The organism is Glutamicibacter sp. TV12E (genome assembly GCF_052441935.1).
Taxonomy (GTDB): domain Bacteria; phylum Actinomycetota; class Actinomycetes; order Actinomycetales; family Micrococcaceae; genus Glutamicibacter.
In genome coordinates, this window is record NZ_JBQVVF010000001.1 from 2,912,202 (window position 1) to 2,967,539 (window position 55,338).

At 59.8% G+C, this 55,338-nt stretch carries 59 protein-coding genes and 1 tRNA gene (2 of these 60 running past the window's edge); 44 read left to right on the plus strand and 16 right to left on the minus strand.

Annotated features, from left to right (window positions below):
- The 11 genes from ACT7DV_RS13890 to ACT7DV_RS13940 form a co-directional block, all read left to right on the plus strand.
- Positions 1–1,229, plus strand: the 3' portion of a protein-coding gene (locus tag ACT7DV_RS13890; protein ID WP_444663411.1) for a CHAP domain-containing protein. Its footprint begins 187 nt before the window's first position; the window shows 1,229 of its 1,416 coding nt (coding positions 188–1,416); the start codon falls outside the window, past its left edge; its stop codon occupies positions 1,227–1,229.
- Positions 1,226–1,630, plus strand: a complete 405-nt coding sequence (locus ACT7DV_RS13895; RefSeq protein WP_444663413.1) for a hypothetical protein — start codon at positions 1,226–1,228, stop codon at positions 1,628–1,630. The genes ACT7DV_RS13890 and ACT7DV_RS13895 overlap by 4 nt, the downstream gene beginning before the upstream one ends.
- 2 nt (positions 1,631–1,632) lie before the next feature.
- On the plus strand, positions 1,633–2,319 hold the full coding sequence (locus ACT7DV_RS13900) for a hypothetical protein (RefSeq protein ID WP_444663415.1): 687 nt from the start codon (positions 1,633–1,635) through the stop codon (positions 2,317–2,319).
- 67 nt (positions 2,320–2,386) lie between these two features.
- Complete coding sequence (locus ACT7DV_RS13905) at positions 2,387–3,061, plus strand: hypothetical protein (RefSeq protein ID WP_444663417.1); 675 nt, start codon at positions 2,387–2,389, stop codon at positions 3,059–3,061.
- Positions 3,058–3,411, plus strand: coding sequence for a hypothetical protein (locus ACT7DV_RS13910; protein WP_444663419.1), 354 nt, complete (start codon positions 3,058–3,060; stop codon positions 3,409–3,411). Before ACT7DV_RS13905 ends, ACT7DV_RS13910 begins: the two co-directional genes overlap by 4 nt.
- Complete coding sequence (locus ACT7DV_RS13915; protein WP_444663421.1) at positions 3,408–3,764, plus strand: hypothetical protein; 357 nt, start codon at positions 3,408–3,410, stop codon at positions 3,762–3,764. Before ACT7DV_RS13910 ends, ACT7DV_RS13915 begins: the two co-directional genes overlap by 4 nt.
- A complete protein-coding gene (locus ACT7DV_RS13920; RefSeq protein ID WP_444663423.1) occupies positions 3,761–4,906 on the plus strand; it encodes a baseplate J/gp47 family protein in 1,146 nt (381 codons plus the stop codon). Before ACT7DV_RS13915 ends, ACT7DV_RS13920 begins: the two co-directional genes overlap by 4 nt.
- A complete protein-coding gene (locus ACT7DV_RS13925) occupies positions 4,906–6,009 on the plus strand; it encodes a hypothetical protein (protein WP_444663424.1) in 1,104 nt (367 codons plus the stop codon). Before ACT7DV_RS13920 ends, ACT7DV_RS13925 begins: the two co-directional genes overlap by 1 nt.
- Positions 6,010–6,081: 72 nt before the next feature.
- Positions 6,082–6,210, plus strand: a complete 129-nt coding sequence (locus tag ACT7DV_RS13930; protein ID WP_444663426.1) for a hypothetical protein — start codon at positions 6,082–6,084, stop codon at positions 6,208–6,210.
- Positions 6,210–7,244 carry a peptidoglycan recognition protein family protein gene (locus tag ACT7DV_RS13935; protein WP_444663428.1) on the plus strand — a complete coding sequence of 345 codons (1,035 nt, stop codon included), beginning with the start codon at positions 6,210–6,212 and terminating at the stop codon, positions 7,242–7,244. Before ACT7DV_RS13930 ends, ACT7DV_RS13935 begins: the two co-directional genes overlap by 1 nt.
- A gap of 2 nt (positions 7,245–7,246) precedes the next feature.
- Complete coding sequence (locus ACT7DV_RS13940; RefSeq protein WP_444663430.1) at positions 7,247–7,576, plus strand: hypothetical protein; 330 nt, start codon at positions 7,247–7,249, stop codon at positions 7,574–7,576.
- Between the two features lie 128 nt (positions 7,577–7,704).
- On the opposite strand, the gene ACT7DV_RS13945 is transcribed toward ACT7DV_RS13940, so the two are convergent.
- Positions 7,705–8,064 (minus strand): hypothetical protein, encoded by a 360-nt coding sequence (locus tag ACT7DV_RS13945; protein WP_444663431.1) that lies wholly within the window; start codon positions 8,062–8,064, stop codon positions 7,705–7,707.
- A gap of 320 nt (positions 8,065–8,384) precedes the next feature.
- Between ACT7DV_RS13945 and ACT7DV_RS13950 the strand changes: the two genes are divergently transcribed.
- Both ACT7DV_RS13950 and ACT7DV_RS13955 read left to right on the plus strand, forming a co-directional pair.
- Positions 8,385–8,786: a hypothetical protein gene (locus ACT7DV_RS13950; protein ID WP_444663433.1), complete on the plus strand. Its 402-nt coding sequence runs from the start codon at positions 8,385–8,387 to the stop codon at positions 8,784–8,786.
- A 10-nt stretch (positions 8,787–8,796) separates the two neighbouring features.
- Positions 8,797–8,946 (plus strand): hypothetical protein, encoded by a 150-nt coding sequence (locus tag ACT7DV_RS13955; protein ID WP_444663435.1) that lies wholly within the window; start codon positions 8,797–8,799, stop codon positions 8,944–8,946.
- A 38-nt stretch (positions 8,947–8,984) separates the two neighbouring features.
- On the opposite strand, the gene ACT7DV_RS13960 is transcribed toward ACT7DV_RS13955, so the two are convergent.
- From ACT7DV_RS13960 to ACT7DV_RS13970, 3 genes are all read right to left on the minus strand, one after another.
- Positions 8,985–9,344, minus strand: a complete 360-nt coding sequence (locus tag ACT7DV_RS13960; RefSeq protein WP_444663437.1) for a hypothetical protein — start codon at positions 9,342–9,344, stop codon at positions 8,985–8,987.
- A gap of 86 nt (positions 9,345–9,430) precedes the next feature.
- On the minus strand, positions 9,431–10,537 hold the full coding sequence (locus ACT7DV_RS13965) for a tyrosine-type recombinase/integrase (protein ID WP_444663438.1): 1,107 nt from the start codon (positions 10,535–10,537) through the stop codon (positions 9,431–9,433).
- Between the two features lie 152 nt (positions 10,538–10,689).
- Positions 10,690–10,771: transfer RNA gene (locus ACT7DV_RS13970), tRNA-Leu, on the minus strand.
- 188 nt (positions 10,772–10,959) lie between these two features.
- Between ACT7DV_RS13970 and ACT7DV_RS13975 the strand changes: the two genes are divergently transcribed.
- From ACT7DV_RS13975 to ACT7DV_RS13990, 4 genes are all read left to right on the plus strand, one after another.
- Positions 10,960–11,577, plus strand: coding sequence for an ANTAR domain-containing response regulator (locus ACT7DV_RS13975; protein WP_060701880.1), 618 nt, complete (start codon positions 10,960–10,962; stop codon positions 11,575–11,577).
- 304 nt (positions 11,578–11,881) lie between these two features.
- Complete coding sequence (locus ACT7DV_RS13980) at positions 11,882–13,114, plus strand: inorganic phosphate transporter (RefSeq protein ID WP_060701879.1); 1,233 nt, start codon at positions 11,882–11,884, stop codon at positions 13,112–13,114.
- A complete protein-coding gene (locus tag ACT7DV_RS13985; RefSeq protein WP_444663440.1) occupies positions 13,111–13,359 on the plus strand; it encodes a hypothetical protein in 249 nt (82 codons plus the stop codon). The genes ACT7DV_RS13980 and ACT7DV_RS13985 overlap by 4 nt, the downstream gene beginning before the upstream one ends.
- 88 nt (positions 13,360–13,447) lie before the next feature.
- Positions 13,448–13,993, plus strand: coding sequence for a dihydrofolate reductase family protein (locus tag ACT7DV_RS13990; RefSeq protein ID WP_444663442.1), 546 nt, complete (start codon positions 13,448–13,450; stop codon positions 13,991–13,993).
- A gap of 20 nt (positions 13,994–14,013) precedes the next feature.
- On the opposite strand, the gene ACT7DV_RS13995 is transcribed toward ACT7DV_RS13990, so the two are convergent.
- Positions 14,014–14,499 (minus strand): hotdog fold thioesterase, encoded by a 486-nt coding sequence (locus tag ACT7DV_RS13995; protein WP_444663443.1) that lies wholly within the window; start codon positions 14,497–14,499, stop codon positions 14,014–14,016.
- 85 nt (positions 14,500–14,584) lie between these two features.
- On the opposite strand from ACT7DV_RS13995, the gene polA reads away from it, so the two are divergent.
- The 5 genes from polA to ACT7DV_RS14020 all read left to right on the plus strand — a co-directional run bounded on the left by polA (position 14,585) and on the right by ACT7DV_RS14020 (position 22,812).
- Positions 14,585–17,197, plus strand: a complete 2,613-nt coding sequence (gene polA / locus ACT7DV_RS14000) for a DNA polymerase I (protein ID WP_444664858.1) — start codon at positions 14,585–14,587, stop codon at positions 17,195–17,197.
- An 85-nt stretch (positions 17,198–17,282) separates the two neighbouring features.
- The gene (locus ACT7DV_RS14005) at positions 17,283–18,182 is read left to right on the plus strand and encodes a polysaccharide deacetylase family protein (protein WP_444663445.1); all 900 of its coding nucleotides are present in this window, start codon (positions 17,283–17,285) and stop codon (positions 18,180–18,182) included.
- A 66-nt stretch (positions 18,183–18,248) separates the two neighbouring features.
- Positions 18,249–19,565 (plus strand): GNAT family N-acetyltransferase, encoded by a 1,317-nt coding sequence (locus tag ACT7DV_RS14010; RefSeq protein ID WP_444663447.1) that lies wholly within the window; start codon positions 18,249–18,251, stop codon positions 19,563–19,565.
- 217 nt (positions 19,566–19,782) lie between these two features.
- Positions 19,783–21,258, plus strand: coding sequence for a 30S ribosomal protein S1 (rpsA, locus tag ACT7DV_RS14015; RefSeq protein ID WP_058254564.1), 1,476 nt, complete (start codon positions 19,783–19,785; stop codon positions 21,256–21,258).
- A gap of 246 nt (positions 21,259–21,504) precedes the next feature.
- The gene (locus tag ACT7DV_RS14020; RefSeq protein WP_444663449.1) at positions 21,505–22,812 is read left to right on the plus strand and encodes a hypothetical protein; all 1,308 of its coding nucleotides are present in this window, start codon (positions 21,505–21,507) and stop codon (positions 22,810–22,812) included.
- A 59-nt stretch (positions 22,813–22,871) separates the two neighbouring features.
- Here ACT7DV_RS14020 and ACT7DV_RS14025 read toward each other — a convergent pair whose 3' ends face one another.
- From ACT7DV_RS14025 to ACT7DV_RS14035, 3 genes are all read right to left on the minus strand, one after another.
- Positions 22,872–24,518, minus strand: a complete 1,647-nt coding sequence (locus ACT7DV_RS14025; protein ID WP_444663450.1) for an HNH endonuclease signature motif containing protein — start codon at positions 24,516–24,518, stop codon at positions 22,872–22,874.
- 62 nt (positions 24,519–24,580) lie between these two features.
- Positions 24,581–25,744 (minus strand): class I SAM-dependent methyltransferase, encoded by a 1,164-nt coding sequence (locus ACT7DV_RS14030; RefSeq protein ID WP_444663452.1) that lies wholly within the window; start codon positions 25,742–25,744, stop codon positions 24,581–24,583.
- Positions 25,741–26,415, minus strand: a complete 675-nt coding sequence (locus ACT7DV_RS14035) for a YigZ family protein (protein WP_444663454.1) — start codon at positions 26,413–26,415, stop codon at positions 25,741–25,743. Before ACT7DV_RS14035 ends, ACT7DV_RS14030 begins: the two co-directional genes overlap by 4 nt.
- 25 nt (positions 26,416–26,440) lie before the next feature.
- Here ACT7DV_RS14035 and coaE point away from each other — a divergent pair, with 25 nt between their 5' ends.
- The 5 genes from coaE to ACT7DV_RS14060 all read left to right on the plus strand — a co-directional run bounded on the left by coaE (position 26,441) and on the right by ACT7DV_RS14060 (position 31,285).
- Entirely contained in the window at positions 26,441–27,037 is a 597-nt protein-coding gene (gene coaE, locus ACT7DV_RS14040; RefSeq protein ID WP_444663456.1) for a dephospho-CoA kinase, read from the plus strand.
- A gap of 2 nt (positions 27,038–27,039) precedes the next feature.
- The gene (locus ACT7DV_RS14045; protein WP_444663458.1) at positions 27,040–27,288 is read left to right on the plus strand and encodes a hypothetical protein; all 249 of its coding nucleotides are present in this window, start codon (positions 27,040–27,042) and stop codon (positions 27,286–27,288) included.
- Positions 27,289–27,362: 74 nt separating this feature from the next.
- On the plus strand, positions 27,363–29,450 hold the full coding sequence (gene uvrB, locus ACT7DV_RS14050; protein ID WP_444663460.1) for an excinuclease ABC subunit UvrB: 2,088 nt from the start codon (positions 27,363–27,365) through the stop codon (positions 29,448–29,450).
- A 243-nt stretch (positions 29,451–29,693) separates the two neighbouring features.
- Entirely contained in the window at positions 29,694–30,734 is a 1,041-nt protein-coding gene (locus ACT7DV_RS14055; protein WP_444663461.1) for a TerC/Alx family metal homeostasis membrane protein, read from the plus strand.
- Positions 30,735–30,832: 98 nt separating this feature from the next.
- Entirely contained in the window at positions 30,833–31,285 is a 453-nt protein-coding gene (locus ACT7DV_RS14060; protein ID WP_444663463.1) for a MarR family winged helix-turn-helix transcriptional regulator, read from the plus strand.
- Between the two features lie 63 nt (positions 31,286–31,348).
- Here ACT7DV_RS14060 and ACT7DV_RS14065 read toward each other — a convergent pair whose 3' ends face one another.
- Complete coding sequence (locus tag ACT7DV_RS14065; protein ID WP_444663465.1) at positions 31,349–32,635, minus strand: alpha/beta fold hydrolase; 1,287 nt, start codon at positions 32,633–32,635, stop codon at positions 31,349–31,351.
- Positions 32,635–33,123: a GNAT family N-acetyltransferase gene (locus ACT7DV_RS14070; protein WP_444663467.1), complete on the minus strand. Its 489-nt coding sequence runs from the start codon at positions 33,121–33,123 to the stop codon at positions 32,635–32,637. The genes ACT7DV_RS14065 and ACT7DV_RS14070 overlap by 1 nt, the downstream gene beginning before the upstream one ends.
- Before the next feature lie 62 nt (positions 33,124–33,185).
- Here ACT7DV_RS14070 and ACT7DV_RS14075 point away from each other — a divergent pair, with 62 nt between their 5' ends.
- Positions 33,186–33,938 (plus strand): metal-dependent hydrolase, encoded by a 753-nt coding sequence (locus tag ACT7DV_RS14075; protein WP_444663469.1) that lies wholly within the window; start codon positions 33,186–33,188, stop codon positions 33,936–33,938.
- Between the two features lie 3 nt (positions 33,939–33,941).
- Here the strand turns inward: ACT7DV_RS14075 and ACT7DV_RS14080 are convergent, their stop codons facing one another.
- The 3 genes from ACT7DV_RS14080 to ACT7DV_RS14090 form a co-directional block, all read right to left on the minus strand.
- Positions 33,942–34,127, minus strand: a complete 186-nt coding sequence (locus ACT7DV_RS14080) for a hypothetical protein (protein ID WP_444663471.1) — start codon at positions 34,125–34,127, stop codon at positions 33,942–33,944.
- Between the two features lie 134 nt (positions 34,128–34,261).
- A complete protein-coding gene (locus ACT7DV_RS14085) occupies positions 34,262–34,666 on the minus strand; it encodes an NUDIX domain-containing protein (protein WP_444663473.1) in 405 nt (134 codons plus the stop codon).
- 4 nt (positions 34,667–34,670) lie between these two features.
- Positions 34,671–37,202 (minus strand): DEAD/DEAH box helicase, encoded by a 2,532-nt coding sequence (locus tag ACT7DV_RS14090; protein ID WP_444663475.1) that lies wholly within the window; start codon positions 37,200–37,202, stop codon positions 34,671–34,673.
- Between the two features lie 77 nt (positions 37,203–37,279).
- Here ACT7DV_RS14090 and ACT7DV_RS14095 point away from each other — a divergent pair, with 77 nt between their 5' ends.
- A complete protein-coding gene (locus ACT7DV_RS14095) occupies positions 37,280–38,071 on the plus strand; it encodes a methyltransferase domain-containing protein (protein WP_444663477.1) in 792 nt (263 codons plus the stop codon).
- Between the two features lie 2 nt (positions 38,072–38,073).
- Here the strand turns inward: ACT7DV_RS14095 and ACT7DV_RS14100 are convergent, their stop codons facing one another.
- Positions 38,074–38,715, minus strand: coding sequence for a phosphatase PAP2 family protein (locus tag ACT7DV_RS14100; protein ID WP_444663479.1), 642 nt, complete (start codon positions 38,713–38,715; stop codon positions 38,074–38,076).
- Between the two features lie 55 nt (positions 38,716–38,770).
- Positions 38,771–39,424: an MBL fold metallo-hydrolase gene (locus tag ACT7DV_RS14105; protein WP_444663481.1), complete on the minus strand. Its 654-nt coding sequence runs from the start codon at positions 39,422–39,424 to the stop codon at positions 38,771–38,773.
- An 83-nt stretch (positions 39,425–39,507) separates the two neighbouring features.
- Between ACT7DV_RS14105 and ACT7DV_RS14110 the strand changes: the two genes are divergently transcribed.
- The 15 genes from ACT7DV_RS14110 to secG all read left to right on the plus strand — a co-directional run bounded on the left by ACT7DV_RS14110 (position 39,508) and on the right by secG (position 55,115).
- Entirely contained in the window at positions 39,508–39,885 is a 378-nt protein-coding gene (locus ACT7DV_RS14110; protein WP_146275308.1) for a GntR family transcriptional regulator, read from the plus strand.
- Positions 39,886–40,007: 122 nt separating this feature from the next.
- Positions 40,008–40,418, plus strand: coding sequence for a hypothetical protein (locus ACT7DV_RS14115; RefSeq protein WP_444663483.1), 411 nt, complete (start codon positions 40,008–40,010; stop codon positions 40,416–40,418).
- Positions 40,419–40,705: 287 nt separating this feature from the next.
- Positions 40,706–41,563, plus strand: coding sequence for a hypothetical protein (locus ACT7DV_RS14120; protein ID WP_444663485.1), 858 nt, complete (start codon positions 40,706–40,708; stop codon positions 41,561–41,563).
- A gap of 107 nt (positions 41,564–41,670) precedes the next feature.
- Complete coding sequence (uvrA, locus tag ACT7DV_RS14125; protein ID WP_444663487.1) at positions 41,671–44,541, plus strand: excinuclease ABC subunit UvrA; 2,871 nt, start codon at positions 41,671–41,673, stop codon at positions 44,539–44,541.
- 87 nt (positions 44,542–44,628) lie between these two features.
- Positions 44,629–45,333 (plus strand): HAD hydrolase-like protein, encoded by a 705-nt coding sequence (locus ACT7DV_RS14130; RefSeq protein ID WP_444663489.1) that lies wholly within the window; start codon positions 44,629–44,631, stop codon positions 45,331–45,333.
- Positions 45,334–46,005, plus strand: a complete 672-nt coding sequence (locus ACT7DV_RS14135) for a lysophospholipid acyltransferase family protein (RefSeq protein WP_444663491.1) — start codon at positions 45,334–45,336, stop codon at positions 46,003–46,005.
- Positions 46,006–46,008: 3 nt separating this feature from the next.
- Entirely contained in the window at positions 46,009–47,955 is a 1,947-nt protein-coding gene (gene uvrC, locus ACT7DV_RS14140; RefSeq protein ID WP_444663492.1) for an excinuclease ABC subunit UvrC, read from the plus strand.
- 9 nt (positions 47,956–47,964) lie between these two features.
- Positions 47,965–48,858, plus strand: coding sequence for an RNase adapter RapZ (gene rapZ / locus ACT7DV_RS14145; protein WP_060701851.1), 894 nt, complete (start codon positions 47,965–47,967; stop codon positions 48,856–48,858).
- A 5-nt stretch (positions 48,859–48,863) separates the two neighbouring features.
- Complete coding sequence (locus ACT7DV_RS14150; protein WP_444663494.1) at positions 48,864–49,886, plus strand: gluconeogenesis factor YvcK family protein; 1,023 nt, start codon at positions 48,864–48,866, stop codon at positions 49,884–49,886.
- 27 nt (positions 49,887–49,913) lie between these two features.
- Positions 49,914–50,894 carry a DNA-binding protein WhiA gene (whiA, locus tag ACT7DV_RS14155; protein ID WP_444663496.1) on the plus strand — a complete coding sequence of 327 codons (981 nt, stop codon included), beginning with the start codon at positions 49,914–49,916 and terminating at the stop codon, positions 50,892–50,894.
- Between the two features lie 61 nt (positions 50,895–50,955).
- Positions 50,956–51,585 carry a superoxide dismutase gene (locus ACT7DV_RS14160; RefSeq protein ID WP_060701848.1) on the plus strand — a complete coding sequence of 210 codons (630 nt, stop codon included), beginning with the start codon at positions 50,956–50,958 and terminating at the stop codon, positions 51,583–51,585.
- A gap of 183 nt (positions 51,586–51,768) precedes the next feature.
- Positions 51,769–52,776, plus strand: a complete 1,008-nt coding sequence (gene gap / locus ACT7DV_RS14165) for a type I glyceraldehyde-3-phosphate dehydrogenase (RefSeq protein WP_444663498.1) — start codon at positions 51,769–51,771, stop codon at positions 52,774–52,776.
- A 16-nt stretch (positions 52,777–52,792) separates the two neighbouring features.
- On the plus strand, positions 52,793–54,022 hold the full coding sequence (locus ACT7DV_RS14170) for a phosphoglycerate kinase (RefSeq protein ID WP_444663500.1): 1,230 nt from the start codon (positions 52,793–52,795) through the stop codon (positions 54,020–54,022).
- Positions 54,023–54,025: 3 nt separating this feature from the next.
- Entirely contained in the window at positions 54,026–54,841 is an 816-nt protein-coding gene (tpiA, locus tag ACT7DV_RS14175; protein ID WP_444663502.1) for a triose-phosphate isomerase, read from the plus strand.
- A 22-nt stretch (positions 54,842–54,863) separates the two neighbouring features.
- Complete coding sequence (gene secG, locus ACT7DV_RS14180; protein ID WP_013349244.1) at positions 54,864–55,115, plus strand: preprotein translocase subunit SecG; 252 nt, start codon at positions 54,864–54,866, stop codon at positions 55,113–55,115.
- A gap of 74 nt (positions 55,116–55,189) precedes the next feature.
- Here secG and ACT7DV_RS14185 read toward each other — a convergent pair whose 3' ends face one another.
- Positions 55,190–55,338: the 3' portion of a potassium channel family protein gene (locus ACT7DV_RS14185; protein ID WP_444663504.1), read on the minus strand. 547 nt of this gene lie beyond the right edge of the window; the window shows 149 of its 696 coding nt (coding positions 548–696); its start codon lies beyond the right edge, outside the window; it ends in the stop codon at positions 55,190–55,192.

Here is a 55,338-nt window from a genome sequence, read left to right on the forward strand (position 1 = left end):
GTGCCACCATCAGGTATGGCGGGTGGTCTGTTGCCGTGACTCAGGTGAAGACCCAGGGAGGGGCGGCGGGCCCGCAGCTGCAGGTGACTGCGGAGTCGAGTTTTGTGCGCAAGCTCCGCCGGCAGACCGGCGCGAAGAACTGGGGCAACCAGGACGTTGCTGCTTGGGTGAAGAACCAGGCTCGGGCCGCTGGAATGAAGTACTGGGTCCAGCCTGGCCTCGGCAAACGGCAGATCATGCGGGAGAAGCCCGAAGGGAACAACCGCCCGTCAACTTGGGACGTGATGACGGAGCTGGCGCGCGAACTCGGAGTGTGGCTGTTCGAGTATGGCGACCGGCTGGTCTTCGCGCGCCCGACGTGGCTCATGGCGCGGCCCGGACGTTCGGTGTGGACCGTGGCATGGAATTCCTGGTCGGACTATTCGCCGTCCCTGGAAGGCATGCCGGTCTATGACGCGGGCGAAGACGGACGAAAGGACGAGAAGCTCAGCCTCAAGCTCATCTCGGCTAATGGGGATAGCGTCCGGCCCGGAGATGAACTCACTCTCAGCGGCAACGTTGGGGCCGCCGGCGGCCGGTGGATCGTGGTCTCCTGCGATTACCCGCTGACGGTTTCCCAGCCTGTCGGGGTGCAATGCGAACGTCCTGTGAACCCTGAGAAGCAAGCTCGCAGCGGATCGAAAAAGACCGCCTCGGCTAAGCGGAAAGAGGCCAAGGGCAAGTCGAAGACGAAGACGACGACGAAGCGGAAATACCGCAGCTCCGGTTCTGGCGGCAGCAACAGCTCGAATTCGAGCTTCACCGGGTCGCTGTGGTTCCGCAGGTGGGTGGCCAACAAGATCGGCGGGCGCTGGGGAGTGGAAGGATACGGTGTGCAGTGCGTTGGGCTGACCAAGCAGTACGCGCGCGACCTCTTCGGCATCTGGCCGCGCGGCAACGGGCGGGATTGGTACTACGGTGCGACGCAACGCCGGTACTTCACTCCGATCAGCAAGCACGCTAGTGCTCGTCCGGGCGACATTGCTTGCTGGGGTGCGCCTTACGGAAAAATCGGAGGACGCTACTACGGGCATGTGGCCATCGTGATTCGTGACAATGGTTCCACCGTCTATTGCATTACGCAGTCAGGGACTCGGCAGAAGGCTGCCTACTACGAGACGTTTAGCAAGAGCGGATTGCAAGGCTACTTGCGGCCCAAGGGCCAGACTGCGAGGAATCAGCTGAAATGACATGGATCTGGCTATTGGTCGCCTCCGTTTGCCAGGCGTGCGAGGTGACGGTGGACTCGACCGCGGATGCCCAGGTGCTCCGGAATGAATCAGAGGAATCGAGCAGCGCACAGTTGGCGGAAGTCATTTCTGCCTGCGCGGCGCCGTTGGAGGAATACGCGCCTGATACGGACGTGTCGATTCTGGCGGTGACGCGCCGGGATGGACGGAAAGTTCCGGTGGATGGGTTGTCCCAGGCCGGTTTGCTGGTTGTCGAGAGCACAGGAGAACTGGGATTCACTATTGGAAGGGGCATGGTGATCGTGATGCTTGATGGGGAGCTGGTATTGATCACCCGCCCGGATCCGGCCGCATACGTGGAGGCTTACCAGCTTCCAGGATTCAAGTACTGGAAGGCATGAGCATGACCGTTCAATCTGCGGGACAGATTTGGCGGGGCACCGTTTCCCGGGTGCTCGACGATGGCTCGGTGTGGGTTGTTGTTCCCAAGCTGCTGGGGGCAGCGCCGGTTGGCCCGATGCCCGTGCACGGGAATACGGAAGCCGGGGCGACAGTCTTGGTGGTTCTCCTCGGGGGGACACGCCAGAATATGGTGGCAATACCCGAGTCTGCCGATGCGAGTGCGGGGAGTGACCTGCTCAGCGTGGACCGCTCGGTGGGCACACGAGTTGCGCTATCTGATCCCGCGGGGAACATCTCGCTTCTATCGAGTACCGGGGTACGTGATATCAGGGCTCTGTGGGATGGCGGTATGGTGGGTGCCCCGTCGTACTCCACTGTGTGGCTGTATCGCGAGGGCAACAGCGTCACTCTGATGTTGAATCTGGCTAAGGACGGCGGCAACAGCTTGAAATATGCACTTCCGTCGGGATTCAAGCCATCCACAACTACGCTCATCTCCACGTCGGCGTTCATACGCTTGGATGCGCGAAGCGTTCTCGTGCAGATATCCAACGGAAACATCTACGGAGTCTATGACCAGGAGGCTCCGATGGATCAGTATTCGGATATCGTCGGTCAATGGACGTGGCACACTTCGGATCCTTGGCCTGCTTCGCTTCCAGGGGTGCCAGCCGTCCCGATGACGTAGGACTACTCTTGATGCGCTGGGAACGCAGTTCCCACACGGTAACCGAGCTGGTGGGCATTCTTGGCGCATGGCTATTGAAAACTCGTCACCACATGGGCTGGTGAAATATGGTGCCGGCACCGATCCTATTCCGGGACGAGCTGGCCACAACGCTATGGTCGACCTGCTGAATGCATTGCCCGGTTTTCGTAAGGGCCCTGTGGCGGATAGGCCGGCCCCGGCCAGTGGAATCCGATTCTGGTTTGATGACGTGACCAACCGGCTCTATCTGAATACGGGCACGGAATGGACCGAATACGCGCCGTTCGGTGGTGCAACACCCAAAGACGTTGCGGTCGGCGGCTCGAACTCCGAAGGAACATCTGTTCGGTCGGCTCGGGCAGACCACGTGCACAAGCTCGTGCTCGCTACCAGTGCTGTACCGGGAGCGCTGGCGGCAGCGGACAAAGCCAAGCTTGACGCCATCGGTCTCTCAGCAGTGCTGACCGGGACTGCTACGACTGCTGTTCCTGTAGCGAGTTCTTCGCAAGGCCAGTGGCCGAATAAGGCGACAGCCAGCCTAACGTTTCCGGTGAGCGCGTTTCCAACGATCCCGACCATCATTGCAACGGTGGACGGGCAGTCGAACCCAGGGTGGTTTTCCAGTGTCATCACTGAAACGGCAACCAGGTACGCTGCGACGCTGTCTGTGGCCACGTCGCGCACTGCCGCGTTGTCGCTTCGGTGGATGGCGTTCGTATGAGCAATGAGATGCTGGCTTTTCTAGGAGCAGTGATCGTGGGGCTGTTGGCGGCACTCGCAGGCGCACTAGGGCATTGGATGGGGCGGAAGAACGCTAAGGACCAGAACAAGATCCAGCTTGTCGCAGAGCTGAACGACACAGAACTCGAGAAGAAGAAGTTGGATTTTGAGGTTCTAAAAACCACCGTAGAGGCGTTGAGATCCGAAGTCGACCGGTTGACAGACAAGGTCAAGAAACTTGACTTAGTCACTTCCAAATACTGGCGTCTCGTCAACGTTGTTCGCGCCTGGGTGACGCGATACCACATCAGCGAGGACGAAATACCGCACGATATCCGGGAGGACCTGTGAGCGGCGCAATTCGATTCCCATTCCGCTTGGACCTGACCGGCAGCGTCTCCACTGCCGATTACGGCTCTGACCAAGAAGTCAACGATGCGATCGCCGCTGCCCTCTACACCCAGCAAGGCGAGCGTCCCCTTGCTGCCAGTTTCGGAATCACCGACCCAGCAGGCCTTGGCATAGACGAGGTGGCGATCCACTCCGACCTGGCAACGAACCTCGCCGAGATCGGATTCGATGACGTGACAATCTCAGACGTGCGGATCGAACCCGTCTCAGACGTGGTCGCCGCCGCCGTTGTCGAGTGGGAACGAGAGGAAGAGCCAATCCTTGGCGATGAGGAAGAGGATGAGGAAGTATGACGACAGAATTTTCAGAGCCCCAGGACATTCCTGAACTCGAGTCCCTGAACCTCTTGGAGTTCGGAGGTGAACAAGATCTGGTCTCTACTGCGATCCAGCACGCCCAAAATGCTTTGCCTGAGTGGACGCCGAGGGATTCCAGCACCGAAGTAGTCCTGCTGGAGTCCTTGGCGCTCATTCTCGGTGTTGAAGCGCTCGCCCTGCAATCTGTGGGGGAAGAAGTCACCGAACAACTCATGGGCCTGTATGGGGTCACGCGGCATGACGGGTTCAACACCGAGGGCCAGATCTGCTTCCAGGTCAATGGCACTGAACCGCTCACCGTCATTCCCGCGGGCACCCGTGTGCGCTACGAGATTGAGGAGACGGACGAGACTGTCGATTTCCTTACCACGGAGGACGCGACGATCGTCACCGCCGAAACACTGTTCGGATACGCCGCTATTGAAGCGGAAGATTCTGGTATCGAAGGCAACGGCATCCCAGTCGGCACGGTGCTTGAACTGGTGGACACGAACATCCTCGTGGACGAAGTGACGATTTCGCAGGCCACCTACGGGGGCGAGAGCGAAGAATCCGACGAATCATTCCGCTCCCGTGCGTCTGCAGCGCTGTCACGCATGAGCAATTCTCTGGTGATTCCCGACAATTTCACTGCAGCGATGCTCATGGACCCACGCGTCGGAAGAGCCATGACCTTGGACATCTATAACCCGTCTGGGACGCCGAAAACTCCGGCGCCCGGCCATGTGACGGTAGCCGTGGCCGACCAGTTCGGCGAACCGCTCAACGCGGAAGTCCTCGCAGACCTCCAAGAAGTGATCAACCGGCAAGCCCTGGCCTCGCTGCAGGTGCATCTCATCGCTCCGACTTACACGCCAGTGAACATCGCGGTAACCGTGAAACGTTCTCTGAACTCAACGGTGGAGGAGGCCAAAGCAGCGGTTATCAGTGCGCTGACCGAGTGGCTCAGCCCAGCCACGTGGGAATGGGTCTCCAAGGTGGACAAGAACCAGATCACCGCCCGTGTCATCGGCCTGCCTGAAATCACGGCACTGGATTCCACTCCTGCTGATATCGCGCTCACAGGAGACGCACCCTTGGCCCGCGCCGGCACCATCACAGTGACGGTGAGCAACTGATGCGCGACTATCCCGCAAACGTCGACCCATGGACCATCGGCTGGTTCGAAACATTGCCCGCGCAATATCAGGTTCTCGATGAACAGCAGCGCAACCCGATCCTGCCGAAATGGGAGGGGGCAATTCCCGAACCGTTCCTGTTCACACCTGAATCGGGATGGACAGTTCTCGAATACGAGGACGGATACCGTTTCTATAACCGCACCGACATATTTGCGCAGCCAGGGCGCAAGTATTTCTTGCAAATCTGGTACAAGAAGCCCGCCATTGCGGGCGAGAACCAGCTAGGAATCTACCTGTCACCGCGCAATGGCGGTACAAGCCCGAGTTTCATTCGCGAAATCGACAACATCGTGTCCGACGGGTATGTCGAGTATGAGTTCTACCCGCCCAAAGACGGCATGGTGCAACTGGCCTGCATCAGCAAGTCACTCGCCGCCCAACCCACGACCGGCATGCTACCAACGCCATACGCTATCAGCATCGGCCCGAGCCGCTACCTGCTGGAACACCTTCCTGGCGGGGGCGCTCCACGCGCAACAAACTATCCGATGCTGAAGTTCATGGATGGCGTCGGGCGCATCGCGGGGGAGTACCGGCAAGTGTCCGACGACCTTTGGGCCGGGAAGTACACGAACCCGGACACAGTGCCAGATCATGCGCTTCGATGGCTGGGGCAGATGACGGGCTTCAACGCCCTGTCCCTGAATTCGGATAGATTCACGCTTCGGACATTCCTCAAGGAAATGCTCCAGGGGAAGCGGCGCGCGTTGGGGAGCCGGCAGCATTTGTTCGATATGATCACCAGCCTGCAAATGCCGGACAAGAGGCAGGGGCGCATCTCGATACAACCTCATCCTTCAGACCCTTGGACTATCCGCATTTACGTCGCGAAAGAGGACTTCCCCGGGCAGGATCTTGCTTGGCTTGGTCGAAAGCTCAGGGAGACCAGGATGCTGCCTGCCGGGCATGTCCTTGAAATCATGGATGGACTGCCGACCTGGGACCAGTGGGAAGCCGCTGTAGGAGCAACATGGGATGACCTTGAATCGAAGGCCACGAAATGGTCTGAGATGGATGTGCTGGGGAGAACGTTCGAGTAGTCCCTCCCACAAGCAGCACCGGAAAAATAGCACCCTCCTAGTGGAATCCAACCACAAAGGAGGGTGCTTTTCATGAGTGCCGAGAACGACAACGAACTGGACTGGGACCGCGACCAGCACGGCGGAATGGCCGACCATGCAACCGACGACGAGCCCGTGACCCTGTGCGCTGGCGAAGGCGACGAAGAGGGCGATGACTGATGCCCCGCATAACTAACCTCGTCAAGAAGCTCCAAGCGCGCGGCCTCAAAGTCGAATATGTGAAGGGCTGGTCCACACGTGGTTCGAGCAGCTTCACCCCCAAGGGCGTAACTTGCCACTGGACCGCAGGTCCACGCGGTACAGAAGGTCGTCCCTCGCTGAACGTTGTCACCCACGGGCGGCCAGGTTTGCCCGGCCCTCTGTGCAACGTCTACCTCGACCGCCGCGGTGTCGCTGTGGTTGTCGCTGCAGGTCGCGCAAACCACGGTGGCCGCGGTGTCTGGAAGTCCGGCTCAGGCAACAGCGACTTCTTCGGGATCGAGGCGGAAGCCGCGGACGGGAACGACTGGACTGAAGCTCAGCGCGAAGCCTATCCAAAGCTCTGCGCCGGACTGCTTGATGCTATCGACGAGTCCAACGCCAGTTGGGTGTGCGGCCACTCCGAGTATGCGCTGCCAAAGGGACGCAAGATCGACATCAACGGCTATCCAATGTCGAGCATGCGTGCACAGGTGCAGGCGATCATCAACGGCCAGAAGCCGGCAAAGCCCAAGCCTAAGCCGAAGCCATCGCGGCCGGAAGCGAAGCCTGCTGCGCTGGTGCAGTCCAAGAAGAATCCTCCCAACGGCAGCACCACTTTCCCGAAGGACTTCGAAGATCTGGCGATCAACAAGAAGCCAGACGCGCTGACCATCGGTGCGCTGCAGATCCTGCTTCATGCCACCGGGCGCCGGGACAACCAGCGATGGGACGGTAAGTTAGCCGGCCGCACTGTCGCTGACACTATGCGCATGCTCCGCGCACAGGGTTACTACAAGGTCACGCCGTTCACGGCAAAGGGCGTCCGCAAGGGCACTCCACTGAAGGTCGACCGCAAGGCCGGCTTCTGGTTCTACGTCGAGCTGCAGCGTTTCCTGGCTGATGCCCTGGGCAAGCGGGGCAAGAAGTTCTACCGCGGCAAGATCGACGGAATCTTCAAGGACATGAGCTGGGAAAGCTTCGAGCTCTGGATCAACACTCAGAACGGACGATAATCATGAAAGAAGCAGCATTCACCCTCTGGGCGTCGACCGTCCGCACCATCGTGCCGATTGTTGTCGGCGCGGTGCTTGGATGGTTCACCGCCGTGAACGTCACGGTGGATCCGGAATTTGAAAAGGCTCTGGCCGCGTTGCTCACGCTCTTGCTGACCACGGTCTTTTACGTGCTCGTGCGGCTCGTTGAAACGTACGTCAGCCCAAAGTTCGGCTGGCTGCTAGGTTATGCGAAGTCGCCTGACTCTTATTCCAAGGCGAGCCCGGCAGCATCTACCAAAGCAGCCGGCGGTTCCTTCCCTGGCTACGACGGGCATACCCGCAAGAAGTAGAAAATCGTGCCGAGGGAAGGCGGCCTCGTGACCTCCCAACGCTGGGCCCCGGCAGACCGGACAATGCCGGGGTCTGGCATATGCGTAGACCGCCCCACCCTCGAATGAGGGCGGGGCGGTTCTTTGTGTTAAATCGCGGTTTCCTGTGGCATCGGTTGACTGCGCTGGAATCCTCGCAAAACGTCATGGGGGTCAGGGTGCCGGTCGCATGTGCTGATGGCGTGGGCTATGGCGCTGTGCTTCCATCCCTTGACCCGGAACGTTCGAGCAAATGTGCTGTTGACGGTGCGGTAAAAGTCGAGGATGGTCTGTCGTGGCGATTCCGTCTGCACTACCGCAAGATTCTTGTTGGGCAGCGAAACGTAGATGAACAGCAGCTCGTCGGTGGTGGGCTCAATGAATGCGACCAAAGCAGTGTCGTTCTGAGTTGCGACAAGACCCATGACATGGGTGAGAAATTCTTGTGGCTGCGAGATAACAATTGGCATTCCCTCTTCCCAGGAATGCTCTCGTAGAAAGCGTCGTCCGCTTCTAGTTCCGATGAATTCTGAAACTCTCGTGGCCGTGTTTGATCGTGCGTAGCGTCCTGGCATTGTTTCCTACATTTCTTGCTCGGTGAATGGGCAATTTCTGCGAGTAGGTATGAGGCCAAGGTGGAGTTGATCGCTTGCCCTCGTCCGCGTGTGGCCAATGCTGCCCCTAGTGACGCGAACTTCCACCATATATATTCGTCGGGTGGTTGTCGAGAGGTGCACCGATCTTTTGATCGATGCGAATGAAAATATGGTGTTGTCGGTAGGATGTGTGCGTGAAGTTCGTTCCTGACCCACAGCTCGTTCGGTCCTACGATCTGTACGCCCGCCCTTTTTTGGAGGTGCAGGTAGACGGGGGCACTGTGGCCGGCACGGCAGTTGCCTGGTGCGGCGACATGGTGCAGGTGAAGTACCCGCTGATCACATACAAGAGCGGATCCCCCCAGCACTGGTTCACGTCCTGGGTCTCCATAAGGCGGTGCCGAAGAATCCGGAGCGTGGACGCGCCTTACCACTTGGAGTTCGTCTCCCCAGAATGGCAGCGCGAGCAGGACGCGGCGATCGACTATAGGCCAGTCGACGCAGCCTGGACCCTGCAGGCGACCGACGTTCTTTACGACCGTGTGCGCAGCATGAAGCGACCCAGGCGATTCGAGGAGCGCGACGGACTCGGCTAGAATTCTCCACGTGGAAGTACTCATAACCTACGAGCTAAATGGCGAAAATGGCACCACGTCAGCCGTCGACGCGGACTACGAGACTGCACGTGACAAAGCGTTCGACCTCGTGCCTGAAGGTGCCCAGCGGCTCAACATCAGAGTCGACCGCGACGTATAAGAAAGCCCCGAACCGAGAGCGGTTCGGGGCTATCTGGGCTAGCTATAAATTCGAGCGTCTCTGACCTCAACAACCTCGCCATCGTCGGTAACGTGGACATTGCACTGATACAGAACTTCGCTGCTCTTCCACGGCGCTAAACCAGCGGGAATTGTCCCGCGAACTTGCCAGACTCTATCCGCGGCACCCGTGGGACCTACTAGGTCGGAAGCATCCACAACAACTTCCTCGGTAGAAGACTCACCGTCCCAAGTTCTTATTCCGTTGCCCGGGGCCTTCTCTGAGATGTTTTGATTGCAGGCAATACGTGCTTCATCTTTGCCCGCCTCTGGATCGCTCTTTGAACAACCGGTGAGAACTATGAGAGCTACGGCGCTGACGGCGAGAATCTTCTTCATTTTTCCTCCGTAGGAATTCCGTATTAGATATTTCATGGTGTGGCGATTTCATTCAGTCTACTGTCAGGAAGCGCCAGTTTAGCTCTCTATAAAGCGTCAGCTGCTTTCAAGTCGGCATCGTTTGTGAGGTGCCCGTAGACGTCGACGGTCGTGCTGATCGACGAGTGCCCGAGCCGCTTGGAAATAACCGGCAGTGGCACTTTGGCTGCAATTAGCCACGAAACGTGCGTATGCCGAAGATCGTGCAGCCGCGGTTCGGCGAGAAGCTGCTCGGTTAATTCTGGCGCATTTGCGGCCTCAATCGCTGGGCGCCAGTAGCGGGCATAGAAAATCCCACTGGATAGCCGTCCACCGTTCGGGTGCTGGAACACGAGGTCACGGGACTTGAGCGGACGGAGATGCTCGTCGAGCAGAGGCGTCATAGACAAGGGGAGTGTCACCTGGCGGACGCCGGCCACGGTCTTAGGGGAGCCGAGAACGAATCCGTGCGGCGTCCGTTTCCATGACTTGTTCACGTCGATCACATAGTGCCCGGTAGGCTGGCGTGCAAAGTCAACCTTATCGAGCGCAGTGGCTTCACCGAAGCGCATGCCCGAGTTGACGAGAGTTCGCAAGAAGACCTCATATCCAGGGTCGAAATGGTCACAAAAAATCTCGAATTGCTCTCTTGTGAGAAAGGTCGCACCGCGGTACTTCAAGGAAGCCTTCGGCGAGCTGATTCCCCGTGCCGGGTTTTCCTCCATGAGGTTCCGCTCTATGGCCCAGTTGAACACAGTGGAGAGGAACGCGTGGACGTTCTTCTTGGACTTGGGAGCGAGCTTCAGCTGCTCGAACCAGCGCACCAGATCCTTGCGTTCAATCGTCCCGGATTTTCTTGGGCCAATAGTTGGTGCAATGTGCCGAGTGAGCATGACCTCGTAGGTGTGCTTGGTGCCGGGCTCGATGCCGGTTTTCTCGTCCAGGTACATGGTCACGAGCTTGGTGACCGTTGGAGTCTGGGATTGTATGTCCTGCATTGCTTTGTTTGCGAGCGTGAATGATTGGCCGTTCGCGTCGAGCAGGCGCTTGATGAGTTCCGCTTCGGTGTCCGAGTCGGTGGTGAAGCTGGTTTGCTTCTTGGTTTCAGCTTCGCGCCAGATGACTTTGAATGCAGTGGTGCCGTCGGCGCGCTGGATATGGCGGATGGAGGCCATGGTGTTCGGGTGTCCTTTTCAGTTATCGACTGCTTGGTGAGAGCAGGTAAAGGGGTGGTTATTCCCTGGTTCCGTGTCAACGCTTGTCAACATTTTTGCTGTTGGCGTCAACATGGGTATGAAAAAACCCCGGTTTCCCGGGGTTCAATCTGTGCCCAAGGTGGGACTCGAACCCACACATCTTTCGATACCGCATTTTGAGTGCGGCGCGTCTACCGATTCCGCCACTTGGGCTGGCACTTTGACTACTTTACTAGAGGTTTTCCAGAATTCCTAATCAGGATCCTCGCGTCTTCGCCTGAACCAGAGTACATGCAAGTAGGCTTGTATGTGAAACCGAGGCAACGTGGCTTCGCTATCGGAAACCATCTATTTGCTGTCCCTCGCACGGACAGGATTTTTGACCATGGAGGAAGACGCCAATGAGCGAACTACCCGAAATCACCCGAATTCCATCCGAGGTGCAGTCCACCCCACGTCGTGTTCTCGTTGCCGAGGATGAAACCCTGATCCGCCTGGATATTGTCGAAATCCTGCGATCCGAAGGCTATGAGGTTGTCGCCGAGGCCGATAACGGGCAAGCTGCTTTGGACAAGGCCCGCGAGCTCAAGCCGGATCTGGTGCTCATGGACGTGAAGATGCCGGTGATGGATGGCATTACCGCCGCCGAGGCGATCGTCAAGGAGCGCATTGCCCCGGTGGTGCTGCTGACCGCGTTCAGCCAGAAGGAACTGGTAGAGCGGGCCCGCGAAGCCGGCGCCATGGCCTACGTGGTGAAGCCTTTCACCCCGGGCGATTTGACTCCGGCCATCGAGATCGCCATCTCGCGAAATGATGAGCTGCGTGCCCTGGAAGAAGAAGTCAGCAACCTGGCTGAGCAGTTCGAAACCCGCAAGCTGGTTGATCGTGCCAAGAGCCTGTTGATCACGAAGATGGGGCTGACCGAGCCAGAAGCGTTCCGCTGGATCCAGAAGACCTCCATGGACCGCCGTCTGAGCATGCGACAGGTAGCCGAAACCGTGGTCGATCAGGTCAAGTAAGCAACAACGGCTCGTTCCGCTGCTGAAGATGTGCGTCATGACACCCTATGTTTTGACGCACATTTTCCATGTCACCCCAGTGTGGCGCAGCGGTCACAAGGCTGCAGGCCCTGCTGTGATGTTCAAAGTTAATCCAAATTTTGCCAGATGCTGGTTGACGGCCTGGATTGACGAACAGCCCAGTACGCCTAAGATTGAAACTGCGCTTGGAACCAAGTCCTGCACGACACTGATTTTCGCAGGGGATCTTAATTCGAAGCCCGCACACTTTCCCTTGCCGTTCGACCCTTCAGGCTGGTACTAAATGGATTTGACGCTAATCGTCGTCCTGGTCATCGCCTTGGCGTTGTTTTTCGACTTCACCAACGGTTTTCATGACACGGCCAATGCGATGGCCACCCCGATCGCAACCGGTGCAATTTCCCCCAAGAAGGCAGTTGCCCTCGCCGCAATTTTGAACCTCGTCGGCGCTTTCCTCTCCACCGAGGTAGCAAAGACCATCTCTGGCGGCATCATCAACGAAGACCCCACCACCGGCGTGGCCATCGGCCCGGCCATGATCTTCGCGGGCCTGATGGGGGCGGTGATCTGGAATCTTCTGACCTGGCTGCTGGGCCTGCCATCGAGCTCCTCCCACGCACTGTTCGGAGGCCTGGTCGGTGCAGCTATTGTCGGTGCCGGTCTCGCCTCAGTGAACTATGGCGTGCTGCTCTCCAAGGTCTTGCTCCCGGCCATTTGCGCGCCGATTATCGCTGGCGTCTCCGCCTACCTATGCACCAAGCTGGCCTACGCCATCACCAAGCGGCAAAGCGGCGCCTCGCCTAAGCGCGGCGGCTTCCGCTACGGACAGATTTTCTCCTCCTCGCTGGTGGCGCTCTCGCACGGTACCAACGATGCGCAGAAGACCATGGGCATCATCACCCTGACCCTTGTAGCCTCGGGGCTGCAGGAATCCGACTCCGGCGTGCACCTGTGGGTAGTGGCCGCTTGTGCTTTTGCGATCGCCCTGGGTACCTACACCGGTGGCTGGCGCATCATCCAGACCATGGGTTCGGGCCTGACCGATGTAAAACCGGCACAGGGTTTCGCCGCGGAGGTTTCCACCGCTTCAGCCATCTTGGCTTCCTCGCACCTGGGCTTCGCATTGTCGACCACCCAGGTGGCTTCCGGCTCTGTCATCGGTTCCGGATTGGGCCGCAAGGGCGGCGAGGTTCGCTGGGGGACTGCCGGGCGCATTGCCCTTGGCTGGCTCTTCACCTTGCCGGCTGCAGCGATCGTCGGCGGTCTGGCCGCATGGATAACCCATCTGGGCACCCCGGGCGTGGTGATCGTCGCGATCCTGGGCTTGGCGGCAATGCTGACCATCTGGTTCGTGTCCCGCAAGCAGCCTCACGGTGCCGAGACGACCATGTCCGACATTGACAACTCCGGCGCAGCGGTGAACATCTTGACCAAGAAGCAGCGCCGTGCCAAGGCCAAAGCGGAAGCGCAGCAGGCCAAGCTTGCTGCAGTGCAGAAGGAAGCTGATAACTCATGATCGATTGGGCCTCCTTTGGGATCGTTGCCATTGTCACGTGGATTTCGGCAATGCTGATCGTCGCCGCATATTCGTTCGGGGTGCGCCTTTTGGCCGTGGCCAAGGACGAAGGGCGCAGCACGAGCCTGAGCAAGAGCGCAGCGTACGCCTGCTTCACTGTTGCCGGCCTGATCGTCGCCTTCGGCGTCGTGCTGATCGTGCCGCAGCTGAGCGAAGCCATTCTGGGTTTCTCCTCAAGCCACTAGCGCAGAAACCGGTCGTCCGCCTTTGGGCGTTTGGCTGGTAAAAACAACTTGATATTGCCTTCAACGGAGGCACCCCTAGACTGGAGCCATGACAAGCTTCAAGTACTACGTGGGTGCCTCCGTTGATGGTTTTATCGCAGATGGCAGCAAAGATGCGCATTGGTTCACCACGTTCGCCCAGCAACCGGGTGTGAAAAAGCATTTTGACCAGTTCTTCGAAAGCGTCGGCGCGGTCGTGATTGGCGGGAAAACCTACGCCGATATCGCCCGCGAAGTCGCCGAAGGCCGGATGGAGTGGAAGTTCGGGAATAAGCCTGTCTGGGTCTTCACCCACCACGAACTGCCGACACTTCCCGGTACCGATCTGACCTTCATTCGCGGCGAATTCGGCTTCTGGAGCCGGGATATTGCGCGCAGCGCTGGCGCCGGTGACGTGTGGATCGTCGGCGGGGCGGATGTGGCCGGCGGTTTCGTCGAAGCGAAAATTCTCGATGAACTGATCGTGGTGACCGTGCCGGTGGTGCTCGGGGAAGGGACCAGCATTTTCGGGCGCGGCATAAGCACCCAGCTCTCGTCGCTGAGCGTCACGGATCTGGGTGGCGACATCTTCCTGTCCCGCTACTCGGTCGACTAGCGGCCTCGCTGGCTCGGCAATTAGCGGTCGAGCGGCAAGAGCATGTTGGTGATGCGCGCCGTGGCGATCCGCTGGCCCGCATCGTTGCTGATGATAATTTCATGGCATGTGCTGCGCGCGCCCAAATGCACCGGCATGCACTGGGCCGTGACCATCCCGGAGCGCCCCGCCTTGTGATGCGTGATGTTCAGATCAACGCCCACTGGCTGCGAGGTTCCTGCCCCATGCAGCGCCGCGGCCATCGAACCGAGCGTTTCCGCCAGTGCTGCCGAAGCCCCTCCGTGCAGGATCCCGTACACCTGGGTGTTTCCAGCCACCGGCATGGTGGCGCTCAGCCTTTGAGGGCTGAATTCGGTGAAGACAATCTGCAGCTTCTCAACGAGTTCGCCGACGCCATTGTGGGCGAGATAGGGCCAGATGGATTCCGGAACGCCGTGCCGGGCCAGCTGGTCGGCGAAGGGATGTGCCGAAGATTGCGTGGGTTGAGGAGTGAAATTCTCGTTCATGGCCACTAGGCTTTCAGGTGTGAGCGAAACTACCAAACTGACACCCTCGTCGGACAACAGACTGCTGATTATTGACGGACATTCCATGGCGTTCCGCGCGTTTTATGCGTTGCCCGCGGAGAATTTCGCAACAAGCACCGGACAGCACACCAACGCGGTGCACGGATTCGTGTCGATGCTGCTTACGATGATCCGGCAGCAGAAGCCTACGCACGTTGCCGTGGCCTTCGACTTGGATACCCCGACTTTCCGCTCGTTGGAGTACACCGAATACAAGGGTGGCCGGAATAAAACCCCCGAAGAGTTCTACGGGCAGATAGACCTCATCCAGGAAGTGATGAAGGCGATGAATATTCCGTCGATCACCCTGGAAAGCTTCGAAGCTGACGACATCCTTGCCACGCTGGCTACCAAGGGCGAAAATGCCGGATTCGATGTGCTGGTGGTGTCCGGAGACCGAGACGCCTTCCAGCTGATCACCGAAAAGACCCTGGTGCTCTACCCGAAGAAGGGCATCAGCGACATTCCGCCGATGGACGCTGCGGCCGTGGAAGCGAAATATTTCGTTCGCCCCGAACGCTACTCGGACCTTGCCGCGCTGGTTGGCGAAACCGCAGACAACCTGCCCGGCGTGCCGGGGGTTGGCCCGAAGACGGCAGCTAAATGGATCAACCAGTATGGTGATCTGGCCGGCATCCTGGAGAACATTGATGCGATCAAGGGCAAGGTGGGCGAGTCGCTGCGCGAGCACGTGGACAACGTGACGCGCAACCGCCGCCTGAACCAGCTCAAGCACGATCTTGATCTTCCAGTGACCCTCGAAGAGATGGAACTGGTGGCGCCGAACCGCGAAGAGATCGAGAACCTGTTCGACGCGCTGGAATTCAATACCCTGCGCAAGCGGCTTTTTGACCTCTTTGCTGCCCAGGAAGAAGAGGTCGCGCCGGAGGTTGCGGCCTTCACCAGGGTGGTCACCGACAATGCCGAGGGCCTGCGTGGCTTCATCGACGCCGGCAAGGGTGCACCAATCGCCCTGCAGCCGGCGGTGGTTGATGGGGAAGCAGTGGGTCTTGCGCTCTACCGCGGTGACCAGGCCGCCTGGCTGGACTTGGCTCAGCTGGATGAAGCCGCAGAGGGCGTGCTGGCGCAGTTCCTGGCCGATGAGAACGCTCCAAAGATCTTCCACGATGCCAAAGCGGCCATGCACCTGCTGATCGAACGCGGTTTGGAAGTTGCGGGCATCCGGGACGACACGCTGATTAGCGCCTACCTGATCCAGCCTGATCGCCGAAGCCACGACCTGGTTGATGTGGTGCAGTACCACCTGAAGTACGCGGTGCCGGTGCATGAAGCGAAAAAGGGCGAACTGGACCTGGGGCTCACCTCGGATCTTGCCGAACCGGCCCTGGCCCAGGCGCAGGCTATTCATGACCTCTCCGCCTATCTGGCCACCAAGCTGGCCGAAAAGCACGCGGATGTGCTGGCGGCGCAAATGGAGCTGCCGCTGATTCCGGTGCTCTTCGAGATGGAACGCGCCGGCGTGGCAGTGGACGTGGACCGGCTGAATGAGTTGCGCGCGCATTTCACCACCCAGGTGGATCAGGCGACCAACGATGCGTTCGCCGCGATCGGCCATGAGGTGAATCTTTCAAGCCCCAAGCAGCTGCAGGTCGTATTGTTCGAGGAACTGGATCTGCCGCGCACCAAGAAGATCAAGACCGGCTTCACCACTGACGCCGAGTCGCTGCAAGATCTCCTGGTCAAAACCGGGCACCCCTTCCTGGTGGCGCTGATGGCATACCGCGACGCGATCAAGCTGCGCCAAACCGTCGACGGCTTGCTCAAGGCAACCCACAGCGACGGCCGCATCCACACGACCTATGCGCAGACCGTGGCGGCCACCGGCCGGCTTTCGAGCCTGAACCCGAACCTGCAGAACATCCCGGTGCGTTCGGAAGAGGGCCGGCGGATCCGCGACGTGTTCATGGTGGGAGAGGGCTACGAGAGCCTGCTGACCGTTGACTATTCGCAGATTGAAATGCGCATCATGGCGCACCTGTCCGAGGACGAGGGCCTGATCGAGGCCTACCAGAACGGCGAGGACCTGCACCGCTATGTCGGTTCACGCGTGTTCAACGTGGCGCCGGAAGAAGTCACCTCGGAAATGCGTTCCAAGGTGAAGGCGATGAGCTATGGCTTGGCCTATGGCCTGAGCAGCTTTGGCCTGTCAAAGCAGCTGAAGATCGGTGTTGACGAAGCCCGCAAGCTGATGAAGGACTACTTCGACCGCTTCGGCGCCGTGCGCACCTACCTGCGCTCGGTGGTGGACCAGGCCCGCAAGGACGGCTACACCGAGACGATCTTCGGACGCCGCCGCTACCTGCCGGAGCTGAACAGCTCGGATCGCCGGCTTCGCGATATTGCCGAGCGTGCCGCATTGAACGCCCCGATCCAGGGCTCTGCGGCGGATCTGGTCAAAGTGGCCATGCTCAAGATTGCCGAGGGGCTGGCTGCAGGACAATTCAAGTCGCGGATGCTGTTGCAGGTCCATGACGAATTGATTCTGGAAGTTGCCGCCGGTGAACTGGAGCAGGTGCAGGAATTGGTAACCCGCGAAATGGGTCAAGCCGCGGACCTGTTGGTTCCACTGGATGTCCAGCCGGGCATCGGCCGGACCTGGCACGACGCAGCGCACTAGGCACAGCAATCGGCAAGGGCAGGAGCATCGAGAGGTGATCCTGCCCTTGCCGCATGATCACGCGGGTTCGACGAAAGAAAAGAACATGGAGCACTACACGCGCCGTCGGGTGCTGAAAGCCGGCAGCCTGGGCCTGGGGGCGCTAGCGACCGGGCTGATCGCCGGTTGCAGCGCAGGCGATCCGGTGGGCCGAGCCGGTTCAGCGGCAGCGTCGGCGCCGGCCGGCCCCGTGCCCGATGCGGCTGCGTCGCCTCTGGCTTCGGCCAGCCCCCAAGCGGTGTACCTGAGCCGGAGCCAGGCCGTGGCGAAGTTCGAAGGCGTTCCGGCGGGCCAGTTCGGTCTGGACATCCCAGGCATCGAGCTTCGATTGCCTCGGGCCGATGGCGCCGCGGCGTTGACCTTCGATGCCTGTGGGGGACCGAAGGGCTCCGGGGTGGATGAAGCGCTGCTGGACGTATTGCGTGCCAGGAAGGTGCCCGCGACATTGTTCGTCAACCAACGCTGGGCTCGCGCCAATGCGCGTCTGCTGGCTGAGCTGGTCGACGAGAAGTTGTTCGAGATCGCCAACCACGGAACCAGCCATGCCCCGCTGGCCACCTTGGGGCAGTCAGCCTACGGTATCGGCGGCACGGGTTCGATTGGCCAGGCCTACGACGAGGTGATGGGAAACCAGCGGTACCTGGCCGACCAGTTCGGAATCGTCGCGAAATTCTTCCGTTCCGGTACCGCGCACATGGACGAAGCCGGTGCGGTGATGTGCCGGGAGCTGGGCGTGGTTCCAATGAATTTCACCGTCAATCTGGATGCCGGAGCGACCTTCGGTGCGCAGACTGTGGCCGCTCAGGTCCGCCAGTTGAGTGCCGGGGACGTAGGCATCGGGCACTTCAACCAGCCGGCTTCAGGCACGGCCGAAGGCATGGCGCTCGGGCTGGGGCCGGCCCTGGAGTCCGGACTCCGCTTCATCACCCTCTCCGAAGCCTGGTGATTGGGCCCCTTGCGCAGCGCGGAGCTGCCCATAGACTGTGAGCAGACGATTCCCCTGCCAAGGAGCATGATGAGACCAGAGCGCGAGCCGAAACTGGAAACCCGGACGTACCAGGCCACCGAACGCAGCCCGGAAAACGACGAAGCGATCAAGCTCTTCCACCAGGCCACGGGTATCGGCTTCTATGAGCCGCTGCCGGAAGAGAAGCAGTGGTCGAACTACTTGGACTTGACCTATGCGCAAAAGATGCGCTTTTCACTGGTGTTCGACACCGCTGCGGAACCGCACTCGCGACATGCCGCCGACCCGGTGCACACCTATGGGGCGTTCCCGGGGCTGATCAACGCCGGGGGCAAGGCGCCCGTTCCAACGCACAAGATTTCTGCCGTCACGGTCGCTCCGAGCTATCGGCGGCGCGGCATCCTGTCGAAGCAGATCACCGCCGACCTCGCCTACGCCCAGCAGGCAGGATTCCCGATGGCGGCGTTGACCGCGTCGGAGGCGACCATTTACGGGCGGTTCGGCTTCGAGCCGGCCACTTACCAAACCCGGTTCACGCTCAAGTGCGCCCAGGGGCTCAAGCTGCGCGCGCAGGTGCCCGGCCAGGTGATCGATGTCGATCCGAAGCAGTTCGGGGCCCAGTATGCGGCCTTGTCAGTGAATGCGCTGCAGCAGACCTTCGGCTCCGTGGACAGCACCGAGTACGATGACGGCTTCGCCTTGGGACGCTGGGACACCTGGGAAAGCCTAGGCAAGCCGAAGAACCTGCGCTTTGCCGCCTACTACGACGGCGACGGCCAGCTCGGCGGCTTCGCCACGTACAAGTTCGGCGGATGGGATGAGCCCAAGGCAAAACTGGTCGTGCAAAAGCTGGTAGCTACGAGCGAGGCAGCCCGCATCAAGCTCTTCGAGTACCTGGGCAACCATGACCTGGTGGAGGAAGTGCACGGCCAAGGCCCGGTGGCGGATCCGCTGCGCCATGTGCTGGAAAACGTTCGCGACTACCACGTGCGTTCCATAGACGATGTCTTGTGGCTGCGCGTTCTCGACGTTGCTGCCGCCTTCGAAGCGCGCGGCTACCAGTATGAGGCGCAGCTGGTGTTGAGCGTGAGCGATCGGCTGGAGATGATTTCCGGAAGCTACCTCTTCGACGTGTCCGATTCCCATGCCGCGGTCAGCCGAATCGAAGAAGGGCATGCTCCAGCCGGCCTGCCCCGGGTGTCCCTGTCGGAGCGCGAACTTGCGGGGCTGTACCTGGGGTCCGTGCAATTGGGGCAATTGCTGGATTCGGGCCGCGCCGTTCTGGAAAACGGGGGACAGCCGGGGAACTGGATGCACTTATTCAACGCGCCCCACGAGGGATTCACGCCGCACGGCTTCTAGCGGCAGGGCCGCATCAACCGCCCGTTATGACGAAGTTCACAAAATGCTGACGTGGATGTTAGTGGGTTACGCTTTGACCCGCACTCTGGTATACGCGTAGACTTGTACAGCGTGCCATGGCGCTAGTTGTGGCCGCAAGCAAGTTTTACCCGCTCGAAATTCCGGGACTTCCGGGGTTTCGACTGATCAAATCTATCCACATCGGAGTCCCTACTACATGACCATCACCTCGAACGAGAACAACAGCGCACCAGTCGTCGCAATCAACGACATTGGATCTGCTGAGGACTTCTTGGCCGCAGTCGACGCCACCATCAAGTACTTCAACGATGGTGACCTCGTCGAAGGCACCGTCGTCAAGGTTGACCACGACGAAGTTCTGCTCGACATCGGTTACAAGACCGAAGGTGTCATTCCTTCCCGCGAGCTTTCCATCAAGCACGACGTTGACCCAGGTGAAGTTGTCACCGTTGGCGACAGCGTTGAAGCCTTGGTTCTGACCAAGGAAGACAAGGAAGGCCGCCTGATCCTGTCCAAGAAGCGTGCTCAGTACGAGCGTGCTTGGGGCGACATCGAAAAGATCAAGGAAGAGGACGGCGTCGTTACCGGTACCGTCATCGAGGTTGTCAAGGGTGGCCTCATCCTGGACATCGGCCTGCGTGGCTTCCTGCCAGCATCGCTGGTCGAGATGCGCCGTGTGCGCGATCTGGCTCCATACATCGGCCAGGAAATCGAAGCCAAGATCATCGAGCTGGACAAGAACCGCAACAACGTTGTGCTTTCCCGCCGTGCATGGCTCGAGCAGACCCAGTCCGAGGTTCGCTCGACCTTCCTCAACAAGCTGGAAAAGGGCCAGGTTCGTCCGGGCGTTGTTTCCTCCATCGTCAACTTCGGTGCATTCGTGGACCTGGGCGGCGTAGACGGCCTGGTACACGTTTCCGAGCTGTCTTGGAAGCACATCGACCACCCATCCGAGGTTGTCGAAGTTGGCCAGGAAGTCACCGTCGAGGTTCTCGAAGTCGATCTGGACCGCGAGCGCGTTTCCCTGTCGCTGAAGGCTACCCAGGAAGATCCTTGGCAGACCTTCGCCCGCACCCACGCACTGGGTCAGGTTGTACCGGGCAAGGTTACCAAGCTGGTTCCATTCGGTGCGTTCGTACGCGTCGAAGACGGCATCGAAGGCCTGGTTCACATCTCCGAGCTGGCAGTGCGCCACGTTGAGCTGGCTGAGCAGGTTGTCTCCGTTGGCGACGAGCTGTTCGTCAAGGTCATCGACATCGACCTGGAGCGCCGCCGCATCTCGCTGTCGCTCAAGCAGGCTAACGAAGGTGTTGACCCAGAGGGCACCGAGTTCGACCCAGCACTCTACGGCATGGCTGCAGAGTACGACGAGGCCGGCAACTACAAGTACCCAGAGGGCTTCGACCCAGAGTCGAACGAATGGCTCGAGGGCTTCGACACCCAGCGCGCTGCATGGGAAGCACAGTACGCTGCTGCCCAGGAGCGTTGGGAAGCGCACAAGAAGCAGGTTGCAGCCGCAATCGTAGCTGACGCAGAAGCAGAGCCTGCTGCTGCAGGCAGCTCCGAGCCGGCTCCAGCTTCGTACTCTTCGGAGGCTCCAGCCACCGATGCAGGTACCCTGGCTTCCGACGAAGCTCTTGCTGCACTGCGCGAGAAGCTGACCGGCAACTAATTTCGGCTTTTGCCTTGTGCAGGAAACGTAATTAGCTTGAGCTGATGCGCGAAGGTCCAACCCGAAAGGGTTGGGCCTTCGTGCTTTAACCCCGCGGCCTTGGGTTTTCCGCGATTTGGTCGTCACCAATTCTGCTGATGCCGCCGGTTCAGGAATAGCCCACAAGGAGGACTCGCGCTAAAACCTGCCACCGATAGACTAAAACGGCACCAATGAGGTCCATTAGCAGGCGGTGGTCAGGTACACATGGAGACTGAAAAGAGCGGACCCGGCAGTACTACGTTGAGTCCGAAGGCAAGCAAGCAGATTGCCCTGAAGCAGGTAACCCGCGAAGAGTGGGCGGCCGTGCCCCGGACCATTCCCAATTTCTGGGTCGCTGCCGGCGCATGGATCCCCATGGGGATTATCTTGTTTGTCTTCCACGATCAGCTCAGTGCGCTCGCCCTGGTGGCCGACGGGCTGTGGGACCTGGTGTCCCTGTCCACGATCGCCTTTTCAATTGCGCTGATTTTCGGCAGCGGCAGACAGGCACCATGGTTGGGGGTCGGGATCACGGGCATCATCTATTGCTTCCAGCCGCACCACAGCGCAATTCAAACCTTCATGATGGTTGCGCTGGGATATTACGGGTTGCTGTCGGTCCTCGTGGCTGCCAGCGACGCGCGATTCAAGAGCCTGCTGAGAAGCTGGCGAAGGGAGGCGACCGGCAGCCTCACCTTGGCTTCGGCCGAGCGCCGATGCTTTGGCGTCACCAAATACATGTCGCCTGTTGCTTGGAATCTGGCCTTGGGGGCACTTGCGTATCCGGCGGTGCGACTTGCGTGGGAATATTTCAGCACCGAGACCAGGTCGCTATCCGACCTCGACGCCGGGTTCCGTTTTGACCTGCTGGCTGCAATGACTCTTCTAGCCGTCTGCTTCCTGCTCAGCATTCTGCGCTGGATTGGCAGCCGGTCCGTTGGGATTTTCGCGCTAGAAATACCTGTCGATGCGCAAATCGGTCCCACCCCGTTGCGCGTGTTGGGACAGGCGATCCTGATCGAACAAGAAACTTGGAAATGCAGCTGCCGAGACTCTGAGAAAAACGAGAGCAAAAAACCATTTGTGGACCCCCGGTTCATTTTTGTCTCCGACTTCTGCCAGGTGCACGGCATTGAGGCTGTCAATAAGCTCAGCCATTCCGAATTCTTGCAAATAGCCCAGCAGCCATGGGTCTATGGCAGGAACCTCACCGGCAAGATTCTCGACGGGACCCGGCAACGCATGAACATTGTGGGACTCACCGGCTGGGGTTCGCGCCCGGTGTCGGTGCGATCGCCATGGTTGTACGGCGGCGGAGAACAGGCCAGCGACTACTATGCACCGCTTGCTGCGCGTGAACCGCTGAACCGCTCAAAGCGCGTTCTGAAAGTCATCGATCCGGCCGACAACACGCTTGCCGCCGAGTCCCTCCAGGAGAATACCCGAGAAGAAATGGACCGGATAAGTCTGCGATCGGTGGGTATTGAAGCGGAAGCAGTGCGCGTTCAGGGGGCGCGCCCCTTCCTTGCCTGAGCGAGAAAGCCATCGAGGTGCCTCGACCGCATTGCGGGTTCAAGGCAGCCCCGGCCCGGCTAGGCAGTCCCTATCAAGTGGTAGCGATTGCGCACAGGAGCCTGCGTCGGATCCATAAAACTTGGCAGAATGACTTTGGGGACTCCATCATCGGGGATGACTTTGATCAATCCGGCATGCACGTCGTGGTGATGCCCATCGCAGAGCATGGCACTCCAATAGACCGAGGTGACACCACCCTCGGACCAGAACCAGATGTGGTGGATATTGCACCGCTCAGGATCCATGGTGCATCCCGGGACGATACAGCCTCGATCGCGCACCGCTACGCCAAGCCGCATATAGCCTGGATGCTTGCGCTGGCTGCGGCCGATATCCAATATTTCACCCTTGCCGCCCAAAACCATGGGAATGATTCTTGCTTTGGCCAGAGTTTGCCGCAGGTCCGTGGCGCTGAGCTTAAAGCCATGGGCCGTCATTCCATGGGTTTCTGCTCGGCCTTCCAGCTCTGCAAGCGTCAACATGACCACCACCCGGGGGTTGATCACGGGCAAATCCAGATTCGCAGCATCCGGTGGGGAAGAGCCCGGATCCGCCGCCCGATTCAGGGTTGCATCGAGCAGGCGCTTTAGACGCTTGGCGTTGAGTTCAAGCAACAGCATCATGGCATTGAGCCGGCGAGCGGCCGGAGCGATCGGCGGTGCTTCCGGTGCTTCGGCGGTTGCGGCTTCCTCATCGGTGACAAAATCCGGATGGTCGCCAGAGGCCTTTTCGGCATCGCCCTGCTCGTCGGTGAACGCTTCACGAGCTGTCTGGCCAGCACCGGAGCGAGGGTTATCGGCTTGGGCGAGCCCGGATTCGAAGAGATCGGCCCGGATTGGGCGCAGCCCCAGCTCGTACCAGATCAAGCCACGGCGCAAGCCCCTTCGGAAGATTCCTTCCTGGGCTTCGGGTTGGTCTTCCGACTGTTGATCGCGTGCCGTTTTGAGGACCAGATTGATCGCCTTGCGACGGGTTCCAGCATCCGGTTCATCCATTTCCGCATCCAGCACGGATTCCAGCAGTCGGCCATGGTCATCGCGCACGGTGAAGGTTGTCGGAGGGGCGAACTCGTCTCGTTCCGGTTCCAGGGTGCCCAGCCGGCGGGCCACAGATAGTGCCTCCGCTGGAGGACGGGAGCTATCACGAAAACGCTGGGCCAGCAGGGGGAACTGTGCAGGATAGCGCTGATGCTGGTAATCGAACTGGGCAAGAACATGATGGGCGCTGGCCATGCGCCGCCGTGCCTCGAAATGCCCCAGGTCCACCCATGAGGCGAGCAAGTCGGTGCAGTTGGGGAAGGGCGGGCGCTGGCCGGTGCGCTGCGCGGGGCGGGTGAAATCGACAGTTCCTGCCCGCACGGCGTCCAGTTCGCCTTCGGCGACGGTGCTGGCCGCCGTGGATTCGATGAGATGAGCCGCGTAAATCTGGGCGCGCAGCGCCTGCTGGGCGGCAAGTTCGGCACAGGTGGCCAGCGCCAGCGCAAAGCGCGGATCCTGCTGGTAGGCGGATTGGGGTTCCGGCCCTGCCTCAGAATCCGGGGCGAGGCGCTGGTGCAGGGCCGGGATGAGCGTGGCGATGCCCAGGGCATCTTCGGCGGTGAGGCACGAGGAGTCCTTGATCGCTCGGGTGAGGCTGGCAATTGCCTGGCCAACGGTTTCGCTCATGGGCCAAGAATGCGCTGCAGGTGCCGCGGCGCAACGCAAAAAGCGCGAGCTGTGGAAAAGCTTCAGGACCCCTTGATGGAGGAGGTAACCGTGAAGGTCTTGTCGCGTGCCAATTGCGCCGTGGGACCGATGCGGCGGGCTAATTCGCTGCGGTAGCGCAAATGCGAATTGAATACGCAAAGCAAGACGCCGCCGGGTGCCAGGACGCGGGCCGCATCGTCGATGAGCTTGAAGGCGATGTCGGCGGTCACCGTGTTGCCGATATGGAAGGGCGGATTGAGCGTGATGAGCGTGGCCGAGTTCGCCGGCAGGCGGCTGAGCGCGTCATCCTGGGTCGCGGTCATGCGGTCTGATAGCCCGTTGCGGGCAGCGGCGGCCAAGGTTGAGGCAACCGCGGAGGCCGAATGGTCGGAAGCGATAACCTGCAAGCGGGGGTGGGTGAGTGCCGCATAGACGCCGATGGAGCCATTTCCGCAGGCCAGATCCACGAGGGCGGCATGCGCCGAAAGATCGGGCAGGTGCTCCAAAAGCAGTCGGGTGCCTGGATCCAAGCGGGCCGCGCCGAAGGTGCCCGCCCCGGCATGCAAGGTGAAATCGGTTCCGTTCACATGGTGGGTGGCGGTGGCGGGGAAACTGCTGGCTGGTTGCTCGGGCAGGGGATCGCTGGCGATCAGCACACGGGACTTTTGCCGTGCCAGGGAGACATCCACCCGGGCGAATCGGTCGGCGAGCACCTGGTTCATCGACCGGCTCATGTGCTTGATGCGGCCACCGGCAAATAACCGGGCCTCGGGCGCGGCGACGGCGGCGAGGGCTGCGGCCTGTTCGTCCAGGACATCCAGGCCGCGAGGCAGGGCGAGGAGAATGGTGCCGGCCTGTTCGGCGACCTGGGCCAGCGGGTAGAAGCGGAGCAGATCGGCGGCGTCGGGAAGCAGTTGGCGGATATTGGCCTCGATGGCACGGCGGGCGGTCAGCGAGTCGGTGTGCACGCGCACCGACGTGCTGCCCAGGGCCAGCGCCCCCGCGGCAAGCGCACCGTAGTGGTCGCCGACGATGGCCATGGTGGAGGGCCAGCCGGTGTTCGCCAAGTCGCGGGCTGCGGTGTCCAAGATGAGCCTGTCGGCGGCGTCGGCGGCGAAAAGGTTCGGCGCCTGGACATCTGGCCAGCGGCCCAGCTGGCTGAGCAGGGCTTCAAGATCGGCGGCAGGGCCGGGAGAGGTAGTCAAATCAGATCAACCCATCGGGTAGTTGCGGTGCCCAGTTCTCCGGCCCCGGCGGTCAGTGCGGCGACGTGGATGCGCAATTCTTCGGCGGCTTCGGGGGTGTCGGGAATGCCGATGTGCACCAGTGCGGCTTCTGCTTCCCAGTGCGTGGGCTCGATCTGGTAGCCGGCGGCGCGCAGTTCGTTCTCATAGCGTGCAGCTGAAGCGTGGGATGCCGGCAGGGTGAAAATCCGCAGGCGCTGGCGGCGCAGCAGGCCTGCGTGGTCAAGGCCCGAGGAGACCGCTTCCGAATAGGCGCGCACCAGCCCGCCGGCCCCTAGCTTGATCCCGCCAAAGTAGCGGACAACTACCGCCAGCGTGTCCGAGAGATGGCTTTGATCGGGCAGATCACGTTTGGCCAGGGCATCAAGCATCGGGATGCCGGCGGTGCCCGAGGGTTCCCCGTCGTCGTTGGAGCGCTGGGTCATGCGATCGGGGCCAAGGATGAAGGCGGTGCAATGGTGCCGCGCATCAAAGTGGGTTTTGCGCAGGCCGGCGATGCGGTTGCGGGCCTCGGCTTCGGTTTCTACCCGGTAGAGATAGGTGATGAAGCGCGAGCGCTTGATTTCCAGCTCGTGCACGCTGTCGCCGCGCAGCGTGGTGTAGCTGGTCGCGGCCGATTCGTTGGTGTTCATCGCTAATAGTTTATAGGGTGGAAGCATGAAGCATGTGGGACTGACCGGGGGAGTAGCCTCCGGAAAATCTGCGGTTGCAGCTAAATTGGCTGAGCTCGGAGCGGTGGTGATCGACGCCGACGCCTTGGCGCGCGAGGTGGTTGCCCCCGGCACCGACGGACTGGCTGCAATCAAGGACTGTTTCGGGCCGGAAATTTTGCAGCCCGACGGCTCCCTGGATCGCAAGGCCCTGGGTGCGATCGTCTTCGCCGATGAACAGGCCCGCCAGAAGCTGAACGCGATCGTCCACCCCTTGGTGCGCCAGGCGGCCGCCGTGGCACGCGAGCAAGCCCCGCACGGCGCCCTGGTGGTGGAGGACATCCCGCTGCTGGTCGAGTCCGGGCAGGCAGGAAAATTCGATGCGGTGATCGTCGTGCAGGCCCCGCAGGCAGAACGCATCCGCCGCATGGTCCAGAACCGCGGGTGGACCAGCCAGGATGCCGAATCCCGGATGGCCGCGCAGGCCACCGATGAGCAGCGGGCGGCCGTGGCCGATTACCTGCTGGAGAATTCGGGGACCCTGGAAGAACTCGAGGCGCAGGTTACTGCCCTTTACCGTCAACTGGCGCCAGCACAGGAGTAGGAATGTACAGGATCTGCAAGTGGACCACCCTGATCGCTTTCGCCCTCGCGCTGGTGTTATGGCTGGGATTTGGCGGACGCGCTGAATTCGTTGCCCGGGATTCCGGGCCGTATTCACCGGTGGTCTACATTTCCGGGTGGCTGGCCCTGCTCGGGCTGATCGCCGCGACCATCATGACCGTGGGCTTTTTCGGCAACGTCATCGGGCGCACCGTGAAGCGCAATGCGATCCGCTATGGCATGCGGAAGTAGCAGCGCGCCGCTTTAAGCTGAAAGCTGGCCACGGCAAGGCCCAAACGGTCGGGCCAAGTGGATATGCTGGATGCATGAGTCTTGCCCAGCCGATTAAGCGCGTTGTTGCCCCCTTTGAAGTCATCAGCGAATATGAGCCCGCCGGCGACCAGCCGCAGGCCATTAAGGAGCTGACCGAGCGCATCAACAACGGCGAAAAGGACATCGTGCTGCTCGGTGCCACCGGTACCGGCAAGTCCGCGACCACCGCCTGGCTGGTGGAGCAGGTGCAGCGCCCGACCTTGGTGCTGGTGCAGAACAAGACCCTGGCCGCCCAGCTGGCCAATGAATTCCGCGAGCTGATGCCCAATAACGCGGTGGAGTACTTCGTCTCCTACTACGACTACTACCAGCCCGAGGCCTACGTCCCGCAGACCGATACCTTTATCGAGAAGGACTCTTCGATCAACGAGGAGGTCGAGCGGCTGCGCCACTCGGCCACCAACTCGCTGCTGACCCGGCGCGATACCATCGTGGTCGCCACTGTGTCCTGCATCTACGGCTTGGGCACCCCCGAGGAGTACGTGGCCGGCATGGTCACCGTGCGCACCGGCGAGGAGCTGAATCGCGACGCCATGCTGCGCCAGTTCGTCGCCATGCAGTACACCCGCAATGACATGGACTTCCACCGCGGCACCTTCCGGGTGCGCGGGGATACCGTGGAAATCATCCCGATGTACGAGGAGCAGGCGGTGCGCATCGAGTTCTTCGGCGACGAAGTCGAAGCGATCTACACCCTGCACCCGGTCACCGGAGAGGTGATCCGCGAGGAAACCGAGATGTACATTTTCCCGGCCAGCCACTATGTGGCCGGCGCCGAGCGCATGGGCAAGGCGATCAAGCGGATCGAGGACGAGCTGGCGGTGCGCCTGAAGGAGCTCGAATCGCAGAACAAGCTGGTCGAGGCCCAGCGGCTGCGCATGCGCACCACCTATGACCTGGAAATGATGGAGCAGATGGGCTTCTGCAACGGCATCGAGAACTACTCGCGGCATATCGACGGCCGCGAGGCAGGCAGCGCCCCGCACTGCCTGATCGACTACTTCCCCGATGACTTCCTGCTGGTCATCGACGAGTCGCACGTGACCGTGCCGCAGATCGGCGCCATGTACGAGGGCGACATGTCGCGCAAGCGCACCCTGGTGGAGCACGGCTTCCGCCTGCCCTCCGCGATGGACAACCGACCGCTGAAGTGGGACGAGTTCCTGGAGCGCATCGGGCAGACCGTCTACCTTTCGGCTACCCCGGGCAAGTACGAGCTGGGCAAATCCGACGGGTTCGTCGAGCAGATCATCCGCCCGACAGGCCTGATCGACCCGGAGATCATCGTCAAGCCGACCAAGGGGCAGATCGACGACCTGCTCGATGAGATCCGCACCCGCGTGGACCGCGATGAGCGCGTGCTGGTCACCACGCTGACCAAGCGCATGGCCGAAGACCTGACCGATTACCTGACCGAGCACCAGGTGCGGGTGCAATACCTGCACTCGGATGTGGACACCATCCGGCGCGTGGAGCTGCTGCGCGAACTGCGCATGGGCTCCTTTGATGTGCTGGTGGGCATCAACCTGCTGCGCGAGGGGCTGGACCTGCCGGAGGTGTCGCTGGTGGCGATCCTCGACGCCGACAAGCAGGGCTTCCTGCGTTCGGCAACCTCGCTGATCCAGACCATCGGCCGTGCCGCCCGCAACGTGTCCGGCCAGGTGATCATGTACGCGGACAAGATCACCGACGCCATGGACCAGGCCATCGAGGAAACCAATCGCCGACGGGCGATCCAGGAGGCGCACAACAAGGAGCACGGCATTGACCCGATGCCGTTGCGCAAGAAGATCGCCGATATCACCGACCAGCTGGCGCGCGAGGATGCCGACACGCAGGAATTGCTGAACAACAACCGGCTGGCCAAGGACGCGAAGCGGACCAAGGCCTCGTCGAGCGTGCGCAAGGACGGGCTGGCGGCGGCACCTGCCGAGGACCTGCTCTCGCAGATCGAGGAGATGACCGAGCAGATGCACGCTGCGGCCGCCGAATTGCAGTTTGAATTGGCCGCCCGCATCCGTGATGAAGTGTCCGAGTTGAAGAAGGAATTACGCCAGATGAAGGCCGCCGGGCACGCTTAGCGGCGGGGCAGAGTGCGGGAGGCCTGCTTTGGGGGAAGCCTGTGGAGATGCTGTGCGCTACACTTAATGCTTGGACGTAGGGGAGTATCCCAATGCTGTGAACGTCAACACGCGAATCAATGGCGATTCGCCGGGCGCAGCAGCCGATCACCAGGCCAGCCTTTGAAGCGATTCGAAGGCCGGGGCGACGGCGGAGAGACTTGCGGCGATTTTCCATACCCTCCAACGAAAGGTCGCTCGTCCGTGGGCACTCATGGGTTAACCATTCAATTCGAGATCATCGCGCTGATCGTACTGTGCGCAGTTCTCATTGCAGACTTGTTGTACGTCACCAAGCGTCCGCACATCCCTTCCATGAAGGAAGCTGGCATCTTTGTCGGCATTTACATCGCACTGGCACTGATTTTCGGCGCGGTCATCTGGACCCAGTCCGGCCCGCAGCTCGGCCAGGAGTTCTACGCCGGCTGGATCACCGAATACGCGTTGTCCGTCGACAACCTGTTCGTCTTCATCATCATCATGGCGCGCTTCTCGGTACCACGGAAATATCAGCAGGAAGTGCTGATGTTCGGCATCATCATCGCGCTGATCCTGCGCGCGATCTTCATCGTGCTCGGCGCTGCCATCATCGAGCAGTGGTCGTGGGTCTTCTACATCTTCGGCGCCTTCCTGCTGTGGACCGCTTGGAACCAGCTCAAGGACGAAGACGAGGACGAAGAGAGCGGCCTGGTCAAGAAGCTGACCAGCAAGCTGCCGATCTCCAAGGACTTCGATGGCGCCAAGCTGCGCACCGTGATCGACGGCAAGAAGCTGTTCACCCCGATGGTCCTGGTCTTCGTGACCATCGGCATGACCGACTTGCTGTTCGCATTCGACTCGATTCCTGCAATCTTCGGCCTGACCAAATCAGCCTTCATCGTCTTCACCGCGAACATCTTCGCCTTGATGGGCCTGCGCCAGCTGTACTTCCTGCTCGGCGGCCTGATGAACCGACTGGTTTTCCTGAAGCACGCACTGAGCTTCATCCTGGCCTTCATCGGCGTCAAGCTGGTCTTCCACGCACTGCATGAAAACAATCTCCCGTTCATCAACGGCGGCGAGCCACTGCACTACGCATGGCTGGACATCTCCGTGGGACTGTCCCTGCTGGTGATCCTGGGTGCGATCGTTGTCGCCACCGTCATGTCGCTGTGGACCCCTTGGGGCAAGCGTGCGGCAGCCAATGCCGAGGCTGAGGAAGTCACCAAGGCGTCGGAAAAAGCCAGCAACCCAACCGAAAAGTAGCTAGCGGATGCGAGCCCGCCGCTTGGCCCCTTTGGGCCGGACGGCGGGTTTTCTCTGGCCAGCTTCTATTTCATGGAACTTCCCGTGGGGGATAGCAAATGAGTGATGCACCGCTTGATGCAGGAGCCGTAGCCACCGATCTGGCCCTGGCTTCGGGAACCATGTCCCGCTTGTTGGGGCAGGCCGCCGGGCAGGGGCGCTCTGTCACCGCTTGGCGGGTGCTTTCGTCGCTGGACCGGCTGGGCGCCCAGCGCGTGGGCGACCTGGCAATTGAACAGCGTGTCGCCCAGCCGACGATGACCGGACTGATTATCCGTCTCGAAAACGACCATATGGTGCAGCGCGAGGCTGATCCAAAGGACGGCCGGGCAAGCCTGGTCAGCTTGACCGGGGCAGGCCGTGAAGAAATCCATGGCTACCGCCAGCGGGCCATCAACGTGCTGCTCGGCGGCATGGACGAGTTCAGCGAAGCCGAACAGCAGACCCTGGCCCGCGTGGTTCCACTGATGCTGCGAATCAACGAACGGATCGCTGCCGACTTGGACGGCTAGGTTCTGCAAATGGCAAAGTCGCGCTGTTCCCTGCGGGGAGCAGCGCGACTTTGCTTTTGAATCCTACTGATCCTTGGCAGCGGCCTCTGGATCCTCGCCGTTGGCCATGGCCAGAAGCCGACGGAAGATCGCCGGTCCTTCGTCACCGATGCCATCGTGATGATATTCGTCCGTAACCCAGGCCTGAAGCCCGGCGACCTGGGATGCGGTGCGCAATGACAGCTCGCGGTCGACATAGACATCATCGTGGTACACAGCTGCGGCCACCGGCACGGTGTTCCTTGCGAGCACGTCCAGATCGTAGAGCGGAGCAAAATGCTCGTGCTCGGCCAGAATTCGGGCCACATCTTCCAACGGGCGCAAGGACGGATCCTCGGCAAAATGCCATCGGAAGATCATTTCACCGGTCAACAGCGGCGTTGCCGCATGCACGGTGAAGTCGGGGTATTCCGGGAGTACCTGTTCGGCGGCGAAGTTTGTTGCCTCGCCCTGGGCATAGATCGTTTCATGCATCAGCGCGTAGAGCGGGTTTGAAGCGAATGAGGATTGAGCCTGCAACGCATCGAGGAAGGCATCGGAAAGCCGCGGCCCGCCTGGCGTTTGGTTGAAGGCTTCCTCGAAAATGTGGTGCAGCAGGTGCACTCGGGTATTGCCGCCCAAGTACATGCCGAGCATCTGCACCAGCGGGACGGTGACCTGCTGGCCGTTGGGCAATCGCTCGTCGCGGTTCTCGCGCACATGCTCGTAGATCCGGTGCAGGGTTTCGAAGTCCTGCGGATACCAGGAAAAGTATTCGCGGTTGCGTTCGGCCATGCGCTGGTAGGTGGCCCGGTATACGGTCTTCGCGTCTTGATCGAGCGATGCCAGGCCTCCGGTGACCAGGCAGCGGGTGAGGGACCGCGGGAAGAGCGAGAGATAGGTCAGGGTGCAGAACCCGCCGTAGCTTTGTCCCAGTGTGCTCCACTGATCGATGCCTAGATATTCACGGAAGGCCTCTGCATCACGCACGATCGAGTCAGCACGGAAGTACTCCAGATAGCGTGCCTGGGCCGCTGAGTCTCCGCGCAGCGGCAAGGTCTTGCGGTTGGCCGGCGTTGATAGGCCGGTGCCACGCTGATCAAGCAGGAGAACACGGAAGTGCTTTACCGCTTCTGCCAGCCAGCCCGACAACGAACCGGGCCTTGGCGATTTTCCTCCCGGACCGCCCTGCAGGAACAGCAGCCAGGGCTTCGTTGAATCAGTGCTGACTTCTCGGGCAAACACCGAGATTTTTTCGCCTTCTGGATGCGAGTGATCCAGCGGGACCTCGATCCGGTGATCGGTGACGTCCATGCCGCGGTAATGCGCCATTACTTTGCTCCTTGCGTTCCGAGGACATGTAGCGCGTCGCCGTCCAGGCGCCGGGTGGTCCACCCGTCCAGCGCACCCGCGCCGATTGCGTCATAAAATTTGATGGCTGGTTCGTTCCAGTCGAGAACTTGCCACTCCAGGCGCTTGTATCCACGTTCAACGCAGATATTCGCCAGCGTGCGCAACAAGGCATTTCCGGTGCCCAAGCCGCGCTGGTTTGCTCGAACGTACAAGTCCTCCAGGTGGATTCCGTGGCGGCCTTCCCACGTGGAATAGGTCAGATACCAAATGGCTATGCCGACGACGACTCCGGATTCGTCCTCAGCCACATGAGCGAACGCCTGGGGGCTGTTGCCGAACAGATGATGCTCAAGGTCCTCAACGGTGTTGCGCACCGCGTCCGGCTCCTTCTCATAGTCCGCGAGTTCCTGGATCAATTCCAGAATTTGAGGGCAATCATCGATGGCAGCTTCACGCACAATACTCATGTGTCCTAGCTTACCGCTGTCATATCGCTAAAACGTCGGTGACCAGTCCTAAGGTTGAATGCATGATGGGTGGACACCACGCGGTGAGCGGCGCAGCCGCATGGTTGGCAATTACTACTCCGGTCACCGTGGGTTCGGTTGACCTGGGGCTGGGTACCTTCCAGATGGACCGCTGGGAGACGCTCGCTGGGGCGATCGTTTGTGCTGGTGCAGCATTGCTTCCCGATGCAGATCATCACGGTGCAACCATCGCCCGCGCCCTGCCGCCCTTTTCCAGCATTTTTGCCCGAGTCATCGGTGAAGTTTCCGGGGGACATCGCAACGGCACGCATTCCATTTTGGGCATGGCCTTTTTTATCTTTTTAGCGTGGCTTGCAAATGGCTGGGACGTTCATACCGCGGCGCTGGGCACCGTTTATCCAGGAGCGGCCCTCTTCGCGGTCCTGCTGATCTCCTTTGCCGTGAAGTCCGTGAAATTCATGCCGCCGGTGCTGTGCTGGGTCATTGCCTTGGCCACAGGGGCCTTTGTCGGCGTGAATGCTCCCGAAGAAAACACCTGGTTCCTGCTGGCAGTGGCCTTGGGAGTCATCGTGCATGTGCTCGGGGACATGCTGACCGTCGGCGGCTGCAATCTCATTTGGCCGATCAAGATTGGTTCGCCACGCTGGTTCCGCAAGCTGCCGCTGGTTGGCAGTTGCTGGAAAGCCAACGGCCGCGTGGCTGTCCCTGTCCTCGCAGAGACCGGTTCCACGGCGGAGTGGCTTTTCGCGACCTTGTTGACGACCTACGTCGGCATCGCGCTCATTGTTGCCTGACAGCTAGCTCTCAAGCACCGTATTTTCGCCTTGATAGACCAATGCCAGCCCGAGCACCAAAAGCCCAGCCTGGAGCAACGTGGAGAGCAGCGCTTCGGCGGCAAAAAGTGCCGACCAGCCGCTGAGCAGGACGATCAGGACAAACAGTATGACGCAAGCACCTGCCAGGCGCAGCTGTAATCCTTTCATGGACATACCCTACGACGCTGCCCGCTGCCTGGCTATCGATTAATCGATAACCCTGCAACGGGCAGTATGCATGTGAGTTCAAATCGGCTATTGATGCGAAGCTGCCTTGACCGGGCAGCCGTGCGCTTTGGCCTCTATCGTGGAAGAATCCCTGAGAGCGCTGCTTTCTCGTGGGGTACCAGATTTTCGGGAAGCAGATCATCCCGGAACCAGCGTAAATCCGCGGCCTTATCAGGTTCCATGATGCGAGGTTTTCCAGCCCAGGCGGTCGCCAGATAAAAATGATCTGTCATGCCATCGTCATCTGCCACCGGTTGCTGCCGCGCCACAATGGCCAACGCCCGAAGATCGGACAGAGCAATGCTCACGCCCAATTCTTCCCGAGCTTCCCGGATCGCCGCGGCCTCGCTTGATTCGCCAGGCTCGAGGTGTCCAGCAGCAGCAATACCCCAGCAGCCGTCCATGAAGCCCGTGCCCTGCCGAAGTTGCAACAACACCTCGTTGCCCCGGCGGAGCACCACGTAGCTGATGGCGGTCATCGGGCTAGTCCATTCGTCCCACGGAAGTCACGGTCACCACTGGTGCGCCTACTTCATCTGAGTCGTCCAGGGAGATCGTTGCGCTGATACCCCAGTCGTGGTGTTCAGAAGGATCGGCGAAGGTCTGGCGGACTTCCCAGACGCGGTTGGGCAGCTCATTGACGATGAACAGCTTCGAGCTGCGGCCGGTCGGGCCATCGTCGATGTCCTCATGCTCGTCGAAGTAGCCATCCATCGCATCGGCCCACGTATCGGCGTCAAAACCGTTGTGTCCATCGAGCTCGCCCAGGGCCTGATCCTGTTCGTCGGCAAAAAGCTTGACGCGGCGGAACATCTCATTGCGCACCATCACGCGGAATGCGCGCTTGTTGCTGGTCAGCTTTTCCGGTGCCGGAGGCGGGGCCGTCTCGGTCTCTTCGCTCAGCTCGCCGCGGGAGAGCTCCTCCCACTCGTCTAGCAGCGATGAGTCGATCTGGCGGATCATCTCGCCGAGCCATTCGATCAGGTCTTCAAGGTCCTCGCGCAGGGCGTCCTGCGGGACGGTCTGGCGCAGCGCCTTGTAGGCATCGGTCAGATAGCGCAGCAAGACGCCCTCGGAGCGGGCCAGCTGGTAGTACTGGACAAAATCGGAGAAGCCCATGGCGCGTTCGTACATGTCGCGCACGATGGATTTCGGCGCCAGCTCGAAGTCCGAAAGCCAGGGGGCGCCGGAGCGGTACTGCTCGAACGCGGATTCCAGCTTCTCGGCCAGCGGCATCGCATAGGTGATTTCGTCCAGCGCGTTCATCCGGTCGTTGTAGTCCATGCCTTCGGCCTTCATCGCGGCAATGGCTTCGCCGCGGGCTTTCTTCTCCTGGCCCGAGAGCACCTGGCGCGGCTTTTCCAAGGTCGCTTCGATCACCGAGACCACATCCAGCGCGTAGCTGGCGGAATCCGGATCCAGCAGGTCCAAGGCGGCCAGGGCGAAGGGGGAGAGCGGCTGGTTCAGCGCGAAGTTCTGCTGCAGGTGCACGGTCAGCTCGTAGTAGTTGCCGTACTCGTCGGGCTCTTCGCGGCGCACCACAACCTCGGTGGCGATCAGCTCTCGCAGGATGCCCAGGGCGCGCAGCTTCAGCTTGCGCTGCGAAGCCGGGGTCTCATGGTTCTCGGAGAGCAGGCGCTGGGCGGCTTCGAAGGCATTGTCTTCGCGCTCGAGCAGGTTCAGCAGCATCGAGTGCGAGACCTGGAAGGAGGACTTCAGCGTCTCGGGGGAGGCCTCGACGATCTTCTCGAAGGTCTTCTCGCCCCAGGTCACGAAGTTCTGCGGCGGCTTCTTCTTAGGGATCTGCTTGAGCTTCGACGAGCCCTCGCCGTGCTTCTTCAGCGCCTTTTCCATGGCCTTGTGGTTCTCGATCGCATGCTCGGGCGCCTGGACCAGCACGGTGCCTGCGGTATCGAAGCCCGCACGACCGGCACGGCCGGCGATCTGGTGGAACTCGCGGGCGTTCACGATACGGGTACGGGTACCGTCGAACTTGGACAGCGCGGTGATGACCACGGTGCGGATCGGCACGTTGATGCCCACGCCCAGGGTGTCCGTGCCGCAGATGACCTTGAGCAGGCCGGCCTGGGCCAGCTGCTCGACCAGGCGGCGGTATTTGGGCAGCATGCCCGCGTGGTGGATGCCGATGCCGTGGCGCACCAGGCGGTTCAAGGTCTTGCCGAAGCCGGCGGCGAAACGGAAGCCGCCGATCATCTCCGAGATCTTTTCCTTCTCCTCGCGGGTGGCTACATTAACGCTCATCAACCCGGTAGCGCGGTCGATCGCGTCGAGCTGGGAGAAGTGGACGATGTAGATCGGGACCTGCTTGGTCTTGATCAGTTCCTCGACCGCTTCCTGAACCGGCTCCATGGAGTAGTAGAAGTGCAGCGGGATCGGGCGCTCGGTATGCGCGACGGTGACCGTCGGGGTGCCGGTGCGCTCTTCGAGTTCCTTCTCGAAGCGGGTGACATCGCCGAGGGTGGCGCTCATCAGCAGGAACTGCGCCTGGGGAAGCTCAATGAGAGGCACCTGCCAGGCCCAGCCGCGCTGCGGGTCGGCATAGAAGTGGAACTCATCCATGATGACGCAGCCTACATCGGCCTTGGAGCCTTCGCGAAGCGCGATATTCGCCAGAATTTCCGCGGTGCAGCAGATGATCGGCGCGTCCGCATTCACCGAGGAGTCGCCGGTGACCATGCCGACATTCTCGGCACCGAAGATTTTGCACAGGTCGAAGAACTTCTCCGACACCAGCGCCTTGATAGGAGCTGTGTAGAAACTGATCTGGTCGCGGGCCATGGCGTAGAAATGCGCGGCAATGGCCACCATGGACTTGCCCGAGCCGGTGGGCGTGGCAAGGATGACGTTGTTGCCGCCGGCCAGTGCCATCGACGCTTCATCCTGCGCGGGGTAGAGGGTGATGCCGCGGGCGGTGACCCATTGGCCGAACGACTCGTAGATTTCGTCGTCGGATACGTTCTTGCTGTCTGCTGGCAAATATTCGGTGAGCAACATGATGGTACTAGCCTATCGGTTGGGAACTGTGACTGAGCGCCTGATCGGGGTGCAGTTCAAAGGATTAGGCTTAGGGCATGAAATGGGATCCAGCAAAGTACACCGAATTCTCTGATTACCGTGGGCGCCCTTACAAGGATTTGCTCGGCCAGCTAGTCGGCCTGGAGCCGAGGAAGGTTGTGGATCTGGGCTGCGGTCCGGGCAACATGACTCGGCTCATCGCGCAAAGATGGCCGCAAGCGCAGGTGACAGGGCTGGATTCCTCGCAGGAAATGATCGCCAAGGCCGTATCGTCCGAGCATGAAGTGAATCTGGATTTTGCTTTGGCAGATGCAACGCAATGGCAACCAGAGGAGGACCTGGATCTGCTGTTTTCCAATGCAATGCTGCAGTGGTTACCGGATCATCGTGAATTGCTGGCTGCGTGGCTTGGGAAGATGAAAACCGGCTCGTATGTAGCGATCCAGGTGCCGGGCAACTTCGGTTCACCTTCGCATTCGCTCATGCGTCAGGTAGCTGAAAGCGCGAAGTGGGCTGGCAAGCTCGGCAGCGTTCTGCGCGACGGCCATGTTGTAGGGGAGCCGGAAGACTATCAGCGGCTCCTGCTCGACGCCGGGTTCCAGGCAAATGTTTGGGAGACGACTTTCCAGCAATTGCTACTTGGAGACGACCCGATTTTGGATTGGGTCCGCGGCACGGCCCTGCTCCCGGTGCGCCACGCACTGGACGAACAAGAATACCTCCGCTTTGAAGACGACTACCGGGCCCAGGTCTCCAAGCACTACCCGTTTTTTGAAACCCGTGATGGCACGAAACTGACGAATTTCCCCTTCCGCCGCATTTTCATGATCGGCCATAAGCTCGGCTGAGGTCAGCGAACAGCCGAAGGACGGAATCTGCGCGGCAGCCCAGACAGCACATGGATGCAGACCAGCACGATCAGCGTGCCGAGGGCCAGCCCGGAGAACACATCGTGGACATAGTGGGCTCCCACGCCCACGCGCGCCAGGGCAACCAGCAGGGCAACAGGCATGGCCACAGCGGACAACGCAGGCCGAACCAGCAAGCAGGCCGTGGCGATGGCCGCTGCCACCACCGAATGGTTCGAGGGCCAGGACCAATCCCCGGGTTGCGGGCAGGCCATCACCGTGACCGCTTCAAGGGTTCGGCAGGGGCGTTCCTCAGTGACCAGGGCCTTGAGCAGTTCGCTCAGTGCGTAGGCCAGCACCGCCCCGAGGGCACCGCAGATCAGACGCCAGAAGGCGTTGCGGTCCCGGAACCAGATAGCCACCGTGAGCAGAATGGCTCCAAGCATCAAGAACTTGAGCAGGGTTTCCGAGCAGAAGGCAGCCGCCGCGGACAACACCGCGGAGTCCCTCACGGATCCTGAAAGGCCCAGATACAGGACATCGCGCAACGGGTAGGACACGACCGCAATCAGTGCCAGGACCACGATGAAGATGACTGGCCGAGAAGGCCGGTTGGCGTAGATTCGAGGAGAACTAGAATTCACGAGTGGTGATTATACGGCCCGGGATGCGGTGTGGCCGCATGCCCTTGGCCGAGGGTTACCAACCGCGTTCACGCCACTCGTCCAGATGCGGACGCTCGGCTCCCAGAGTGGTCGAGTCGCCATGTCCCGGTAGCACCTTGGTTTCATCCGGGAAGCGGTCGAAGATTCGTTCTGATACATCAGTGATCAACGAAAGGAAGCGCTGCGGATCTTTCCAGGTGTTTCCCACGCCACCGGGGAACAAACTGTCGCCACTGAGGACGACTGGCTGGCCGGAGGAGTCCACCAGCGCATATCCGATGGAACCGGGAGTATGCCCGCGCAGGTGGATGGCTTCGATGATGACATCGCCCAGCTTGAGCTGGTCGCCATGATTCAAACCATTCGTGACCTGGACGCCTGATTCTTTCTTGATGCCTTCCATATCGTCGGCGCCCGCGTAGGTCGTCACCGGGTATTGCTCGACAAGCTCGGCCAACGCGCGTACGTGGTCCCAGTGCTGGTGCGTTGTCGCGATTCCTGAAATCCGCGGATGATCCGCGTCGTTTCTTGCCTCATCGATTAGCCTCGCGATAGCCGTCGCATCATCTGCGGCATCAACCAGTAGCTGTTCGCCCGACCGGCGGTTGGTAATGAGATAGACATTGTTCGACATGTCGGAAACGGAAATCCAGCGAATGGTCACATCATCTAGCAATAGTTCGTTCATACCATCACACTACGTTGGAATATATGCTCAACGCGATAGGCTCGGGACAGCAGAAGTCATAGTCCTGGAGAATGGAGCAAAGCATGAGTGAACTAGGTTTCATCAAGATCGACCCCAAGTCCACCGTGGCGCCGTACCAGCAGGTCCGTGAACAAATTCTCTCCGCGATCGCCAAAGGCAAATTAGCGCCAGGAAGTAAGCTTCCCTCGGTACGGGCGCTGTCGGGCACACTAAACCTGGCAGTAAATACTGTCGCCAAGGTATATAAAGAACTTGAGCTGCAGGGTGCAGTTGTAACGCGAGGGCGCCACGGAACAGTAGTACAGGCTGCAGAGAACCGAGCCGAACAAGAAGTTAGCGATGCGGCAGCAGATTTGGCCCGGATTGCGCAGCTGTGGTCAGTCGATGAAGCCACGGCCGTAAAGTACCTGCGTGCCGCCTTCAGCTCTTTGCCTCGCTAAGCGATTAGGCATTTGGGCCCACGAATGAGTGATTGAAAGACTTGTGGATGACTCTCCTGAAAGTTCGAGATCCCGGTTCAGACTCTGGAACTAATTAACGTTCCCGGAGGCAGGAAACCACCATGAACTCGAATAGGAATGGTCGCACGCACTACGCGAGTTTCGCGGTCATCGCTGCAGGAGCGCTAATTCTCGCTCTTGGGCTGCCAGGCTGTACTGCGAACAAGGCGGAATCAAGCCCAAAGACGCCACAAGAGCAGGTGCCCGTGTCCGCGACTGTTGCCTGGGAAAGCGAAGAAGTTCTCGTATCTGACGTAACAGTTCTCGGAGAGGTAGCCATCGCCTATCGGCGCCAGGGACCGCAGTTGGAAGTCATTGCCAGAAACCTGAACAACGGCAAGCAGCTTTGGAAAGATGAAGCGCTCGGGGCGGCCGATGCTCGAGGCATCGTTCCGGAAATAATTACCGCCGAGTACAACGGAAAGACGTATGCCGAATACCTCGGGACTAAAACCGGGGCTTATGCCAGCTGAAAATCACCAATGTCGCCACGGGCAAGCCTTACAGGATCAAAAACAACTTCGAGTCTTGGGGCGATCGACCGTCGGTCTGTGGCGACACCTTCTGTACTGAAGAACGAAAATCTCGTGGCGAGAACTTGCTCGAACGCGTGCACCTCAAGTTCCAATGGGCTTCGAGGCAATGGCAAGTCGTTCCCGAACGCGATCTTGAAAAGGAATCCGGGAAGGTGGCAGGACCCTCGGCGAAGGCATCACGTCCTATTGGAACGAGAATGACCAGGAAATCCTGAGCTATTCGCATGGCAAAAACTCTTGTGAGAACGACCTTACGAAAAAATCTTTGCCAAAGGGTATGGTTCACCGGCGGATGGCATTGGGATTCCGTGGGGAAGATCAAAGAGATCCTGATCGGCTTTGGGTCTCAAACGCAGGATGATTTCGTCGGTTCTGAAAAGAAAAAGGCCAAATGCCGGATGGCCGACCTGGGCAAACTTGTCGCGATGGACGCAAAAACCGGACGTTCCCTTTGGCAACTACAAGGAATCGCTTATGCGTGTGGAGACCTAACTGGGCAAGGTTTCATGGCCGACGAAGAAACTGCAGTCGTGTGCCACTACGATGCAGGAACGCAGGTGCTGACGAGGAAACGCGGTCGAATCTACGCCGAGAGAACCAACGTCACATGGACCGCGAGTGCGATCGATATAAAAACAGGCGCCAGAAAGTGGCAGCTCGAACTGTCAGACCCATACGCTTGCGATGAACGACGTGAGGATGCCGGTATTCCTCTAAAGAGAAAAGCGACGACACTACTTCCAGTTGCTGGTGGCGACCAAGCGGTCACTACAGAAGAAGGAAGAACTATCGAGATGCAACAGGTGCAGGGGGAAACGACGATTTGCAGTTCTGACCGAGAGCCGTATTACATCTATTCCGCGACATTGGGCACAACAGCACCGTGGGACCATAATGCATCAGGCGATACTTTGTTCCAAGAAGTCCAGGGAGTCTGCAAGCGCGGTTCGTGGAAACCTACTAATTCAATTCCTGTCGTTCAGGAATTTCGACGTGTCGGCTATGACGAAAAAGAGTTGGTTGTAGTTGGCACGCTTCGAGGCATGGTGGCATATCGCTTGACCGATGCCAGTGGAAACTAGCCCCGGATTGGCGCTCGCCGGGACTGCGAATACGCCTCGAGAAAAATTTCTGTGAGATAGGTCCATTCGTACACTTATTCGAAGCAGTTTTCGATTAGTATGGCTTCGTGGCTATTACTGCAGAGAGCAAGAAAACAGATCTCACTCGCCTGGTCGTTAAGGGAGCGCGTGAGCACAACCTGAAAAATGTGGACATCGATCTGCCCCGCGACGCGATGATCGTCTTCACCGGACTTTCCGGATCCGGCAAGTCCTCCCTGGCATTCGACACGATTTTCGCTGAAGGCCAGCGTCGTTACGTTGAGTCGCTTTCTGCGTACGCCCGCATGTTCCTCGGGCAGGTAGACAAGCCAGACGTTGACTTCATTGAGGGTTTGTCTCCGGCGGTGTCGATTGACCAAAAGTCCACCAGCCGGAATCCCCGGTCGACAGTAGGCACGATCACCGAGGTCTACGACTACATGCGTCTGTTGTGGGCTCGTGTCGGACGCCCGCATTGCCCCATTTGCCATGAGCCGATCTCCAAGCAGACTCCACAGCAAATCGTGGACCAGCTCATGGAGCTGCCCGAAAAGACTCGCTTCCAGATTCTCGCCCCCGTGGTTCGTGCACGAAAGGGCGAGTTCGTCGACCTCTTCGCCGAGCTGTCATCGAAGGGTTTCTCGCGTGCCCGCGTTGATGGCACCACCATTCAGTTGAATGATCCGCCGAAATTGGCCAAGCAGGTGAAGCACACCATTGAGGTAGTCGTTGACCGCTTGGCCATCAAGGAAGATGCACGCCAGCGCCTGACCGATTCGATTGAAACTGCGCTGGGGATCGCCGACGGCCGCGTGCTGGCCGACTTTGTCGACCTTGCCGAAGATGACCCGAAACGAGTTCGGGCATTCTCGGAAAACCTGGCTTGCCCTAATGAGCATCCACTGGCCATCGATGAAATTGAGCCACGCACATTCTCTTTCAACAATCCTTTCGGCGCGTGCTCGGCATGCTCGGGTATCGGCACCAAGCTGGAAGTTGACGAGCACCTGATCGTGCCCGATCCAGAAGTGGCTCTTGCAGACGGAGCAATCGCCCCATGGTCGTTGGGCAAGGCAACCACTGAATACTGGAATCGCCTGATCGAAGGCCTGGGCCACGAACTCGGATTCACCATGGAGACCCAGTGGAAGGACCTGCCTGCCAAGGCCCGCGAAGCGATCCTTAACGGCAAAGACCACAAGGTTGTGGTCCAGTACAAGAACCGCTTTGGTCGTGAGCGCAAGTACTCCACCGGTTTCGAAGGGGTCATCTCCTACGTTCACCGCAAGCATGAAGAAACAGAGTCCGATCATGCCCGTGATCGATATGAACAGTACATGCGCCAGATTCCTTGCCCCACGTGCGGCGGAGCGCGCCTGAACCCTGCGTCGCTGTCGGTCCTGATCGGCGGGCGTTCCATCGCTGAAGTGTCGGCGATGGATTTGCGCAGCGCTGCCAACTTCCTGTCGACCATTGAGCTCTCGTCCCGTGAGGCGAAGATCGCAGCCCAGGTGCTGAAGGAAATTGACGCCCGCATGAAGTTCCTCTTGGATGTGGGCCTGGAATACCTCACCCTGGAGCGCGCTGCCGGCACCCTGTCCGGTGGAGAAGCCCAGCGCATTCGCCTGGCAACTCAGATCGGGTCCGGTCTGGTAGGTGTCCTCTACGTCCTAGACGAGCCATCTATCGGGTTGCATCAGCGCGACAACCGCCGCTTGATCGACACCTTGCTGCATCTGCGCTCGTTGGGCAATACGCTCATCGTTGTTGAACACGACGAAGACACCATCGCCGAAGCTGACTGGATCGTGGATATTGGGCCAGGCGCCGGTGAGCACGGCGGCGAAGTAGTGCACTCGGGGTCGGTCGAAGGATTGAAGGCCAACACCAAGTCGCTGACCGGAGACTACCTCTCGGGGCGCAAGAAGATTGATGTCCCAGCGAAGCGCCGCAAGGTTGATAAGGACCGCAAGCTCAAGGTAGTCGGCGCCAGCGAAAACAACCTGCGGGATGTTTCCGTGGAATTCCCGCTGGGCTTGCTTACCGCAGTGACTGGCGTGTCAGGTTCGGGCAAATCCACTTTGGTCAACGACATCCTGTACAAGGTGCTAGCCAACAAGCTCAACGGGGCCAAGCAAGTACCGGGACGGCATACCCGGGTGCTCGGCCTTGAGCACCTGGACAAAGTCGTACATGTGGACCAGTCGCCCATTGGCCGCACGCCGCGGTCCAATCCTGCTACGTACACGGGAGTTTTCGACCACATTCGCAAGCTCTTTGCGGAGACCAACGAAGCCAAGTTGCGCGGCTACCAGCCGGGTCGATTCTCGTTCAATGTCAAGGGGGGACGTTGCGAGGCATGCTCTGGCGATGGAACGCTCAAGATCGAGATGAACTTCCTGCCTGATGTCTACGTGCCGTGCGAGGTTTGCCATGGCGCACGCTACAACCGCGAAACTTTGCAGGTGCTTTACAAGGGCAAGAACATCGCAGATGTCTTGAACATGCCAATTGCCGAGGGAGCTGAATTCTTCAGCGCCTTCACGCCGATCGCACGCCACCTGCGGACTTTGGTCGATGTTGGATTGGGCTATGTCCGCTTGGGCCAGCCGGCGACGACGCTATCCGGTGGCGAAGCCCAGCGCGTTAAACTTGCCGCTGAATTGCAGAAGCGCTCGAACGGCCGTTCCATCTACGTCCTGGATGAGCCGACGACAGGTCTTCATTTTGAGGACATCCGCAAGCTTCTGAAGGTCTTGCAAGGCCTGGTGGACAAGGGCAACACCGTCTTGACGATTGAGCACAACCTCGACGTGATCAAGTCGGCCGACTGGGTCATTGATCTTGGTCCCGAAGGCGGTTCCGGCGGTGGCACCATTCTGGCGACTGGAACACCTGAAAAGGTCGCCAAGGTCGGCGAATCGCACACCGGGAGATTCTTGGCCGAAATCCTGTAGAAGCATCGTCGCGGATCGGGGAAATATGCCATTTCGGTCATGGATTCCTGACCCGCGCCCGCTTCATGGGAAGATGGCTAAGTGAATATGTCGGTAACAAGTGTGCTCTTTGATCTTGACGGGACCCTCGTTGACCCCGCAGGTGCTATTACCTCGGGTATTCGTCATGCCCTCGTGGCCCACAGTCTCCCGGATCCAGGCGAGGCACGTGTTGAGGCGCTGGTGGGTCCGCCACTGCAAGTTGGGCTGCGCACCCTTGACGGGGTGACCGACGAAAATATCGACTCCATCATCGCGACGTACCGTGCCCGGTACGAAGCGGTGGGCATGGACGATTCACTGGTTTATCCAGGGATCGTCTCACTTCTTGAAGCGCTGCGCCACGAGAACATCTACGTCGCTGTGACCACCGCAAAACCGGTGAACATCGCACGCCTGCTTCTGGAACGCAAAGGCCTGACCGAGCACCTCGACGCGATCCATGGAAACGCTGACGAGCACGGCAGTACTGGTTCGAGCAAGACACATATCGTTGCTGAGGCCTTGTCCCACGGGGATCTTGAGGCGAGTTCCAGCGTTGTCGTGGGGGATCGGTATTACGATCTGGATGCGGCGCGTGACAATTCTGTTGCTTCCATCGGTGTGGCTTGGGGATTCGCGCAAGGCGACGAACTGGCCAGCGCCGACCTTCAAGTCGAAAACGTCAGTGAATTAGCAAAGGCGATCCTGGGGGAGCAGATAGCCCATTCCTTCGAAATTGAAGCAAGCGTCATGCAGGAAGGTGCGAAATAGATGAGCATCTACACCATGACCCGAGCTTCGATTCGCGGCGTTATCAATGGCGTATGCCGCGCCGAAGTTACCGGCCTCGAAAATGTGCCCAAAGAGGGCGGATTCATTGTGGCTTCCAATCACCTCTCTTTCTTCGACTCCTTGATTATCCAGGCCCTGACCCCTCGCGACGTTGCCTTCTTCGCAAAGGCGGAGTACTTCACCACACCAGGTGTCAAGGGCAAGCTCATGAAAACCTTCTTCGAGTCAGTTGGATCAATTCCGGTGCAGCGCGGCGAGCAGGCTGCTTCTGTGGCTGCCCTGGATTCCTTGGTCGGCATCATTGAGGAGGGCGGCGGAATCGGAATCTATCCCGAAGGAACCCGTTCCCGCGACGGGAAGCTCTACCGTGGACGCACCGGCGTAGGCTGGCTGGCATTGACCACTGGCGTACCTGTAGTCCCTGTAGGCCTCATCGGGACTGAAAAGCTGCAGCCAGCAGGCTCCAAGGGCTTCAGGCCCGCAAAATTTCATATCCACTATGGTGAACCACTGCACTTTGACCAGCTGGGTCGAAAGCATCCGTTGCCGCAACGTCGCCAGGCGACCGACCGCATCGTTGATGCAATTGCTGAGCTTTCTGGGCAGCAGCGCGTGGACTCATACAATCAGTTACCTCCAGACGCGAAATAATCTATGGCTGATCCAGCAAGTTACCGTCCGAAGACCTCGGATATTCCAACAAAGCCCGGCGTGTACCGGTTCCGCGACGAACATGGCCGTGTGATCTATGTTGGCAAAGCCAAGGTTTTGCGCAATCGACTCACGTCGTACTTCGCTAACCCCGACCGCCTCACGCCCAAAACGCGAGCCATGGTCTTCACTGCGGGCAGTGTCGAGTGGACCGTTGTTGGATCCGAGTTGGAAGCTCTGCAGCTGGAATTCGTATGGATCAAGGAATACAACCCCAGATTCAACATCGTTTTCCGCGATGACAAAACGTACCCATATCTTGCGGTGACCTTGAATGAAAAGTACCCCCGTGCTCTTGTCATGCGAGGCGACAAGCGCAAGGGCGTCAAGTACTTTGGCCCTTTCTATCCGGCCAAAGCCATTCGAGAAACCCTGGACACCCTTTTACGCGTATTCCCGGTCCGCAGCTGCGCCCCCGGCGTTTTCAAGCGTGCCGAAGCGTCCGGGCGCCCATGCTTGCTCGGCTACATCGACAAGTGCTCGGCACCCTGCGTAGGGCGCATAAGCGAAGAAGACCACCGTCAACTGGCTGACGACCTGTGCACCTTCATGAGTGGTGAAGCAACCAAGTTCACCAAGGCGCTCACGGTAAAAATGCAGGAAGCGGTCGCCGAACTCGAATACGAACAAGCCGCTCGCTATCGAGACGACATTTCCGCGCTGAACCGCGTTTTTGAACGGAATGCCGTTGTCTTGGACGATCGCACTGAGGCCGATATCTTCGGGGTCCATGGGGACGAATTGGAAGCTGCGGTGCAGGTTTTCCACGTGCGGGACGGCCGAATTCGCTCGCAACGAGGCTGGGTAGTTGAAAAGGTATCCGACGCTTCCGATGCTGAATTCGTCGAGCAGCTGCTGACCCAGATCTATGCGGATCACGCCGATCGGATCCCTCGCGAGATCCTGGTTCCGACACTGCCCGAGGATATCAACGATGTGACCACCTGGCTCTCGGATCTGCGCGGTTCCAAGGTCTCGCTACGCGTAGCGCAACGCGGCGACAAGGCGGCGCTGGCCGGAACCGTGAAGGAAAACGCCGAACAGGCCTTGCGATTGCACAAGTCCAAGCGGGCTGGCGACATCACTACCCGTTCATTGGCCATGCAGGAACTGCAAGAAGCACTCGGCGCCGAACAGGCCTTGCTGCGCATTGAATGCTACGACGCGTCGCATACGCAAGGCACGAACGTTGTGGCGTCAATGGTGGTATTCGAAGACGGGCTCCCAAAAAAGAGCGAGTATCGGAAGTTTTCCATCACCGGCGATGCGGCACGCGATGATACCGCGAGCATGTACGACGTAATATATCGACGCTTCAGTCGGTACTTGAAAGAAAAAGTCGATCCATCGGCCTTCGTAACCGGGGCCGTCGAGGATGGCTCGATCGGCGAGGTCGAAAAGAAGAAGTTCTCATATCCGCCCTCATTGGTCATCGTGGACGGCGGGCCGCCGCAGGTCGCCGCGGCCCAAAAAGCCATGGATGATCTCGGAATTGACGACATTCCAGTGGTCGGACTCGCCAAGCGCTTGGAAGAGCTCTGGCTTCCCGATGATCCCTTCCCGGTCATCCTTCCACGTGCTTCGGCGTCCCTGTACCTTGTGCAGCGGCTTCGCGATGAGGCGCACCGGTTTGCCATCACGTTCCATCGCGAGAAGCGGGCGAAGTCAATGATTTCCTCCGAGCTGGACGCGGTGCCCGGACTCGGGAAAGCCAAGCAGGCGGCATTGCGCAAGCACTTCGGCTCAATGAAAAAGATTCGTGCTGCGAATGTCGACGAGCTGACTCAAGTTCCTGGCATCGGTCAGAAGCTTGCCACCGTCATCAAAGAAAGCCTTGAGGATGCTTCACGTCCAAGCGTGAATATGACGACAGGCGAAATTGTCGACTAGCCTTGGAATATGAGCGCTGAGTATGAAGCTGTAAAACCGCCTGAGTCTGAACTAGTGATCGTAACTGGCATGTCAGGTGCCGGTCGTACCACGGTCGCCCATGCTCTGGAAGACCAGGGCTGGTATGTGGTGGAGAACCTGCCACCGGCCATGCTTGGACCATTGACCGAAATGATGAGCCGTTCTCAGGGCTCCATTCCCAAGATGGCCGTTGTCATGGACGTTCGCTCGAAGGAAATGTTCCCGGAGATCCGAGATGCCCTGGCACACCTGACCTCCAGCGGCGTGAAATTCAGGCTGGTCTACCTCAACGCCAGCGACGACGTATTGATCCGCCGCTTCGAGCAGGGGCGTCGCCCGCATCCGCTGCAGGGTGACGGGCGCATCGTTGACGGGATTACCCGCGAACGCGGCATCACCGAACAGCTTCGCGAAGCCGCCGAGATCATCTTGGACACCTCCTCGATGTCGGTGCACGACCTGGCGCGCTCGATCAACGAATTGTTCAGCGAATCCGGCCCAATCATTCTTCGCATCAACGTCATGAGCTTCGGCTTCAAATACGGCCTGCCGACCGATGCCAATTACGTGGCTGACGTTCGATTCATCCCGAACCCGCACTGGGTTCCCGAGCTGCGTCCACAGACCGGCAAGGACAAAGAAGTTTCGGAGTACGTGCTCAGCCAGGAAGGCACCCGGGATTTCATTGAGAACTATCTCAAGGCCTTGGAGCCTGTCTTCGAAGGCTACCGCCGGGAAAACAAGCATTACGCCACCATCGCGGTGGGCTGCACCGGTGGCAAGCACCGTTCAGTGGCAACAACCATCGAACTTGGACGGCGCCTTGCGCAGTTCCCGAATGTTCGCGTGAGCATCAGCCATCGCGACTTGGGACGCGAGTAGCAGCCATGGCTTTTGCAACAGGTCCAATTTCGATACAAGGCCTATCCCGGGGCGATGACCAGCGCAACCCGTCAGTGGTGGCGCTCGGTGGAGGACATGGCCTCTATGCCTCGTTGTCCGCGCTGCGCAGGTTGACCACCGATCTGACCGCTGTGGTTACGGTAGCTGATGATGGCGGCAGCTCGGGCCGCTTGCGCGGGTCCTTCGACGTCTTGCCCCCAGGGGATTTGCGCATGGCATTAGCCGCGTTGTGCGATGACAACGATTGGGGCCGTACATGGCGCGATGTCATGCAACATCGTTTCGAATCCGACGCGAACCAGGACGAGCCGCTGAACGGGCACGCCGTGGGCAACCTGCTGATCCTGGCCTTATGGGAGTTGCTGGACAACCCCGTGGCAGGCCTGCGGTGGGCCGGCGCATTGCTTGGCGCTCGCGGCCAGGTCCTGCCGATGAGCACTGTCCCGCTGTCCATTCATGGTGAAGTGCTCGAGTCCGACGAAAGCGATTCGCTGGTACGCCGGCGGATCGACGGCCAGGCAAAATTGGCGCGCGCTGGCTCCGGGGGACTGGTCACGAATGTTCATCTGGAACCATCGGATGCGCCGGCCTGTTCTGAAGCCTTGGAGTCCATCGAGCTTGCCGATTGGGTCATCCTTGGCCCGGGCTCTTGGTACACCTCGGTACTGCCTCATTTGCTCTTGCCGGACATGCGGCGGGCCATTGCATCGACAACAGCGAAGAAACTGCTGACCATGAACCTGTCGATGGAAACGGAAGAAACCACCGGCATGGATGCGGCCGCTCACTTGGAGGTGCTCGGCCGGTATGCACCGGATGTGACTTTTGACGCGATCATTGCCGATGGGTCCAAGATTCACAATCGCCAGAGATTTGAGCTGGCAGCGCAAAAACTCGGCGCACGGGTCTTTTTTAGTACAGTAGGAGTATCTGACGGTCGTGCAGTGCACGACCCGTTGCGACTAGCGGCGGCCTATCATGAGGTGTTTACCGCGATCGGATCTTAGGAAGATCCAAGTAAGGGAGTTTGATTCATGGCATTGACGGCTTCCGTCAAAGACGAGCTGTCGCGGGTTGAGATTCGCAAGCCATCGGTCCGCAAGGCCGAGGTTTCGACGATGCTCCGCTTCAGCGGGGGACTGCATATTGTCTCCGGGCGAATTGTCATTGAAGCTGAGGTGGATCTGGCTGCGACGGCCCGCCGCCTGAAGCTTGCCATTGGCGAGTTGTATGGCCACGAAGCAGAGATCGTAATGGTCTCCGGCTCTGGCATCCGCAAGGGCAGCCGATACATTGTCCGCGTGGCAAAAGACGGTGAAGTTCTAGCCCGGCAGACGGGACTTCTCGACCAGCGCGGGCGGCCGGTGCGCGGACTGCCCTCGGTCATTGTCAATGGCTCAACAGCTGACGCCGAAGCCGTCTGGCGTGGCGCATTCTTGTCTCACGGTTCATTGACCGAGCCTGGCCGAAGCTCAGCGCTTGAAATTACCTGCCCCGGTCCAGAAGCCGCGTTGGCTCTGGTGGGTGCGGCGCGTCGATTGGGCCTGACTGTCAAGGCGCGCGAGGTGCGCGGTGTTGACCGCGTAGTCATTCGCGACGGCGATGCAATCGCGCAACTATTGACCCGCATGGGTGCCCACGATGCTTTGATGGTCTGGGAAGAACGCCGCATGCGAAAAGAGGTACGCGCTACGGCCAACCGGTTGGCGAACTTTGATGATGCCAACTTGCGCCGCAGCGCGCAGGCAGCGGTGGCTGCCGGCGCCCGCGTTGAGCGTGCGCTTGCCATTCTGGGTGATGAGGTTCCCGAGCATTTGCGTTATGCCGGGCTGCTGCGCCTGGAGCACAAGCAGGCCTCGTTGGATGAGCTTGGCCGCATGGCCGAACCTCCGATGACCAAGGACGCCATTGCTGGCCGAATCCGCCGCCTCTTGGCCATGGCGGACAAAAAAGCCAGTGATCTGGGAATACCAGGTACGGAGTCCAGCGTTCCATTAGACGAACTGGAACACTAAAAATGTCCCCGTGGGAGACCTCCCGCGGAGATTCAACCAATTGAGAAGATTGAGGAGAATCATGGCTGTTTATTCACTGCCAGAACTGCAGTACGACTACGCCGCACTTGAGCCAAGCATCTCGGCTCGCATCATGGAATTGCACCACTCCAAGCACCACGCAGCCTACGTTGCAGGTGCAAACTCGGCGCTGGAGCAGTTGGCTGACGCTCGCGAAAAGGGCGAGTTCGGCAACATTCCAAAGCTGTCCAAGGACCTGGCATTCCACCTCGGTGGCCACACCAACCACTCGATCTTCTGGAACAACCTGTCCCCAGAGGGCGGCGACAAGCCAGAGGGCGAGCTGGCTGCAGCCATCGACGACTTCTTCGGTTCCTTCGATGCCTTCCGCGGCCACTTCACCGCAGCAGCCATGAGCCTGCAGGGCTCGGGCTGGGCTGTCCTGGCGTACGACGCACTCGGCGGCCAGCTGGTTATCGAGCAGCTATACGATCAGCAGGGCAACATCCCAGTGGCAACCACCCCGCTGTTGATGCTGGATATGTGGGAGCACGCTTTCTACCTGGATTACGTGAACGTGAAGGCTGACTACGTCAAGGCCTTCTGGAACATCGTGAACTGGGCAGACGTCCAGGCTCGCTTTGAAGCTGCCCGCAACGGTGCAGCATCGCTGATCGTTCCAGGTAAATAATTAACCTGGTAAGTTAGCTCACATTCAGCGCCAAAATAGCGTAGAATGTTTCAAGTGTGTTGCGGATCCCAGTGATCCACTGGGATCCGCAAAGCACGGCACAACGGAGTGTCCTCACAAAGAAGGCCACTTCCGTCTACGTGCGGACGTGGCGCAATCATCCCGTTTAGAGGAGATAGTCACGTGACAACCCGTGTTGGAATCAATGGTTTCGGTCGTATCGGACGCAACTTCCTGCGTGCAGTATTGGCCCATAAGGCAGACATCGAGATTGTCGCCGTCAACGACCTTGGTTCAATCGATTCGCTTGCTCACCTTGTGAAGTTTGACTCTGTACTCGGCCCAGTCGGCGAGGCAGTTTCCGTAGAAGGCGACACCATCGTCGTCGGAGAGCGCCGCATCAAGGTCCTTTCCGAGCGCGATCCAGCAAACCTCCCATGGGGGGAATTGAACGTCGACGTAGTCATCGAGTCGACCGGCTTCTTCACCAAGGCAGCAGATGCCAAGAAGCACATCGCCGCCGGTGCAAAGAAGGTCATCATCTCGGCTCCAGCCACCGATGAAGACATCACCATCGTGATGGGCGTGAACCAGGACAAGTACGATCCTGCAAACCACAACATCATCTCGAACGCTTCGTGCACCACCAACTGCTTGGCCCCACTGGCCAAGGTGCTGAACGACGAATTCGGCATTGTTGACGGCCTGATGACCACCATCCACGCATACACCGCCGACCAGCGCCTGCAGGATGCACCGCACAGCGACCCACGTCGTGCTCGTGCAGCCGCACTGAACCTGATCCCTACCTCGACCGGTGCCGCCAAGGCAATCGGCGTTGTACTGCCAGAGCTCAAGGGCAAGCTGCACGGCTACGCCATGCGCGTTCCAGTTCCAACCGGTTCGGCAACCGACCTGACCGTCAACCTGGCTCGCACCGCAACCGCTGAGGAAATCAACGCTGCATTCGAGAAGGCCGCTTCCGAGGGTCCATTGAAGGACGTTCTGGAGTACTCGACCGATCCACTGGTTTCCTCGGACATCGTCACCAACCCGAACTCGTCGATCTTCGACTCCGGCCTGACCACCGTCATAGGCAACAGCGTGAAGGTTGTTTCGTGGTACGACAACGAGTGGGGCTACTCCTCGCGACTTGTTGACCTCGTTGGATTCGTGGGATCAAGCCTCTAGTCGATAACCTAGAGATATGTCTTCTCACACTATTGACGAATTGATCGCTGACAACGGTGTCCGCGGACGGCACGTTCTGGTCCGAAGCGACCTGAACGTGCCGCTCGACGGTGCAACTGTGACCGATGACGGCCGCGTGCGCGCATCTTTGCCGGTCATCACCAAGCTGGTTGAAGCAGGTGCCAAGGTCATCGTGATGGCGCACCTGGGCCGCCCCAAGGGGCAGGTTGATGCGAAGTACTCGATCGCACCTGCAGCACAGCGCTTGAACGAACTGGCTGACTTCGACGTAACGGTCGCCGAGGATGTTGTGGGCGAATCCGCTCGCAAGGCCGCGGCAGAACTTGCAGAAGGCTCCGTTCTTGTCCTTGAAAACGTCCGCTTTGACGCTCGCGAGACCTCCAAGGTCGACGCAGAGCGTGAAGAGTTCGCCAAGGAGCTTGCAGCTCTGACCGGCGAGAACGGCGCTTATGTGAACGACGCCTTTGGCGCTGTGCACCGCAAGCATGCATCCGTTTACGACATTGCCAGCCTGCTTCCCAGCTACCAGGGCGACTTGGTGGCTACCGAGGTCAAGGTCCTCAAGACCCTGACCGAAGCTCCAAAGCGCCCCTACGTGGTGGTGCTTGGCGGTTCGAAGGTATCGGACAAGCTTGCGGTGATCGACAACCTGCTGGGCAAGGCCGATCAGCTGCTGATCGGTGGCGGCATGGCATTCACCTTCCTGAAGGCGCAGGGCTACGCCATTGGCGGCTCGCTGCTCGAAGAAGACCAGATTGCCGTGTGCCAGGAATACCTCAAGCGCGCCGAGCAGCTGGGCTGCGAGATCATCGTTCCCGTTGACGTTGTTGTCGCCGAGAAGTTCGGCGCCGACGCGGCACACGAGATCCTGCCTGCTGACAAGATCGAAGAGGCAAGCTTCGGCTCCACCGGATTGGGCCTGGACATCGGGCCAAAGTCGGCCGAGCAGTTTGCAAGCTACATCACCAGCGCCAACACCGTGTTCTGGAATGGCCCTATGGGCGTCTTCGAGATCCCGGCGTTCGCTGAAGGTACCCGCACCGTTGCGCAGGCACTGGCAAACTCAGAAGCATTCAGCGTTGTCGGCGGTGGCGATTCCGCTGCGGCTGTCCGCGCATTGGGCTTCTCGGAGGAGGACTTCGGTCATATCTCCACCGGTGGCGGCGCTTCATTGGAGTACCTCGAAGGCAAGACCCTGCCGGGCGTTGCCGCATTGGAAGGCTAGGAAATGACCATTTCGCAGAACGGCGCCTACGTGCGCCAGCCACTGATCGCTGGCAACTGGAAGATGAACATGGACCATGTCCAGGGCATCACCCTCGTCCAGAAGCTGGCCTGGACCCTCAAGGACCACGAGCACAACTACGATCGTGCTGAAGTGGCAGTATTCCCGCCATTCACGGATATTCGTGGTGTTCAGACCCTGGTCCTGGGCGACAAGCTGGAGGTCGTTTACGGCGCCCAGGATTTGTCGGCACATGATTCGGGTGCCTACACCGGAGAAATCTCCGGTCAGTTCCTGAACAAGCTGGGTTGCTCCTACGTGCTGGTCGGCCACTCGGAACGCCGCGAGTACCACAACGAAACCAACGATGTGATTGCAGCCAAGCTGGCAGCCGCATACCGACACGAGCTGACTCCAATGCTTTGCGTTGGCGAAGGCCTGGAGGTTCGCAAGGCTGGCGAGCATGTCGCTTTCACCTTGAACCAGTTGGCTGAATCGCTGGAAGGCGTGAGCGCTGAGCAGGCTGAAAACCTGGTCATCGCCTATGAGCCAGTGTGGGCCATCGGTACCGGTGAAGTTGCTGGTCCGGCCGACGCGCAGGAAATGTGCTCGGCGATTCGCGGTGCATTGGCTGAACGCTTCGGCGAAGCAATTTCCGAGAAGACCCAACTGCTTTATGGCGGTAGTGTTAAGGCAGCAAACGCGGCAGCGATCATGCGTGAGCGTGACGTTGACGGCGTGTTGGTTGGCGGAGCCAGCCTCGACGCCGAGGAGTTTGCTAATATTGTCAGGTTCGAGCATCACCTCGTGACCGACTGAATCTAGCTAAGGAACCGTCGACTTGGATATCATCAAGATCATTTTGCAGGTATTGCTGGGCATTACCAGTGTCTTGCTCACCCTCCTGATCCTGCTTCATAAGGGTCGTGGTGGCGGTATGTCGGACATGTTCGGCGGCGGTATGACCAGCTCAATGGGCTCTTCAGGTGTTGCCGAGCGCAACCTGAATCGCATCACCATTATTCTCGGTCTTATCTGGGGCGCCGTGATTATCGGCCTGGCCCTGGTCCTGAGATTCAGCGCCGAAGGCTGATTCGCGGTCTTCAGCAGCAACGGCAATGGGCGCCTTCCACATCAAGTGGAAGGCGCCCATTGCCATATCCCGGATCAGGGCAGGCGGCCGAATTTCTCCGTATCGGCAATAGAACCGAGCACCAGGATCCGGTCCCCGGTATGCAGCACCGTGTTGCCATCGGTATTGACCCATTCCCCGGCGGCGTTGGTGGTGGCCGCGATGGTCACCCGGAACTTGTTGC

What these genes read in the sequence shown, in the direction of transcription:
- ACT7DV_RS13895 (WP_444663413.1), top strand. Translation starts at nt 1,226, where the DNA reads ATGACATGGATCTGGCTATTGGTCGCCTCCGTTTGCCAGGCGTGCGAG.
- rpsA (WP_058254564.1), top strand. Translation starts at nt 19,783, where the DNA reads ATGACCATCACCTCGAACGAGAACAACAGCGCACCAGTCGTCGCAATC.
- ACT7DV_RS14110 (WP_146275308.1), top strand. Translation starts at nt 39,508, where the DNA reads ATGAGTGAACTAGGTTTCATCAAGATCGACCCCAAGTCCACCGTGGCG.
- ACT7DV_RS13990 (WP_444663442.1), top strand. Translation starts at nt 13,448, where the DNA reads ATGACAAGCTTCAAGTACTACGTGGGTGCCTCCGTTGATGGTTTTATC.
- ACT7DV_RS14080 (WP_444663471.1), bottom strand. Translation starts at nt 34,127, where the DNA reads ATGAAAGGATTACAGCTGCGCCTGGCAGGTGCTTGCGTCATACTGTTT.
- ACT7DV_RS14005 (WP_444663445.1), top strand. Translation starts at nt 17,283, where the DNA reads ATGGAGCACTACACGCGCCGTCGGGTGCTGAAAGCCGGCAGCCTGGGC.
- ACT7DV_RS14115 (WP_444663483.1), top strand. Translation starts at nt 40,008, where the DNA reads ATGAACTCGAATAGGAATGGTCGCACGCACTACGCGAGTTTCGCGGTC.
- ACT7DV_RS13945 (WP_444663431.1), bottom strand. Translation starts at nt 8,064, where the DNA reads ATGCCAATTGTTATCTCGCAGCCACAAGAATTTCTCACCCATGTCATG.
- ACT7DV_RS14035 (WP_444663454.1), bottom strand. Translation starts at nt 26,415, where the DNA reads ATGAACACCAACGAATCGGCCGCGACCAGCTACACCACGCTGCGCGGC.
- ACT7DV_RS13940 (WP_444663430.1), top strand. Translation starts at nt 7,247, where the DNA reads ATGAAAGAAGCAGCATTCACCCTCTGGGCGTCGACCGTCCGCACCATC.
- ACT7DV_RS14160 (WP_060701848.1), top strand. Translation starts at nt 50,956, where the DNA reads ATGGCTGTTTATTCACTGCCAGAACTGCAGTACGACTACGCCGCACTT.
- ACT7DV_RS13905 (WP_444663417.1), top strand. Translation starts at nt 2,387, where the DNA reads ATGGCTATTGAAAACTCGTCACCACATGGGCTGGTGAAATATGGTGCC.
- ACT7DV_RS13965 (WP_444663438.1), bottom strand. Translation starts at nt 10,537, where the DNA reads ATGGCCTCCATCCGCCATATCCAGCGCGCCGACGGCACCACTGCATTC.
- ACT7DV_RS13900 (WP_444663415.1), top strand. Translation starts at nt 1,633, where the DNA reads ATGACCGTTCAATCTGCGGGACAGATTTGGCGGGGCACCGTTTCCCGG.
- ACT7DV_RS14010 (WP_444663447.1), top strand. Translation starts at nt 18,249, where the DNA reads ATGATGAGACCAGAGCGCGAGCCGAAACTGGAAACCCGGACGTACCAG.
- uvrC (WP_444663492.1), top strand. Translation starts at nt 46,009, where the DNA reads ATGGCTGATCCAGCAAGTTACCGTCCGAAGACCTCGGATATTCCAACA.
- ACT7DV_RS13985 (WP_444663440.1), top strand. Translation starts at nt 13,111, where the DNA reads ATGATCGATTGGGCCTCCTTTGGGATCGTTGCCATTGTCACGTGGATT.
- ACT7DV_RS14135 (WP_444663491.1), top strand. Translation starts at nt 45,334, where the DNA reads ATGAGCATCTACACCATGACCCGAGCTTCGATTCGCGGCGTTATCAAT.
- ACT7DV_RS14105 (WP_444663481.1), bottom strand. Translation starts at nt 39,424, where the DNA reads ATGAACGAACTATTGCTAGATGATGTGACCATTCGCTGGATTTCCGTT.
- ACT7DV_RS14065 (WP_444663465.1), bottom strand. Translation starts at nt 32,635, where the DNA reads ATGGCGCATTACCGCGGCATGGACGTCACCGATCACCGGATCGAGGTC.
- ACT7DV_RS13935 (WP_444663428.1), top strand. Translation starts at nt 6,210, where the DNA reads ATGCCCCGCATAACTAACCTCGTCAAGAAGCTCCAAGCGCGCGGCCTC.
- ACT7DV_RS14085 (WP_444663473.1), bottom strand. Translation starts at nt 34,666, where the DNA reads ATGACCGCCATCAGCTACGTGGTGCTCCGCCGGGGCAACGAGGTGTTG.
- ACT7DV_RS14070 (WP_444663467.1), bottom strand. Translation starts at nt 33,123, where the DNA reads ATGAGTATTGTGCGTGAAGCTGCCATCGATGATTGCCCTCAAATTCTG.
- ACT7DV_RS14025 (WP_444663450.1), bottom strand. Translation starts at nt 24,518, where the DNA reads ATGAGCGAAACCGTTGGCCAGGCAATTGCCAGCCTCACCCGAGCGATC.
- ACT7DV_RS13980 (WP_060701879.1), top strand. Translation starts at nt 11,882, where the DNA reads ATGGATTTGACGCTAATCGTCGTCCTGGTCATCGCCTTGGCGTTGTTT.
- ACT7DV_RS13930 (WP_444663426.1), top strand. Translation starts at nt 6,082, where the DNA reads ATGAGTGCCGAGAACGACAACGAACTGGACTGGGACCGCGACCAGCAC.
- ACT7DV_RS14170 (WP_444663500.1), top strand. Translation starts at nt 52,793, where the DNA reads ATGTCTTCTCACACTATTGACGAATTGATCGCTGACAACGGTGTCCGC.
- uvrB (WP_444663460.1), top strand. Translation starts at nt 27,363, where the DNA reads ATGAGTCTTGCCCAGCCGATTAAGCGCGTTGTTGCCCCCTTTGAAGTC.
- ACT7DV_RS14120 (WP_444663485.1), top strand. Translation starts at nt 40,706, where the DNA reads ATGGCAAAAACTCTTGTGAGAACGACCTTACGAAAAAATCTTTGCCAA.
- ACT7DV_RS13910 (WP_444663419.1), top strand. Translation starts at nt 3,058, where the DNA reads ATGAGCAATGAGATGCTGGCTTTTCTAGGAGCAGTGATCGTGGGGCTG.
- ACT7DV_RS14130 (WP_444663489.1), top strand. Translation starts at nt 44,629, where the DNA reads ATGTCGGTAACAAGTGTGCTCTTTGATCTTGACGGGACCCTCGTTGAC.
- ACT7DV_RS13925 (WP_444663424.1), top strand. Translation starts at nt 4,906, where the DNA reads ATGCGCGACTATCCCGCAAACGTCGACCCATGGACCATCGGCTGGTTC.
- tpiA (WP_444663502.1), top strand. Translation starts at nt 54,026, where the DNA reads ATGACCATTTCGCAGAACGGCGCCTACGTGCGCCAGCCACTGATCGCT.
- ACT7DV_RS13995 (WP_444663443.1), bottom strand. Translation starts at nt 14,499, where the DNA reads ATGAACGAGAATTTCACTCCTCAACCCACGCAATCTTCGGCACATCCC.
- ACT7DV_RS14075 (WP_444663469.1), top strand. Translation starts at nt 33,186, where the DNA reads ATGATGGGTGGACACCACGCGGTGAGCGGCGCAGCCGCATGGTTGGCA.
- ACT7DV_RS13960 (WP_444663437.1), bottom strand. Translation starts at nt 9,344, where the DNA reads ATGAAGAAGATTCTCGCCGTCAGCGCCGTAGCTCTCATAGTTCTCACC.
- ACT7DV_RS14090 (WP_444663475.1), bottom strand. Translation starts at nt 37,202, where the DNA reads ATGTTGCTCACCGAATATTTGCCAGCAGACAGCAAGAACGTATCCGAC.
- ACT7DV_RS14060 (WP_444663463.1), top strand. Translation starts at nt 30,833, where the DNA reads ATGAGTGATGCACCGCTTGATGCAGGAGCCGTAGCCACCGATCTGGCC.
- ACT7DV_RS14150 (WP_444663494.1), top strand. Translation starts at nt 48,864, where the DNA reads ATGGCTTTTGCAACAGGTCCAATTTCGATACAAGGCCTATCCCGGGGC.
- coaE (WP_444663456.1), top strand. Translation starts at nt 26,441, where the DNA reads ATGAAGCATGTGGGACTGACCGGGGGAGTAGCCTCCGGAAAATCTGCG.
- polA (WP_444664858.1), top strand. Translation starts at nt 14,585, where the DNA reads ATGGCGTTCCGCGCGTTTTATGCGTTGCCCGCGGAGAATTTCGCAACA.
- ACT7DV_RS14095 (WP_444663477.1), top strand. Translation starts at nt 37,280, where the DNA reads ATGAAATGGGATCCAGCAAAGTACACCGAATTCTCTGATTACCGTGGG.
- whiA (WP_444663496.1), top strand. Translation starts at nt 49,914, where the DNA reads ATGGCATTGACGGCTTCCGTCAAAGACGAGCTGTCGCGGGTTGAGATT.
- ACT7DV_RS13920 (WP_444663423.1), top strand. Translation starts at nt 3,761, where the DNA reads ATGACGACAGAATTTTCAGAGCCCCAGGACATTCCTGAACTCGAGTCC.
- rapZ (WP_060701851.1), top strand. Translation starts at nt 47,965, where the DNA reads ATGAGCGCTGAGTATGAAGCTGTAAAACCGCCTGAGTCTGAACTAGTG.
- ACT7DV_RS14020 (WP_444663449.1), top strand. Translation starts at nt 21,505, where the DNA reads ATGGAGACTGAAAAGAGCGGACCCGGCAGTACTACGTTGAGTCCGAAG.
- ACT7DV_RS14045 (WP_444663458.1), top strand. Translation starts at nt 27,040, where the DNA reads ATGTACAGGATCTGCAAGTGGACCACCCTGATCGCTTTCGCCCTCGCG.
- ACT7DV_RS13975 (WP_060701880.1), top strand. Translation starts at nt 10,960, where the DNA reads ATGAGCGAACTACCCGAAATCACCCGAATTCCATCCGAGGTGCAGTCC.